General features: G+C 39.6%; 66 protein-coding genes, 2 rRNA genes and 2 other annotated features. Of the genes, 67 read left to right on the forward strand and 1 reads right to left on the reverse strand.

The window, feature by feature from the left end:
• From M3600_RS23405 to rpsI, 67 genes are all read left to right on the forward strand, one after another.
• Positions 1-127: ribosomal RNA gene (locus tag M3600_RS23405) — 23S ribosomal RNA — on the forward strand; the annotation flags it as partial.
• 71 nt (positions 128-198) lie between these two features.
• Positions 199-315: ribosomal RNA gene (rrf, locus tag M3600_RS23410) — 5S ribosomal RNA — on the forward strand.
• A gap of 310 nt (positions 316-625) precedes the next feature.
• Positions 626-1,087, forward strand: a complete 462-nt coding sequence (locus M3600_RS23415; RefSeq protein ID WP_192486452.1) for a CtsR family transcriptional regulator — start codon at positions 626-628, stop codon at positions 1,085-1,087.
• 24 nt (positions 1,088-1,111) lie between these two features.
• Positions 1,112-1,660 (forward strand): protein-arginine kinase activator protein McsA, encoded by a 549-nt coding sequence (mcsA, locus tag M3600_RS23420; RefSeq protein ID WP_233318650.1) that lies wholly within the window; start codon positions 1,112-1,114, stop codon positions 1,658-1,660.
• 3 nt (positions 1,661-1,663) lie between these two features.
• Positions 1,664-2,731 (forward strand): protein-arginine kinase McsB, encoded by a 1,068-nt coding sequence (mcsB, locus tag M3600_RS23425; protein ID WP_192486450.1) that lies wholly within the window; start codon positions 1,664-1,666, stop codon positions 2,729-2,731.
• A gap of 24 nt (positions 2,732-2,755) precedes the next feature.
• Entirely contained in the window at positions 2,756-5,206 is a 2,451-nt protein-coding gene (gene clpC / locus M3600_RS23430; protein WP_251647790.1) for an ATP-dependent protease ATP-binding subunit ClpC, read from the forward strand.
• A 96-nt stretch (positions 5,207-5,302) separates the two neighbouring features.
• The gene (gene radA, locus M3600_RS23435; protein ID WP_192486448.1) at positions 5,303-6,682 is read left to right on the forward strand and encodes a DNA repair protein RadA; all 1,380 of its coding nucleotides are present in this window, start codon (positions 5,303-5,305) and stop codon (positions 6,680-6,682) included.
• A 227-nt stretch (positions 6,683-6,909) separates the two neighbouring features.
• Positions 6,910-7,989 carry a PIN/TRAM domain-containing protein gene (locus tag M3600_RS23440; RefSeq protein ID WP_192486447.1) on the forward strand — a complete coding sequence of 360 codons (1,080 nt, stop codon included), beginning with the start codon at positions 6,910-6,912 and terminating at the stop codon, positions 7,987-7,989.
• An 18-nt stretch (positions 7,990-8,007) separates the two neighbouring features.
• Positions 8,008-8,697, forward strand: coding sequence for a 2-C-methyl-D-erythritol 4-phosphate cytidylyltransferase (gene ispD / locus M3600_RS23445; RefSeq protein ID WP_192486446.1), 690 nt, complete (start codon positions 8,008-8,010; stop codon positions 8,695-8,697).
• Positions 8,698-8,717: 20 nt separating this feature from the next.
• On the forward strand, positions 8,718-9,197 hold the full coding sequence (gene ispF, locus M3600_RS23450) for a 2-C-methyl-D-erythritol 2,4-cyclodiphosphate synthase (protein WP_251647792.1): 480 nt from the start codon (positions 8,718-8,720) through the stop codon (positions 9,195-9,197).
• Between the two features lie 79 nt (positions 9,198-9,276).
• Positions 9,277-10,734, forward strand: a complete 1,458-nt coding sequence (gene gltX / locus M3600_RS23455) for a glutamate--tRNA ligase (protein WP_192486444.1) — start codon at positions 9,277-9,279, stop codon at positions 10,732-10,734.
• Positions 10,735-10,778: 44 nt separating this feature from the next.
• Positions 10,779-11,031 (forward strand) — a binding site (T-box leader).
• Between the two features lie 97 nt (positions 11,032-11,128).
• Positions 11,129-11,779 (forward strand): serine O-acetyltransferase, encoded by a 651-nt coding sequence (gene cysE, locus M3600_RS23460; protein ID WP_192486443.1) that lies wholly within the window; start codon positions 11,129-11,131, stop codon positions 11,777-11,779.
• Positions 11,779-13,176, forward strand: coding sequence for a cysteine--tRNA ligase (gene cysS, locus M3600_RS23465; protein ID WP_251647794.1), 1,398 nt, complete (start codon positions 11,779-11,781; stop codon positions 13,174-13,176). The genes cysE and cysS overlap by 1 nt, the downstream gene beginning before the upstream one ends.
• A 3-nt stretch (positions 13,177-13,179) precedes the next feature.
• Entirely contained in the window at positions 13,180-13,587 is a 408-nt protein-coding gene (locus M3600_RS23470; RefSeq protein WP_192486441.1) for a Mini-ribonuclease 3, read from the forward strand.
• A gap of 12 nt (positions 13,588-13,599) precedes the next feature.
• Entirely contained in the window at positions 13,600-14,343 is a 744-nt protein-coding gene (gene rlmB, locus M3600_RS23475) for a 23S rRNA (guanosine(2251)-2'-O)-methyltransferase RlmB (protein ID WP_192486440.1), read from the forward strand.
• A 2-nt stretch (positions 14,344-14,345) separates the two neighbouring features.
• Complete coding sequence (locus M3600_RS23480; protein ID WP_192486455.1) at positions 14,346-14,855, forward strand: NYN domain-containing protein; 510 nt, start codon at positions 14,346-14,348, stop codon at positions 14,853-14,855.
• Between the two features lie 70 nt (positions 14,856-14,925).
• Entirely contained in the window at positions 14,926-15,585 is a 660-nt protein-coding gene (sigH, locus tag M3600_RS23485) for an RNA polymerase sporulation sigma factor SigH (RefSeq protein ID WP_192486439.1), read from the forward strand.
• Between the two features lie 105 nt (positions 15,586-15,690).
• Positions 15,691-15,834 (forward strand): 50S ribosomal protein L33, encoded by a 144-nt coding sequence (gene rpmG, locus M3600_RS23490; protein ID WP_192486438.1) that lies wholly within the window; start codon positions 15,691-15,693, stop codon positions 15,832-15,834.
• 49 nt (positions 15,835-15,883) lie between these two features.
• On the forward strand, positions 15,884-16,066 hold the full coding sequence (gene secE, locus M3600_RS23495) for a preprotein translocase subunit SecE (protein ID WP_192486437.1): 183 nt from the start codon (positions 15,884-15,886) through the stop codon (positions 16,064-16,066).
• Positions 16,067-16,253: 187 nt separating this feature from the next.
• The gene (nusG, locus tag M3600_RS23500; RefSeq protein ID WP_192486436.1) at positions 16,254-16,787 is read left to right on the forward strand and encodes a transcription termination/antitermination protein NusG; all 534 of its coding nucleotides are present in this window, start codon (positions 16,254-16,256) and stop codon (positions 16,785-16,787) included.
• 173 nt (positions 16,788-16,960) lie between these two features.
• Entirely contained in the window at positions 16,961-17,386 is a 426-nt protein-coding gene (gene rplK, locus M3600_RS23505; RefSeq protein WP_141434103.1) for a 50S ribosomal protein L11, read from the forward strand.
• Positions 17,387-17,501: 115 nt separating this feature from the next.
• Entirely contained in the window at positions 17,502-18,191 is a 690-nt protein-coding gene (gene rplA / locus M3600_RS23510; RefSeq protein ID WP_192486454.1) for a 50S ribosomal protein L1, read from the forward strand.
• 58 nt (positions 18,192-18,249) lie between these two features.
• Positions 18,250-18,393 (forward strand) — a sequence feature (ribosomal protein L10 leader region).
• 29 nt (positions 18,394-18,422) lie between these two features.
• A complete protein-coding gene (gene rplJ, locus M3600_RS23515; protein ID WP_192486435.1) occupies positions 18,423-18,923 on the forward strand; it encodes a 50S ribosomal protein L10 in 501 nt (166 codons plus the stop codon).
• 61 nt (positions 18,924-18,984) lie between these two features.
• The gene (rplL, locus tag M3600_RS23520; protein ID WP_192486434.1) at positions 18,985-19,347 is read left to right on the forward strand and encodes a 50S ribosomal protein L7/L12; all 363 of its coding nucleotides are present in this window, start codon (positions 18,985-18,987) and stop codon (positions 19,345-19,347) included.
• 128 nt (positions 19,348-19,475) lie between these two features.
• On the forward strand, positions 19,476-20,081 hold the full coding sequence (locus M3600_RS23525) for a class I SAM-dependent methyltransferase (protein WP_233318662.1): 606 nt from the start codon (positions 19,476-19,478) through the stop codon (positions 20,079-20,081).
• A gap of 244 nt (positions 20,082-20,325) precedes the next feature.
• The gene (gene rpoB / locus M3600_RS23530) at positions 20,326-23,886 is read left to right on the forward strand and encodes a DNA-directed RNA polymerase subunit beta (RefSeq protein ID WP_233318664.1); all 3,561 of its coding nucleotides are present in this window, start codon (positions 20,326-20,328) and stop codon (positions 23,884-23,886) included.
• Positions 23,887-24,006: 120 nt separating this feature from the next.
• Positions 24,007-27,606, forward strand: coding sequence for a DNA-directed RNA polymerase subunit beta' (rpoC, locus tag M3600_RS23535; protein ID WP_233318666.1), 3,600 nt, complete (start codon positions 24,007-24,009; stop codon positions 27,604-27,606).
• A gap of 185 nt (positions 27,607-27,791) precedes the next feature.
• Positions 27,792-28,040 carry a 50S ribosomal protein L7ae-like protein gene (locus M3600_RS23540; protein WP_233318668.1) on the forward strand — a complete coding sequence of 83 codons (249 nt, stop codon included), beginning with the start codon at positions 27,792-27,794 and terminating at the stop codon, positions 28,038-28,040.
• Positions 28,041-28,143: 103 nt separating this feature from the next.
• A complete protein-coding gene (gene rpsL / locus M3600_RS23545) occupies positions 28,144-28,566 on the forward strand; it encodes a 30S ribosomal protein S12 (RefSeq protein WP_233318670.1) in 423 nt (140 codons plus the stop codon).
• 41 nt (positions 28,567-28,607) lie between these two features.
• Positions 28,608-29,078 (forward strand): 30S ribosomal protein S7, encoded by a 471-nt coding sequence (gene rpsG, locus M3600_RS23550; protein ID WP_127742395.1) that lies wholly within the window; start codon positions 28,608-28,610, stop codon positions 29,076-29,078.
• Between the two features lie 45 nt (positions 29,079-29,123).
• Positions 29,124-31,199, forward strand: a complete 2,076-nt coding sequence (gene fusA, locus M3600_RS23555; RefSeq protein WP_233318672.1) for an elongation factor G — start codon at positions 29,124-29,126, stop codon at positions 31,197-31,199.
• A 113-nt stretch (positions 31,200-31,312) separates the two neighbouring features.
• Positions 31,313-32,500: an elongation factor Tu gene (gene tuf / locus M3600_RS23560; RefSeq protein WP_233318674.1), complete on the forward strand. Its 1,188-nt coding sequence runs from the start codon at positions 31,313-31,315 to the stop codon at positions 32,498-32,500.
• A 392-nt stretch (positions 32,501-32,892) separates the two neighbouring features.
• Complete coding sequence (rpsJ, locus tag M3600_RS23565; protein ID WP_233318676.1) at positions 32,893-33,201, forward strand: 30S ribosomal protein S10; 309 nt, start codon at positions 32,893-32,895, stop codon at positions 33,199-33,201.
• Between the two features lie 38 nt (positions 33,202-33,239).
• Entirely contained in the window at positions 33,240-33,866 is a 627-nt protein-coding gene (gene rplC, locus M3600_RS23570) for a 50S ribosomal protein L3 (protein ID WP_233318678.1), read from the forward strand.
• A 28-nt stretch (positions 33,867-33,894) separates the two neighbouring features.
• The gene (gene rplD / locus M3600_RS23575; RefSeq protein ID WP_233318680.1) at positions 33,895-34,518 is read left to right on the forward strand and encodes a 50S ribosomal protein L4; all 624 of its coding nucleotides are present in this window, start codon (positions 33,895-33,897) and stop codon (positions 34,516-34,518) included.
• The gene (rplW, locus tag M3600_RS23580; protein ID WP_144458335.1) at positions 34,518-34,802 is read left to right on the forward strand and encodes a 50S ribosomal protein L23; all 285 of its coding nucleotides are present in this window, start codon (positions 34,518-34,520) and stop codon (positions 34,800-34,802) included. Before rplD ends, rplW begins: the two co-directional genes overlap by 1 nt.
• Positions 34,803-34,831: 29 nt before the next feature.
• Positions 34,832-35,662 (forward strand): 50S ribosomal protein L2, encoded by an 831-nt coding sequence (rplB, locus tag M3600_RS23585; RefSeq protein ID WP_233318682.1) that lies wholly within the window; start codon positions 34,832-34,834, stop codon positions 35,660-35,662.
• 60 nt (positions 35,663-35,722) lie between these two features.
• A complete protein-coding gene (rpsS, locus tag M3600_RS23590) occupies positions 35,723-36,001 on the forward strand; it encodes a 30S ribosomal protein S19 (RefSeq protein ID WP_233318684.1) in 279 nt (92 codons plus the stop codon).
• Between the two features lie 18 nt (positions 36,002-36,019).
• Positions 36,020-36,361, forward strand: a complete 342-nt coding sequence (gene rplV, locus M3600_RS23595) for a 50S ribosomal protein L22 (RefSeq protein ID WP_233318686.1) — start codon at positions 36,020-36,022, stop codon at positions 36,359-36,361.
• Positions 36,362-36,364: 3 nt separating this feature from the next.
• Positions 36,365-37,021 carry a 30S ribosomal protein S3 gene (gene rpsC / locus M3600_RS23600; RefSeq protein ID WP_127742415.1) on the forward strand — a complete coding sequence of 219 codons (657 nt, stop codon included), beginning with the start codon at positions 36,365-36,367 and terminating at the stop codon, positions 37,019-37,021.
• Between the two features lie 2 nt (positions 37,022-37,023).
• Positions 37,024-37,458, forward strand: coding sequence for a 50S ribosomal protein L16 (rplP, locus tag M3600_RS23605; protein ID WP_127742417.1), 435 nt, complete (start codon positions 37,024-37,026; stop codon positions 37,456-37,458).
• Entirely contained in the window at positions 37,448-37,651 is a 204-nt protein-coding gene (gene rpmC / locus M3600_RS23610) for a 50S ribosomal protein L29 (protein WP_003351417.1), read from the forward strand. The genes rplP and rpmC overlap by 11 nt, the downstream gene beginning before the upstream one ends.
• A gap of 20 nt (positions 37,652-37,671) precedes the next feature.
• On the forward strand, positions 37,672-37,935 hold the full coding sequence (gene rpsQ / locus M3600_RS23615; RefSeq protein ID WP_233318739.1) for a 30S ribosomal protein S17: 264 nt from the start codon (positions 37,672-37,674) through the stop codon (positions 37,933-37,935).
• Positions 37,936-37,975: 40 nt separating this feature from the next.
• A complete protein-coding gene (rplN, locus tag M3600_RS23620; protein ID WP_016204567.1) occupies positions 37,976-38,344 on the forward strand; it encodes a 50S ribosomal protein L14 in 369 nt (122 codons plus the stop codon).
• Positions 38,345-38,381: 37 nt separating this feature from the next.
• The gene (gene rplX, locus M3600_RS23625; RefSeq protein ID WP_233318690.1) at positions 38,382-38,693 is read left to right on the forward strand and encodes a 50S ribosomal protein L24; all 312 of its coding nucleotides are present in this window, start codon (positions 38,382-38,384) and stop codon (positions 38,691-38,693) included.
• A 26-nt stretch (positions 38,694-38,719) separates the two neighbouring features.
• A complete protein-coding gene (gene rplE / locus M3600_RS23630) occupies positions 38,720-39,259 on the forward strand; it encodes a 50S ribosomal protein L5 (protein ID WP_233318692.1) in 540 nt (179 codons plus the stop codon).
• Positions 39,260-39,284: 25 nt separating this feature from the next.
• The gene (gene rpsN, locus M3600_RS23635) at positions 39,285-39,470 is read left to right on the forward strand and encodes a 30S ribosomal protein S14 (RefSeq protein WP_009499044.1); all 186 of its coding nucleotides are present in this window, start codon (positions 39,285-39,287) and stop codon (positions 39,468-39,470) included.
• Positions 39,471-39,499: 29 nt separating this feature from the next.
• Positions 39,500-39,898 (forward strand): 30S ribosomal protein S8, encoded by a 399-nt coding sequence (gene rpsH, locus M3600_RS23640; RefSeq protein ID WP_233318694.1) that lies wholly within the window; start codon positions 39,500-39,502, stop codon positions 39,896-39,898.
• A gap of 31 nt (positions 39,899-39,929) precedes the next feature.
• Positions 39,930-40,466 (forward strand): 50S ribosomal protein L6, encoded by a 537-nt coding sequence (rplF, locus tag M3600_RS23645; RefSeq protein ID WP_233318696.1) that lies wholly within the window; start codon positions 39,930-39,932, stop codon positions 40,464-40,466.
• Positions 40,467-40,498: 32 nt separating this feature from the next.
• Complete coding sequence (gene rplR, locus M3600_RS23650; protein ID WP_233318698.1) at positions 40,499-40,861, forward strand: 50S ribosomal protein L18; 363 nt, start codon at positions 40,499-40,501, stop codon at positions 40,859-40,861.
• A 24-nt stretch (positions 40,862-40,885) separates the two neighbouring features.
• The gene (gene rpsE / locus M3600_RS23655; protein WP_233318700.1) at positions 40,886-41,392 is read left to right on the forward strand and encodes a 30S ribosomal protein S5; all 507 of its coding nucleotides are present in this window, start codon (positions 40,886-40,888) and stop codon (positions 41,390-41,392) included.
• A 13-nt stretch (positions 41,393-41,405) separates the two neighbouring features.
• Positions 41,406-41,588: a 50S ribosomal protein L30 gene (gene rpmD / locus M3600_RS23660; protein ID WP_233318701.1), complete on the forward strand. Its 183-nt coding sequence runs from the start codon at positions 41,406-41,408 to the stop codon at positions 41,586-41,588.
• Positions 41,589-41,620: 32 nt separating this feature from the next.
• Positions 41,621-42,061, forward strand: coding sequence for a 50S ribosomal protein L15 (rplO, locus tag M3600_RS23665; RefSeq protein WP_233318703.1), 441 nt, complete (start codon positions 41,621-41,623; stop codon positions 42,059-42,061).
• Complete coding sequence (secY, locus tag M3600_RS23670; protein WP_233318704.1) at positions 42,061-43,356, forward strand: preprotein translocase subunit SecY; 1,296 nt, start codon at positions 42,061-42,063, stop codon at positions 43,354-43,356. Before rplO ends, secY begins: the two co-directional genes overlap by 1 nt.
• A gap of 68 nt (positions 43,357-43,424) precedes the next feature.
• Positions 43,425-44,075, forward strand: a complete 651-nt coding sequence (locus M3600_RS23675) for an adenylate kinase (RefSeq protein ID WP_233318706.1) — start codon at positions 43,425-43,427, stop codon at positions 44,073-44,075.
• An 857-nt stretch (positions 44,076-44,932) separates the two neighbouring features.
• Positions 44,933-45,151 (forward strand): translation initiation factor IF-1, encoded by a 219-nt coding sequence (gene infA, locus M3600_RS23680; protein WP_016204578.1) that lies wholly within the window; start codon positions 44,933-44,935, stop codon positions 45,149-45,151.
• Between the two features lie 37 nt (positions 45,152-45,188).
• Positions 45,189-45,302 (forward strand): 50S ribosomal protein L36, encoded by a 114-nt coding sequence (gene rpmJ / locus M3600_RS23685; protein WP_000868344.1) that lies wholly within the window; start codon positions 45,189-45,191, stop codon positions 45,300-45,302.
• A gap of 22 nt (positions 45,303-45,324) precedes the next feature.
• Positions 45,325-45,690 (forward strand): 30S ribosomal protein S13, encoded by a 366-nt coding sequence (rpsM, locus tag M3600_RS23690; protein ID WP_127742447.1) that lies wholly within the window; start codon positions 45,325-45,327, stop codon positions 45,688-45,690.
• 21 nt (positions 45,691-45,711) lie between these two features.
• Entirely contained in the window at positions 45,712-46,101 is a 390-nt protein-coding gene (gene rpsK, locus M3600_RS23695; protein WP_233318710.1) for a 30S ribosomal protein S11, read from the forward strand.
• A 177-nt stretch (positions 46,102-46,278) separates the two neighbouring features.
• A complete protein-coding gene (locus tag M3600_RS23700) occupies positions 46,279-47,223 on the forward strand; it encodes a DNA-directed RNA polymerase subunit alpha (protein ID WP_233318741.1) in 945 nt (314 codons plus the stop codon).
• Positions 47,224-47,282: 59 nt separating this feature from the next.
• Complete coding sequence (gene rplQ, locus M3600_RS23705) at positions 47,283-47,645, forward strand: 50S ribosomal protein L17 (protein WP_127742449.1); 363 nt, start codon at positions 47,283-47,285, stop codon at positions 47,643-47,645.
• A 398-nt stretch (positions 47,646-48,043) separates the two neighbouring features.
• The gene (locus M3600_RS23710) at positions 48,044-48,883 is read left to right on the forward strand and encodes an energy-coupling factor ABC transporter ATP-binding protein (protein WP_237940541.1); all 840 of its coding nucleotides are present in this window, start codon (positions 48,044-48,046) and stop codon (positions 48,881-48,883) included.
• Positions 48,859-49,731: an energy-coupling factor ABC transporter ATP-binding protein gene (locus M3600_RS23715; protein WP_233318713.1), complete on the forward strand. Its 873-nt coding sequence runs from the start codon at positions 48,859-48,861 to the stop codon at positions 49,729-49,731. Before M3600_RS23710 ends, M3600_RS23715 begins: the two co-directional genes overlap by 25 nt.
• Positions 49,728-50,525, forward strand: a complete 798-nt coding sequence (locus tag M3600_RS23720; RefSeq protein WP_237940542.1) for an energy-coupling factor transporter transmembrane component T family protein — start codon at positions 49,728-49,730, stop codon at positions 50,523-50,525. Before M3600_RS23715 ends, M3600_RS23720 begins: the two co-directional genes overlap by 4 nt.
• A gap of 12 nt (positions 50,526-50,537) precedes the next feature.
• Positions 50,538-51,275 (forward strand): tRNA pseudouridine(38-40) synthase TruA, encoded by a 738-nt coding sequence (gene truA / locus M3600_RS23725; protein WP_251647796.1) that lies wholly within the window; start codon positions 50,538-50,540, stop codon positions 51,273-51,275.
• Positions 51,276-51,481: 206 nt separating this feature from the next.
• Positions 51,482-51,919: a 50S ribosomal protein L13 gene (gene rplM, locus M3600_RS23730; RefSeq protein WP_127742459.1), complete on the forward strand. Its 438-nt coding sequence runs from the start codon at positions 51,482-51,484 to the stop codon at positions 51,917-51,919.
• A 21-nt stretch (positions 51,920-51,940) separates the two neighbouring features.
• Positions 51,941-52,333 carry a 30S ribosomal protein S9 gene (gene rpsI, locus M3600_RS23735; protein ID WP_150911003.1) on the forward strand — a complete coding sequence of 131 codons (393 nt, stop codon included), beginning with the start codon at positions 51,941-51,943 and terminating at the stop codon, positions 52,331-52,333.
• Between the two features lie 589 nt (positions 52,334-52,922).
• Here the strand turns inward: rpsI and M3600_RS23740 are convergent.
• A complete protein-coding gene (locus M3600_RS23740) occupies positions 52,923-53,102 on the reverse strand; it encodes a hypothetical protein (RefSeq protein WP_233318719.1) in 180 nt (59 codons plus the stop codon).
• Positions 53,103-53,273 lie beyond the last annotated feature (171 nt).

Below are 53,273 nucleotides of genomic sequence, written 5' to 3' on the forward strand. Positions count from 1 at the left end.
TCAAGATGAGATTTCCCATAGCGTAAGCTAGTAAGATCCCTGAAAGATGATCAGGTTGATAGGTTTGAGGTGGAAGCGTGGTGACACGTGGAGCTGACAAATACTAATAGATCGAGGACTTAACTAATAAATGATTACTCATTCTTTCTTCTTACAACATAATCTAGTTTTGAGGGAATAACTCTCAAAATTAAATAGTCTGGTGGCGATAGCGAGAAGGTCACACCCGTTCCCATACCGAACACGGAAGTTAAGCTTCTCAGCGCCGATGGTAGTTGGGGGCTCTCCCCCTGTGAGAGTAGGACGTCGCCAGGCACCTGAAAAGTCTTAAAGGCATTTTGCTTTTAAGACTTTTTTTATTTATAACTCCCAAAAATCATGCTTCTTAAAATCCACTTACCATTACCTCAAAAAATGCTCATGCTATTACTTGAAAATCTACACAAATCCGACTATAGTTAAATATAATTTATCAATCCCCCCTCTAATACCTATAAAAATTTTTTCTCTAGGTTTGAAATTAAGCGATAATGGGAAAATTAATAAAACATCAATCTTGCTAAACGACTTTTTTATCATGTATAATTATAGTCAAATATAGTCAAAGTCAGAAGGGGGAGGCTTGGTGAGAAATATTTCGGATATAATTGAGCATTATTTAAAAGAAGTATTAGAGATGAGCGGAAAATCACTTGTTGAAATAAAACGAAGCGAAGTTGCCGACAAATTCGATTGTGTACCATCACAAATAAATTACGTCATCAATACCCGATTCACAATTGAAAAAGGGTATTTAGTTGAAAGCAAACGTGGCGGAGGCGGCTTCATTCGAATAATGAAGGTTCAATCACATGATTACGCTCATCTGATCGACCAATTACTTTCCCTTATTCAAAGTCGAATACCTCAAAGCAGTGCAGAAGACGTCATTTACCGTCTTGTTGAAGAAGAGGTCATAAATGAAAGAGAAGCGAAAATAATGCTAAGTGTTATTGATCGCTCTGTACTGTATCTTGACCTTCCATATAGAGATGAACTAAGAGCAAGACTGTTAAAAGCGATGTTAACTACCCTAAAATATAAATAATAATGTTAGTTGTGAGGTGAAAGCATGAATTGTTCAGAATGTAATCAAAGGCCTGCAACACTTCATTACTCCAAAATCATTAATGGGAATAAAACGGAATTTCATCTATGTGAACATTGTGCCAGAGAAAAGGGAGATTTGTTTACGGCAAATGAAACTCCGGGATTTTCATTCAATAGCCTGTTAGCCGGTTTACTAAACATGGAACCGAGCATTCAACATATTAAACATGACCCGTATCAAAAGGAAGCAGAGCTTCAATGTAAGGAATGCTCAATGACTTTCCCTCAATTCACGAAAATTGGGAGGTTTGGCTGTCCTAATTGCTATGAAACTTTCAAAGACAGACTTCAGCCAATTTTAAAGAGATTGCATGGAGGAAATGTCGAACATAAAGGAAAGGTTCCAGAAAGAGTAGGCGGACATATCTTAATCAAAAAGGAAATTGGCAAACTTAGAGAAACACTTAAAGATCTTATCATACAAGAGGAGTTTGAAAAGGCTGCTGAGGTAAGAGACGAGATTAGAAAAAAGGAAAAACAATTGGTTACTTTTAATGAGGGGAGCGAGTAAGAGTTGTCTTTTGAAAAATTCATTAATAAAGCAAAAACATCTTGGATGTGCTCAGATGGACCAGACTCTGACATCGTTCTGACCTCTCGAATAAGATTAGCTAGAAACATAAATTCCATCAAGTTTCCGATACTTTTCTCTAATGAAGAAGCAGAAACAGTGATTCAAAAAGTCGGTGAAAAGGTATCAGCACAGTCAAACGAAAGTTTTGACAACTTAGAACTACTTAAAATGGAAGATCTTCAGCAACTTGAAAAAAGGGTTCTTGTTGAAAAACATTTAATCAGTCCTCTTCTTGCCAATGATGCTGCATATGGAGCATGCGTTCTTTCTGAGGATGAGGAAGTAAGCATCATGCTCAATGAAGAAGACCACATTAGAATCCAATGTATAAAGCCTGGTTTGCAGGTTATGGAAGCGTTAGAGAAAGCAAATAAAATAGACAATTGGCTGGAAGAGTCCATTGATTATGCTTATCACCTTGAGCTTGGGTATATAACAAGCTGTCCGACAAATATAGGCACTGGCTTAAGAGCATCTGTTATGATGCATCTCCCTGGGATGGTTCTAACCCAACAAATGAATAGAATTATTCCTGCCATCAATCAATTAGGTTTAGTTGTTAGAGGAATTTACGGTGAGGGCAGCGAAGCTTTAGGTAATATATTTCAAATATCCAACCAGATAACATTAGGGAAATCAGAAAGCGATATAGTAGAAGAATTAAAAAGCGTCGTGCATCAGCTTATTGAACAAGAAAGAGCTGCAAGAGAGGCATTAGTAAGAACTTCAAACATACAATTAGAAGATAGGGTTTTCCGATCATATGGAATCCTCTGTAACAGCAGAATAATAGAAACAAAAGAAGCAGCTAAATGCTTATCGGACCTTCAATTAGGTATCGATATGGGCTTTATTAAAAATGTATCAAAAGGGATACTAAATGAACTGCTTATCTTGACTCAGCCTGGTTTTCTGCAACTTTATTCAGGCGGGCAAATGAATCCAAATGATCGCGACATACGCCGCGCATCCTTAATAAGAGAAAGATTATTGTTGGAAACAGAGTAATTATATAATTGGGAGGATGACATTATGATGTTTGGACGTTTTACAGAAAGAGCACAAAAGGTACTGGCACTTTCACAAGAGGAAGCAATCCGCTTAGGACATAACAATATTGGTACAGAACATATTCTTCTTGGTTTAGTCCGAGAAGGAGAAGGCATTGCTGCAAAGGCACTGCAAGCACTTGGCTTAAGTCCTGAAAAAATCCAGGAGGAGGTAGAAAACCTAATTGGCAGAGGTCAGGAAGGTTCTCAAACAATCCACTACACTCCTAGAGCAAAAAAAGTAATTGAACTTTCTATGGATGAAGCAAGAAAGCTTGGTCATTCTTATGTAGGTACAGAGCATATTCTTCTTGGTCTTATCCGAGAAGGAGAAGGTGTAGCAGCACGAGTCCTCAATAATGTTGGTGTTAGTTTAAATAAAGCAAGACAGCAAGTATTACAACTACTTGGAAGCAGTGAATCGGGAAGCCATCAAGGCAGCTCTGCTGCAAGCGCAAATACTCCAACTCTAGACAGTCTTGCACGAGATTTAACTGCTATTGCAAGAGAAGGTAGTCTAGATCCAGTTATTGGTAGAAGTAAGGAAATTCAACGTGTAATTGAAGTATTGAGCAGAAGAACTAAAAACAATCCTGTTCTTATCGGTGAGCCTGGTGTCGGTAAAACTGCAATAGCAGAAGGATTGGCACAGCAAATTGTTCAAAATGAAGTACCTGAAATTTTAAGAGATAAAAGGGTTATGACTTTAGATATGGGTACAGTTGTAGCAGGAACAAAATACCGCGGTGAATTTGAGGACCGTTTGAAAAAGGTTATGGATGAGATTCGCCAAGCAGGTAACATCATTCTCTTTATTGATGAGTTGCATACACTGATTGGGGCAGGCGGTGCTGAAGGTGCAATTGATGCATCTAATATTCTAAAGCCTTCCCTTGCTCGAGGAGAGCTGCAATGTATTGGTGCGACTACATTAGATGAGTACCGCAAATATATTGAGAAAGATGCTGCTCTAGAAAGACGTTTCCAACCAATCACAGTTGATGAGCCTACTATTGATGAATCTATCCAGATTTTAAAAGGTCTGCGTGACAGATATGAGGCGCATCACCGTGTATCAATCATTGATGAAGCAATTGAAGCAGCAGTGAAATTGTCAGATCGTTATATTTCTGATCGCTTCTTGCCAGATAAAGCAATTGATTTAATAGATGAAGCAGGATCGAAGGTAAGATTAAGATCTTACACAACTCCTCCTAACTTAAAGGAACTAGAAGTTAAATTAGAGGAAGTGCGCAAAGAAAAGGATGCATCAGTCCAAAGCCAAGAGTTTGAAAAGGCTGCTTCCTTGCGTGACACAGAGCAAAGACTTCGTGAACAGCTGGAAGAAACGAAGAAGAATTGGAAAGAAAAACAGGGTCAAGAAAATACAGAAGTAACAGTGGAAGATATCGCAACTGTTGTATCAAGCTGGACTGGAATCCCTGTATCAAGATTGGCACAAACTGAAACAGATAAGCTTCTTAATATGGAAAACATTCTTCATAACAGGGTAATTGGCCAAGAGGAAGCAGTAAAAGCTATCTCCAAAGCTGTAAGAAGAGCAAGAGCCGGTTTGAAAGATCCAAAACGCCCTATTGGTTCCTTCATTTTCTTAGGACCAACAGGTGTAGGTAAAACAGAGCTTGCGCGTGCCCTTGCTGAATCAATGTTTGGCGAAGAAGATGCAATGATTCGCATTGATATGTCCGAGTACATGGAGAAGCATTCTACGTCAAGACTTGTTGGTTCACCTCCAGGGTATGTAGGTTATGAGGAAGGCGGACAGCTTACTGAGAAAGTAAGAAGAAAACCTTATTCAGTTGTACTTTTAGATGAAATAGAAAAAGCTCACCCGGATGTTTTCAATATTCTGCTGCAGGTGTTAGAAGACGGGCGCTTAACTGACTCTAAAGGAAGAACAGTTGATTTTAGAAATACAGTACTAATCATGACATCGAATGTTGGTGCGTCTGCTTTAAAAACGAATAAATATGTAGGCTTTAATATTCAGGATGGTGAACAGGACTACAAAGATATGAAAGGACGTGTGATGGAAGAGCTGAAAAGAGCATTCCGTCCAGAGTTCTTAAACCGTATCGATGAGATTATTGTGTTCCATTCCTTAGAGAAGAAGCATCTTCAAGAGATTGTATCTCTAATGGCAGATCAGTTAGTAAGCAGATTGAAAGAACAAGAAATATATTTGACTATCACTGATGCTGCTAAGGAGAAGATCGCACAAGAAGGTTATGATCCTGAATATGGAGCTAGACCACTACGCAGGGCCATTCAGAAGCATATCGAAGACCGTCTGTCAGAGGAGCTTTTAAAAGGCACGGTCTTAAACGGACAGCATATTGATCTAGATGTGGAAGATGGGGAATTCACTGTAAGGGTGAAAGATACACAGCAATTGACAAACCTGCAAAAATAACGCTTAATATCATAAATGGCACACGTTTTACTATTGCGTGTGCCATTTATACTTTGTATGAATAGAAGAGATAGTTAAAGGTAAGGAGATACAAGCATGGCGAAAAGAAAGACAAAGTTCTTATGTCAGGAATGCGGCTATGAGTCTGCAAAATGGATGGGTAAATGTCCAGGCTGTGGAAATTGGAATACAATGGTGGAAGAAGTAGAAAAGGCTCCAGCACAGAGGAAAGGGGCATTTGCTCATTCTCAAGGTGTGACAATAGCTGCCAAGCCTATTCCTGTAACAAGCATTGAGACAGTTAATGAGCCTCGAATTAAAACAGATCTAGAAGAGCTTAACCGCGTGCTCGGAGGTGGGGTGGTACCTGGTTCTCTTGTGCTTATCGGAGGAGATCCGGGGATTGGGAAATCGACACTGCTCTTGCAGGTATCTGCACAATTAGCCCTGAAAAAACAGTCTGTTTTATATGTTTCAGGAGAGGAATCACAAAAACAAACAAAGCTGAGAGCGGACAGGCTTGGAGTTATGTCTGATGATCTCCTTGTATATTCAGAGACAAACTTAGAGGAAATCAGCAGAACGATAGAAAACTCAAAGGTAGATTTTGTGGTAATAGACTCTATCCAAACAATTTTTCATCCAGAAGTCACTTCTGCCCCGGGGAGTGTCTCCCAAGTGCGAGAGTGTACAGCTGAACTGATGAGGATAGGAAAGACAAAGGGAATTGCCATTTTTATAGTTGGTCATGTGACAAAGGAAGGGTCTATTGCAGGCCCAAGACTGCTTGAGCACATGGTGGATACCGTTTTATATTTTGAGGGAGAACGACATCATACCTACAGGATATTGCGGGCTGTTAAAAACCGTTTCGGCTCCACGAATGAAATGGGAATCTTTGAAATGAAGGAATTTGGACTGGAAGAAGTCGAAAATCCATCAGAAATATTTCTGGAGGAACGTTCACAAGGTGCTGCTGGATCAACAGTTGTGGCATCCATGGAAGGAACAAGACCTGTGCTTGTCGAGATACAAGCCCTTATTTCTCCAACAAGCTTTGGAAATCCAAGACGGATGGCAACAGGGATAGATCATAATCGTGTGCCATTATTGATGGCAGTACTTGAAAAAAGAGTTGGAATGCTGTTGCAAAACCAAGATGCTTATTTAAAGGTTGCGGGAGGAGTTAAGCTTGATGAACCGGCGATTGATCTTGCTATAGCTGTTAGTATTGCATCCAGCTTCAGAGATAAGACCACAAGGGCGACAGACTGCATTATTGGAGAAGTAGGTCTGACTGGGGAAGTGCGAAGAGTATCCAGAATCGAACAACGAGTACAAGAAGCGGCTAAATTAGGATTTGAGCGCGTTATATTGCCTGCTAATAACCTATCAGGTCTTAGTGCTCCCAAGGGGATTGAACTGATTGGTGTCAGTTCTGTTGGAGAGGCGTTAAAAGCTGCCTTAGGAGAGTAACCGGACAAGTTCTATAGAAAAAACAATTGAAGTTGCATTATTGGTATGATAAAATGTAATGTTTAAATAATTTGACATTTAATTACCAAGAATGCTACTCTAAAAATAGCCAAAAAAGAACAAAAAGTTTGCTATTTAACTTTTTCATTACAAATAAAAAAATTCTCTGTAATATTAGGTTTCAAATTCGGGAATTTGTTTATAATGTGAAAGAGGAGGTGTAAGTATTGTTAAGACGGATTGTACAGGCATGTTTTTTAATTATTGGAGGGACTTTGGGAATCGTTTTTATTCCTGATTTATTAAATATGGTTAACTTAAATCATAATTTAATAAATAACCCTTATGTATCGGCAATACTTGGTGCCATTATTTTTTATTTTATTACTTTTTGGGCGATAGATTATATTGTTAATTTTATCAAGCTGGTGGAAGAAACCCTTGTTAAGGCTCCAATCACTGATATTATTACAGGAAGTGTCGGTTTAGCATTTGGACTGATATTAGCCTTCTTGATAGGCTATGCACTAACCGCCATAAAAGTACCGTTAATCAATACGGTCGCGCCTATTCTTTTAACTTTACTTTTTGGCTATTTAGGTTTTCAGGTAGGGTTCAAAAAGAGAGACGAGCTATCCACTCTTTTTGCAGCTAGAAAGAAGAAAGCAAATGAAGAGGAAGTATCAAAACCAGAAAAGAGCAATTTGAAAATTCTAGATACGAGTGTCATTATTGATGGAAGAATCGCTGACATTTGCCAGACAGGTTTCCTTGAGGGAACGATTGTAATTCCGCAGTTTGTACTTGGTGAATTACAGCATATCGCAGATTCATCTGATGCTTTGAAAAGAAACAGAGGAAGAAGAGGTCTTGATATCCTCAATCGCATTCAGAAAGAGCTTGCAATCAAAGTGGAGATTTATGAAGGCGACTTTGAAGAAATTACAGAAGTGGACAGCAAGCTTGTAAAGCTCGCTAAAATCACAAATGGTGTTGTAGTTACTAATGATTTTAACCTAAATAAGGTTTGTGAATTGCAAAAGGTATCCGTTCTAAATATTAATGACTTGGCGAATGCTGTAAAACCAGTTGTTTTGCCAGGGGAAGAAATGAAGATACTTATTATTAAAGATGGTAAAGAGCATAACCAAGGTGTTGCCTATTTGGATGACGGCACGATGATCGTTGTTGAAGAAGGACGCAACTTTATAGGAAAACATATTGATGTGCTTGTCACTAGTGTTTTGCAGACATCGGCAGGAAGAATGATTTTTGCAAAACCAAAGTTATTAGAAAAAGCATTGTAATGGATGGGAGTTTGTTTTATGGCTTATGAAGTCATTATACCGGCCGCGGGTCAGGGGAAAAGAATGGGAGCAGGGAAGAATAAACTGTTCCTTAAAATAGACGGTCTGCCAGTATTTATCCATACTCTCAAGGTGTTTGAAAAGGATGAAAACTGTAGCAAGATTTGGTTGGTTACCAGCCCCCAGGATAAACAAGAAATGCATGGACTGATAAAAAGGAATAAAATAACGAAAATTGCTGCAATCGTAAACGGTGGAGATGAAAGGCAGTATAGTGTCTACAATGCTGTAAAGGAAATTTCAGATGATGCTATCGTCCTTGTTCATGATGCCGCTAGACCATTCATCGACCTTCATCAGATGAAGGAGTTGACGGAAGCTGCAGCAGCGAGTGGAGCATCTGTCTTAGCGGTCCCAATTAAAGATACCGTCAAAAAGGTAAAAGACGGGGTAGTTGAAGAGACAGTAGAACGTTCTAGCTTGTGGGCTATCCAGACCCCACAAGCTTTTCGTATTTCCTTGTTAAAAGAAGCCCATGAAAGAGCAATTGAAGAGGGGTTTCTAGGCACAGATGATGCTAGTCTTGTAGAGAGATTGGGGCAAGACGTTAGAATTGTCATGGGCAACTATGACAATATAAAATTAACTACACCAGAAGATCTATATTTTGCAGAGGCAATCATACAAAAAATAAAGTATAAATCTTAACAGCAAAAGGAGTACAAGACATGTTGCGAATAGGACAAGGTTTTGATGTGCATCAACTAGTAGAGGGGAGACCGCTTATAATCGGCGGTATTGAGATTCCTTATGAAAAAGGACTGCTTGGACACTCTGACGCAGATGTGCTTTTACATACTATAGCAGATGCTTGCTTGGGTGCTATAGGAGAAGGAGACATTGGCAGGCATTTTCCTGATACAGATCAGGCTTTCAAGGACTTTGATTCAGCAGTTCTGTTAAAAGAAGTTTGGAGTATGGTGAAGTCAAAAGGCTATGAGTTGGTGAATGCTGATTGTACAATTATGGCACAGCAGCCAAAAATGGCGCCGCATATTAAGGAAATGCAATCTAGAATTGCTGAGCTGTTGGAAACACCGCTTGAAAACGTAAATGTAAAGGCGACAACAACAGAGAAATTAGGATTTACAGGAAGAGGAGAAGGAATTGCCTCTTTGGCAGTTGTTCTTTTACAGAGAAAAATGTAGTAACACTCTTTTAATGGAAAATACTAAGTGATAGAATAAACAAGAAATATTTATGAAACAAATTCGAGGAGGCAGAACCATGAGTAACGAAATACGTGTTCGTTATGCCCCAAGTCCAACGGGACATTTACACATAGGGAATGCGCGTACTGCATTATTCAATTATTTATATGCACGCAATTTGGGTGGGAAGTTTATTATCCGAATTGAGGATACAGATAAAAAACGTAATATCGAAGGTGGAGAGCAAAGCCAATTAAAATACTTAAAGTGGCTTGGCATAGATTGGGACGAAAGCGTAGATGTCGGTGGAGATTTTGGTCCTTACCGTCAATCAGAGCGAAATGACATCTATAAAAAATATTATACTGAATTGCTTGATCGCGGATTAGCGTATAAGTGCTACTGTACGGAAGAAGAAATTGAAGCAGAGCGGGAAGAGCAAGTAAAGAATAATGAAACACCGAAATACTCCGGCAAATGCCGTCATTTGACTAAGGAAGAACAGGCGAAACTAGAAGCGGAAGGCAGACAGCCTAGCATCCGAATTAAGGTTCCAGAGAATGTTGTGTATGAATTTGAGGACATGGTCAAAGGATCTGTTTCTTTTGAATCAGAAACAATTGGGGATTATGTTATCGTTAAAAAAGACGGCACCCCTACATATAACTTTGCGGTTGCTATAGATGATCATCTAATGGAAATTTCCCACGTTCTTAGGGGAGATGACCATATTACAAACACACCTAAGCAGCTGATGATTTATGATGCGCTTAATTGGGAGAGACCAGTGTTTGGCCATATGACTTTAATCGTCAATGAAAGCAGAAAGAAACTGAGCAAACGAGATGAATCTATTATTCAATTTATCGAGCAATATGAAGAGCTTGGCTATCTGCCAGAAGCACTTTTCAACTTTATTACCCTGCTAGGTTGGTCTCCAGAAGGAGAGGAAGAGCTCTTTACGAAGGATGAATTCATCAAAATCTTTGACGCAGCAAGACTTTCGAAGTCACCTGCTCTCTTTGACCAGAATAAACTGGCATGGATGAACAACCAGTACATTAAAAAGGCTGACCTAAGCAAGGTCATTGAGCTGGCGTTACCTCATCTTATTAAAGCAGGACTTGTTGAGGAGAACCGTTCAAGTGAAGAGGACATGTGGGTTCATAATCTAATCGGCTTGTACCAGGAGCAAATGAGCTGTGGTGCTGATATTGTCGGTCTATCTACATTGTTCTTCAGTGAAGATATAGAGTATGATGAAGAAGCAAAAGAGGTATTATCTGGTGAACAAGTGAAGGAAGTGCTGTCTTCCTTTAAGGAAGAGCTGGATGCTTTGAGTGAATGGACTGCAGATAATATTAAAGCTGCCATTAAAAAAGTCCAGAAGGCTACAGGCCAAAAAGGCAAAAATTTATTTATGCCGATTCGTGTAGCTGCAACTGGTCAAACACATGGACCAGATCTTCCTAAAGCAATTGAATTGCTTGGATCTTCTAAAATTGAAAAAAGATTATTATCTCTAATTGGTTAACATTCTGATAAAAATGTAATATAGTAAAGGAAAACCAAATAAATAATAAATCGTAGAAGAGGAAAAGTAAAAAAAGGATGCTTTTTAGAGAGAACCATCAGCGGCTGAAAGTGGTTCAAGCCTCTCCTTTTTTGAAGTGCCCCTCTGAGTCCTATATTGAAAAACGAAAAGCAGTTTCTAGGTCTTTTGTTTAGTAAATAGAGGCGGTTCCTAACCGTTAACAAGGTTTGAGTGGAGATTATTGCCTAGGGAATAATCTAAACAGAGTGGAACCGCGCATATAAAAGCGTCTCTGTCTTTATGGACAGAGACGCTTTTTTTTGTAGGTATAAAGCAAAGTTGGGGGAATATAAACGGCTTTCATGTAAATAGAGAAGGAATTGGGAGGGTTAAAATGTTTAAGCGCATTAAAGAAGACATATCAGTAGTATTTGAACAAGATCCTGCAGCAAGAAGCACAATTGAAGTAGTCCTTACTTACTCTGGATTGCATGCGATTTGGCTTCATCGCCTTGCGCATCGTTTTTACAAACATAGATGGTTTTTTCTTGCCCGCACGATATCTCAATTCAGCCGTTTAGTAACTGGTGTAGAAATACACCCAGGAGCGACGATTGGAAAAAGACTCTTTATAGATCATGGCATGGGAGTTGTTATAGGGGAAACTTGCGAAATTGGTGATAATGTGACGATATTTCAAGGGGTAACCTTAGGAGGAACCGGGAAAGAAAAAGGAAAGAGACATCCAACGGTCAAGGATAATGCGTTAATTGCAACTGGAGCAAAAGTATTAGGTTCGATAATTATTGGTGAGAATGCAAAAATTGGAGCCGGTTCTGTTGTTTTGAAAGATGTTCCGCCAAATTCCACAGTCGTAGGTATTCCTGGGACGGTAGTGGTGCAGGATGGTATTAGAATAAAAAAAGACTTAAACCACTCCGATTTACCTGACCCATTTGCGGAGAGAATGAAGGAATTAGAGAATGAGCTGCTTCATTTAAAAACCGAATTGAAAGAGCTGAAAAAGGAAGGGAGATATAGGTAATGCCTATTCAAATTTATAATACATTATCAAGGGAAAAAGAAGATTTTGTACCTTTAGAAGAGGGTAAGGTTAAAATGTATGTTTGCGGTCCAACCGTATACAACTATATTCATATTGGAAATGCAAGACCAGCAATAGTATTTGATACAGTAAGACGCTATCTAGAATTTAGAGGCTATGATGTAAACTTTGTTTCTAATTTCACTGATGTAGACGATAAATTGATTAGGGCTGCCAATGAGCTTGGAGAAGAGGTTCCTGCTATTGCAGACCGCTTTATTGAAGCTTATTTTGAAGACGTTACAGCACTTGGTTGCAAAAAAGCAGATACCCATCCTCGTGTAACAGAAAGTATGGATATCATTATTGAATTCATCGCAGCGCTAATTGATAAAGGCTATGCTTATGAGTCAGAGGGAGATGTCTATTATCATACTAGAAAATTTGAAGGATACGGTAAATTATCGCATCAATCAATTGATGAGCTTAGATCTGGAGCAAGAATAGCTGTTGGTGAAAAAAAGCAAGATTCTCTTGATTTCGCTCTATGGAAAAATGCAAAAGAGGGAGAAATCTCTTGGGAAAGCCCATGGGGACAAGGAAGACCAGGATGGCATATAGAGTGCTCAGCAATGGTTAAAAAGTATTTAGGGGACACAATTGACATTCATGCAGGAGGACAGGATCTAGCCTTCCCTCATCATGAGAATGAGATTGCCCAATCAGAGGCATTATCAGGAAAGACGTTTGCAAACTATTGGATGCACAATGGCTATATTAATATTGATAATGAGAAAATGTCTAAGTCGTTAGGTAACTTTATTACAGTTCACGATATTCTGCAGATCCACGATCCACAAGTATTAAGATTCTTTATGCTGTCGGTTCATTACCGCAACCCAATCAATTACAGTGAAGAAGTACTAGAGAATACAAGAGCTGGATTGGAGCGTATTAGAACTTCTTACGATAACTTGCTGCACCGCAAGGTTACAAGCACTGACCTAACGGATACGAATGAAGAATGGCTGAATAAAATCACTAATTTGCATAATCAATTCATTGAAAGTATGGATGATGATTTTAACACAGCTAACGGTATTTCCGTGTTATTTGAACTTTCCCAGCAAGCTAATTATTACTTATTGGAAAAGACGACGTCAGCGGCTGTCATCAATGCGTTTATAAAAGAATTTGAAGAGCTTTTCGGAGTGCTTGGGCTTTCGCTTGCGCAGGAAGATTTGCTTGACGAGGAAATAGAAGCACTTATCGAGAAACGAAATCAGGCACGCAAAGAACGTAATTTCCAATTGGCTGACCAAATTAGAGACCAATTGAAAGCGTTGAACATCATATTAGAAGATACGCCACAGGGCATTCGCTGGAAAAGAGGGTAATGAATGCTCCTTTACGATAAGAATATTGATGAAAAACAACTGAATAGCTTGGCTCTTGCGTATATGGGTGATGCTGTACTGGAGATATACGTCAGAAGGCATCTTCTATATAGCGGCAAGGTGAGGCCTAACCAGCTCCATAGGGAAGCTACTAAGTATGTTTCAGCAAAGGGGCAAGCAAAGGTCGTCCATGCGCTGATAGCGGAGGATTTTTTCACACCTGAAGAATTTGCGGTCATGAAAAGAGGCAGAAACGCAAAATCTGGGAGTATACCAAAAAATACGGATGTTCAAACATACCGGTATAGCACTGGTTTTGAAGCTGTGCTTGGGTATTTATATTTGTCTAAGGATGAGGAGCGGCTTGAAAAAATTATTCAAGCTGCCTTATCCATCATTGAAAAGCAGTAGGAGGAACCAATAGTGGATAATGATTATATTGTTGGAAAGAACGCAGTAATTGAAGCGTTAAAATCAGAAAGGGATGTCAATAAGATTCTTATTGCAGAAGGCTCCCAAAAAGGGCAAATGCAGACCGTGATCGGTTTAGCGAAAAATTCGAATGTACTTGTTCAATTTGTGCCAAAGAAAAAGCTTGATACACTTGTAGATGCAAACCACCAGGGGGTTGTGGCTCAGGTTGCCGCTTACCAATATGCTGAAATGGATGATTTGTTCGCACTTGCTGAAAAGCGAAATGAAGCACCATTTTTTATGCTGTTGGATGAGATTGAAGATCCGCATAATCTAGGCTCTATTATGCGTACAGCCGATGCTGTAGGAGCACATGGAATTATTATTCCAAGAAGAAGAGCAGTAGGGCTGACTGCAACTGTTGCTAAAGCATCGACGGGAGCGATTGAACATATCCCGGTTGTTAGGGTGACAAATATGGCCAGAGCGATTGATGAGCTCAAGGAAAGAGGAGTATGGATCGCAGGAACTGATGCGAAAGGCAAAGAAGATTACCGCAGGTTTGATGGAACAATGCCGCTTGGCCTTGTAATTGGAAGTGAAGGGAAAGGGATGGGAAGGCTCATCCGTGACAAGTGCGACTTTCTTATCCAGCTGCCTATGGCAGGTGCAGTGACATCATTAAATGCATCCGTAGCTGCAGCACTTTTAATGTATGAGGTATACCGTAAACGCCATCCAATTGAGGGATAATGATGGATATACTTATAGTTGACGGCTATAACATTATAGGAGCATGGCCAGAGCTCAATAAGTTGAAGAATAATGATTTGGCGGCTGCTAGAGATGCCTTGCTCGAGAAAATGGCAGAATATCAGGGGTATTCAGGGTATCGTGTCATCATAGTTTTTGATGCCTACTATGTCAGGGGTACGGAAAAAAAGTACAGAAACTCTAAGGTTGAAGTGATTTTCACAAAGGAAAATGAAACGGCTGATGAAAGAATCGAAAAGCTAGCAAAAGAGCTAAGCAATAGAAGAACACAAGTTCATGTTGCTACATCGGATTTTACTGAACAGTGGGCTATATTTGGACAAGGAGCTCTAAGGATTTCAGCGAGAGAGCTCCTGATAGAAATGGCTGATATTGAAAAAAATATCGAAAAAAAAGTAAAGCGAATTAAAGAAAGAAAGCCTGTAATTAAGATACCGCTTTCTAAAGAAATGGAAGAATTATTTGAAAAATGGCGCCGCGGCGAGAAATGAGTTGTTGACGCTTAAAAAAACCCTACTGTATAATGGTTTTATCCATGATTGTGCGGTCGGGGGGATCTGAATGAGTGCTGACAACAGGAGTAAGAGTAATGAAAGTGTTGAGAAGTATTTAGAACTTGATGATGAAACACTGGTCGAATTAGTTCATAAGGGAGAAAGTGATGCTTTAGACTTTCTCATTCAAAAATATCGTAATTTTGTAAGAGCTAAAGCTAGATCTTATTTCCTAATCGGTGCTGATAAAGAAGATATTGTTCAAGAAGGCATGATTGGTTTGTATAAAGCCATCCGAGATTTTAAAGGGGACAAGCTGTCGTCATTTAAGGCTTTTGCTGAATTATGCATTACGAGGCAAATTATCACTGCAATAAAGACGGCAACAAGACAGAAGCATATTCCTTTAAATTCCTACGTCTCTCTTGATAAGCCAATTTACGATGAAGAGTCAGATCGAACATTAATGGATGTTATTTCTGGAGCGAAGATATTAGATCCAGAGGAATTAATAATCAATCAAGAAGAGTTTGACCATATCGAAGTGAAAATGTCCGAGCTTCTGAGTGATTTGGAAAGGAAAGTGTTAGCTCTGTATTTAGATGGACAATCCTATCAGGAGATTTCAGAAGAGCTTAACAGGCATGTAAAGTCGATAGATAACGCTCTCCAAAGGGTTAAAAGAAAGCTTGAGCGCTACCTGGAGATCCGGGAGTTTTCACTGTGATAGTAACAAAACCGCAGAAAAGGCATTTAACTGACTAATATTGACATACATTCATGTCCATGTTACAGTTTGGGGAGATATAAAGGACGTAGTAGGTGTTATTTAATGAGAAATAAGCTTGTATTGGCTTGTGGAAAATGCGGCTCCAGAAACTATTCGACAATGAGCAGCAAAACCACAGATCGCCTTGAAGTGAAGAAATATTGTCAAACATGCAATGCACATACAGTTCATAAAGAGACAAAATAGCAAATGCTGCTAAGACAGGCTACCCGCTTTTAAATATGGAGGTAACGAAATGCAACGCACTGTTAACTTTTTCCGCGAAGTAGGCAGAGAATTAAGAAAGGTTAGTTGGCCGAAAAGAAAGGAACTGACTAACTACACAATCACCGTCCTTGCGACAGTAGTGTTCTTTGCTTTGTTCTTTGCACTAGTTGATATGGGAATTTCCGAACTAATTCGTTTAATACTTGAATAACTGTTGTCCACTCATGGTATAATGGTAACACAATAGGAAACACACAAAGCCCGGAAACGGGTTTTTTCATTGCTTGAAAATAACTATTAAGCTTTTTTATGGGATTGCTCTTTTTAAATGAATGCATTACATAAGGCATGAAGAGTAAAATAGCGTTAAGGAGGGACGGACATAACAGTCCTCAAATATGGAAAAAAATTGGTATGTAGTACATACTTACTCTGGCTATGAGAACAAAGTCAAAGCCAACCTAGAAAAACGTGTTGAAACAATGGGAATGCAGGATAAAATTTTCCGTGTAATCGTTCCAGAAGAAGAAGAAACTGATATAAGAAACGGCAAGAAGAAAGTTGTAAAAAGAAAGGTATTCCCGGGCTATGTGCTTGTAGAAATCGTGATGACAGATGATTCATGGTATGTTGTCCGCAACACTCCTGGTGTAACAGGATTCGTTGGATCTGCAGGTTCTGGTTCAAAGCCGACTCCGCTTATGCCTGACGAAGTACAAGTTATTCTTAAGAGAATGGGCGTTGACGAACAACGTATTGATATCGAGTTTGAATTGGGTGAAACAGTTAAAGTAAATGAAGGTCCATTTGCAAACTTCACAGGATCTGTCGAAGAGATAGATAATGATAAAGCAAAAGTAAAAGTTTTAGTGAATATGTTCGGCAGGGATACACCTGTAGAGCTTGATTTTACACAAATTGAAAAATTTTAACCTGAAAAACTTGAAATGAACGAGAAAAAGTGTTAATATTTCAAAGGTCAGTATGTCTCAAAAGATGAGATGGAATATTGTCGCATTCTTTATGATAATATAAAGATTATATGTGTTGAGTGGGAGGGGAAAACCCCTATTACCACATCACGGACTTTAAGGAGGTGTGTCTCGTGGCTAAAAAAGTAATTAAAGTTGTTAAATTGCAAATTCCAGCAGCTAAAGCAAATCCGGCGCCACCAGTTGGACCAGCACTAGGTCAAGCAGGTGTTAACATCATGGGATTCTGTAAGGAGTTTAACGCTCGTACAGCTGAACAAGCTGGTTTAATTATTCCTGTTGAGATTACGGTTTTTGAAGACCGTTCATTTACATTTATTACAAAAACTCCACCTGCTGCAGTTTTATTGAAAAAAGCGGCTGGTATTGAGTCTGGTTCTGGTGAACCTAACCGTAATAAAGTAGCAACTGTTAAGCGTGATAAAGTACGCGAGATTGCTGAAACAAAAATGCCTGATCTAAATGCAGCTAGCGTTGAAGCAGCTATGCGTATGGTTGAAGGTACTGCCCGCAGCATGGGTATTGTTATTGAAGACTAAACCATATCCAATATGGTTCTGTTGATTAAGGTTGCGACATCTTTTGTTAGCGTCGCAACCTTTATTCGTGGGAGGTAATTCCGCTAAAACCACAATTCAAGGAGGAAATATAGTTATGGCTAAAAAAGGTAAGAAGTATTTAGAAGCTATCAAGCAAGTTGATCGTACTAAAGCTTACCCAGTTGCAGAAGCAATTGAACTAGTTAAAAAAACAAGCACTACAAAATTTGATGCATCAGTTGAAGTTGCTTTCCGTCTAGGAGTAGATCCTAAGAAAGCTGACCAACAAATCCGTGGAGCTGTTGTGCTTCCACACGGTACTGGTAAAACTCAACGCGTGTTAGTTTTTGCTAAAGGCGATAAGCTTAAAGAAGCAGAAGCTGCAGGTGCAGATTTTGTTGGAGATGCTGAATATATCACTAAAATCCAACAAGGTTGGTTCGATTTCGACGTTATCGTTGCTACTCCAGACATGATGGGTGAAGTTGGTAAACTTGGTCGCGTATTGGGACCTAAAGGTTTAATGCCAAACCCTAAAACTGGAACAGTTACTTTTGATGTTACAAAAGCAGTTAACGAAATTAAAGCTGGTAAAGTAGAATACCGTGTGGACAAAGCTGGAAACATCCACGTTCCAATCGGTAAAGTATCTTTCGAAGATGCTAAACTAGTTGATAACTTCACAACTATCTTTGAAACAATGCAAAAAGTAAAACCTGCAGCAGCAAAAGGAACTTACATGAAGAACGTTTCTGTTACTTCAACAATGGGTCCTGGCGTAAAAGTAGATCCTTCTACTGTTTGATAAAAATTGGCATTTGACAAAACAAGATAGATAGCCTATACTACATCTTGTTGTTAAAATAAATATAACATTTATACCAAAGACAGCAGGTGCTTAACGCTTAATTCCCTGCCGAGGTAATACGATAGACTTAACAGTTGTGTAAACGACTATTGTATATTCCTCCATGTCTTTTCGGATGTGGAGGATTTTATTTGTCGGTATGAATGTAATTCTACAGGAGGTGTAAAGATGAGCAGCATTATCGAACAAAAGCAGCAAATTGTATCTGATATCGCAGAGAAATTGAAAGCTAGTAAATCAACAATCGTTGTTGACTACCGTGGTCTTTCTGTTTCTCAAGTAACTGAACTTCGTAAACAGCTTCGTGAAGCTGGCGTTGAATTCAAAGTTTACAAAAACTCAATGACACGCCGCGCTGCTGAAGCTGCTGGACTAAGCGGTCTTAATGATGCTTTGACTGGTCCTAACGCTATTGCATTCAGTAATGAAGATGTAGTTTCACCAGCAAAAATTCTTAACGACTTCGCTAAGAAAAACGAAGCGCTTGAAATTAAAGCGGGTGTAATTGAAGGAAATATCGCTTCTGTTGAAGATGTTAAAGCTCTTGCTGAGCTACCATCTCGCGAAGGACTTCTTTCTATGCTACTCAGCGTGCTTCAAGCACCAATCCGCAACTTCGCTCTTGTTACAAAAGCAGTTGCAGAACAAAAAGAAGAACAAGGAGCGTAATCTATTACGCTACTATCATGTATCCTAATAAAACACATACAAAACAAGGAGGAAAAATATAATGTCTAAAGAACAAATCTTAGAAGCAGTTAAAAACATGACTGTTTTAGAACTAAACGACCTAGTTAAAGCTATTGAAGAAGAATTCGGTGTAACTGCAGCAGCTCCTGTTGCTGTTGTTGGTGCTGCTGGTGGAGACGCTGCAGCTGAAAAAACTGAGTTTGATGTAGTTCTTGCATCTGCTGGAGATCAAAAAATCAAAGTTATCAAAGTTGTTCGTGAAATCACAGGCCTTGGTCTTAAAGAAGCGAAAGAACTTGTTGACAACACTCCTAAAGCTGTTAAAGAAGGAGCTACTAAAGAAGAAGCTGAAGAAATCAAAGCTAAACTTGAAGAAGTTGGAGCTAACGTTGAAGTTAAGTAATGTTAGTTTGGAAAAGCCCGCTGCATAGGCGGGCTTTTTTGACCTTGAAATAAACAAATGTTAAAATACATTTTGTTAATATCCTCGGAAGCATTTCTTCTATTAAATCTCCATGGAGGTGGTCAAGTATGACTGAACATTATTACTCTCGTTCCCAGAATGTTAGCAGTGATCCAAATTATTGGGACTTTACCCTAAAAGAAAACAAATTTCGTTTTAAGACAGACAATGGGGTGTTCTCCAAGAAAGAAGTAGACTTCGGTTCACGGGTATTAATCGAGGCTTTTACATACCCAGAAGTTGATGGCGACATACTTGATGTAGGTTGCGGGTATGGTCCAATCGGACTCTCTATTGCAAAAGAAGCAATGGATAGAAAAGTGCATATGGTTGATGTCAATGAAAGAGCATTGGCACTAGCGAAAGAAAATGCTGCTCTCAATCAAATTGGCAATGTTGTTATTTATGAGAGTGACAGACTACTGCAGGTAAAAGGGAACAAATTTGCAAGTATCTTAACAAATCCGCCAATCCGCGCAGGAAAAAAGGTTGTCCATGATATATTTGAACAAAGCTATGAGCATCTCATCAATAATGGAGAGCTGTGGGTTGTTATTCAAAAAAAACAGGGAGCTCCATCTGCTTTGGAAAAACTGGAACAGTTATTCCAAGAAGTAGATGTTGTTGATAAGCAAAAAGGTTATTTTATTATAAAAGCAAAAAGGATTGACTAGTCCGAATCGTTGTGATAGCATTGTATAATGCCAATATATTATTTTTCTTTTATCCATTTTTTTATTCAATTAATGTATAAAATTGGTGGATTTCGGAAAAGCTAACAAAATAATACTTGAAATATGAAAAATGCGGTTTTTTGTTTTGAAAACCCTTTTTCTTTTTGTCTTATAAATAACATTGTATGCTGTTTATAAGATGTTAATAGATGTACTATAACGTTTGATTTGAGGGGTGAATCAGTTGACAGGTCAACTTGTTCAGTATGGACGACACCGCCAGCGCAGAAGCTATGCACGAATTAGTGAAGTTTTAGAATTACCAAATCTAATAGAAATCCAAACCTCTTCCTATCAATGGTTTCTAGATGAGGGATTGCGTGAAATGTTCCAAGATATTTCACCAATTGAAGATTTTACTGGCAACTTATCATTGGATTTTATCGACTACAGTTTAGGTGAACCAAAGTACTCTGTCGAGGAATCAAAAGAGCGAGATGTTACATATTCAGCACCATTGCGTGTAAAGGTTCGTCTTGTTAACAAAGAAACAGGGGAAGTAAAGGACCAGGATGTATTCATGGGTGATTTCCCACTTATGACAGAGACTGGTACGTTCGTAATTAACGGTGCAGAACGTGTAATCGTATCACAGTTAGTTCGTTCTCCAAGTGTTTACTATAATGGTAAATTAGATAAAAATGGTAAAAAAGGATTTACTGCTACTGTAATTCCAAACCGTGGTGCTTGGCTAGAGTACGAAACAGACGCGAAGGATGTAGTGTATGTGCGTATTGACCGTACACGTAAACTTCCAATAACAGTATTATTGCGTGCGTTAGGATTTGGATCCGATCAAGAGATTCTTGACTTAATCGGGGACAATGAATACTTGCGAAATACTCTTGAAAAAGATAACACAGAAGGTACGGAGAAAGCTCTTTTAGAAATTTATGAGCGTTTACGTCCTGGTGAGCCGCCTACTGTTGAAAATGCGAAAAGTCTATTGGTGTCAAGATTCTTTGATCCAAAGAGATATGACTTAGCAAATGTAGGTAGATATAAAATTAATAAAAAGCTTCATATCAAAAATAGATTGTTCGGCCAACGTTTGGCAGAAACACTTGTGGACCCTGAAACAGGCGAAATTATCGCAGAGAAGGGTACTCTTTTAGACAGACGTGCATTGGACCGTATCATTCCTAACTTGGAAAATAACATCGGCTTTAAAACTCTTAACCCATACGGTGGCGTTTTAGAAGATGATGTAACAGTTCAATCTGTTAAAATCTATGCACCAATTGATGATGGAGAAAAAGAAATTAACGTTATTAGCAATGCATATGTAGAGGAAGCTGTTAAAAACATCTCTCCTGCAGATATCATTTCATCAATCAGTTATTTCTTTAACCTGCTTCATGGTGTTGGTCTGACAGATGATATCGACCACTTAGGTAACAGACGTCTGCGTTCTGTTGGGGAATTGCTTCAAAACCAATTCCGCATCGGTTTATCAAGAATGGAGCGTGTAGTTCGTGAAAGAATGTCTATTCAGGATACAAACACGATTACTCCGCAACAATTGATTAATATCAGACCTGTTATTGCGTCTATTAAAGAATTCTTCGGAAGCTCACAGCTTTCACAGTTCATGGACCAAACAAACCCGCTTGCTGAGTTGACTCATAAACGTCGTTTATCTGCATTGGGACCTGGTGGTTTGACACGTGAACGTGCTGGCTTCGAAGTTCGTGATGTTCACTACTCTCACTATGGACGTATGTGTCCAATTGAAACTCCAGAGGGACCGAACATTGGTTTGATCAACTCCTTGTCTTCATTTGCGAAAGTGAACCGTTTTGGTTTCATTGAAACGCCGTATAGACGTGTAGATGCAGAGACAGGCCAAGTAACGAATCATATCGATTACTTGACTGCTGATGAGGAAGACAACTATGTTGTTGCCCAAGCGAATTCTCGCCTTGGAGATGACGGTTCTTTCCTAGATGAGGAAGTAGTTGCACGTTTCAGAGGGGAAAACACTGTTGTTAAACGCGATCGCATCGACTATATGGATGTATCTCCTAAACAGGTTGTGTCTGCAGCGACAGCATGTATTCCGTTCTTAGAAAATGATGACTCGAACCGTGCCCTTATGGGAGCGAACATGCAACGTCAAGCTGTGCCTTTGATGCAGCCGGAAGCTCCAAGAGTAGGTACTGGAATGGAATATGTTTCTGGTAAAGACTCAGGTGCTGCTGTTATCTGTAAGCATGAAGGTATTGTTGAACATGTTGAAGCACGTGAAGTGTGGGTAAGAAGAGTTACTGTTATTGACGGTCAAGAAGTTAAAGGTAACTTAGATAAATATAGAATGCTTAAATTCATTCGTTCTAACCAAGGAACTTGCTACAACCAAAGACCAATTGTAGCTGTTGGAAACAGAGTAACAAAAGGCGAAATCCTTGCTGACGGACCTTCTATGGAATTGGGAGAACTGGCTCTAGGAAGAAACGTTCTTGTTGCCTTCATGACATGGGATGGCTATAACTATGAAGATGCCATCATCATGAGCGAACGCCTTGTTAAAGACGATGTGTATACATCTATTCATATTGAAGAATATGAGTCAGAGTCTCGTGATACGAAACTAGGACCTGAAGAAATTACACGTGACATTCCAAACGTTGGGGAAGATGCTCTTCGCAACTTGGATGACCGCGGAATTATCCGTGTTGGTGCTGAAGTGAAAGATGGAGACCTTCTTGTTGGTAAAGTAACTCCAAAAGGAGTAACAGAACTTACTGCAGAAGAGCGTCTACTTCATGCAATCTTCGGAGAAAAAGCACGTGAAGTGCGCGATACAAGTCTTCGTGTACCACACGGCGGCGGCGGAATTGTCCACGACGTGAAGGTGTTTAACCGTGAAGACGGAGATGAACTGCCACCAGGTGTTAACCAGCTTGTACGCGTTTATATCGTACAAAAACGTAAAATCCATGAAGGAGATAAAATGGCGGGACGTCATGGTAACAAAGGGGTTATTTCCCGAATCTTACCTGAAGAAGATATGCCATATCTACCTGATGGTACACCTGTTGATATCATGTTAAACCCACTTGGGGTTCCATCTCGTATGAACATCGGTCAGGTTCTTGAGCTGCACTTAGGTATGGCAGCACGAAGCTTGAATATCCATGTTGCATCACCTGTATTTGATGGTGCTCGTGAGGAAGATGTTTGGGAAACAATTAGAGAAGCTGGAATGGCTCAAGATGCTAAAACAGTTCTTTATGATGGACGTACAGGTGAACCGTTTGATAACAGAGTATCTGTCGGTGTCATGTACATGATTAAACTTGCACACATGGTTGATGATAAGCTTCATGCTAGATCAACTGGTCCTTACTCTCTTGTTACGCAGCAGCCATTGGGCGGTAAAGCGCAATTCGGCGGACAGCGTTTCGGTGAGATGGAGGTTTGGGCACTTGAAGCATACGGTGCGGCTTATACTTTGCAAGAGATTCTTACTGTTAAATCAGATGACGTAGTTGGTCGTGTGAAAACATATGAAGCCATTGTAAAAGGTGAGAATGTACCTGAACCAGGTGTTCCTGAATCATTCCGTGTATTAATGAAAGAGCTTCAAAGCTTAGGATTGGATGTTAAAATCCTATCCAGCACAGAAGAAGAAATAGAAATGCGAGATACAGAAGATGATGATGATATTCAACAAGCTGAATCTCTAACAATAGCACCAGATGCACAAGAGCCTGAATCAGAAAAAGTAGGCATGCAAGAGTAACTTGACGCAATTTTGGAGGGAGGCTGACGCTAGTGAAAAGGGGTCAGCCTTCCTAAATTAAACACGTATTAGCAAATGTATGTAGGGCTTAGCCTGAAGATCAAAAGGGAGGTAGGACCCTTGTTGGATGTAAACAATTTTGAATTTATGAAAATAGGTTTGGCTTCACCGGACAAAATCCGTTCATGGTCATTTGGTGAGGTAAAAAAACCTGAAACAATTAACTATAGAACTTTAAAACCAGAAAAAGACGGCTTATTCTGTGAGCGTATTTTTGGTCCTACAAAAGACTGGGAATGTCATTGTGGGAAATACAAGCGTGTAAGATATAAAGGTGTAGTCTGTGACCGTTGTGGTGTAGAGGTAACTCGCGCTAAAGTACGCCGTGAGCGTATGGGTCATATTGAACTAGCAGCACCTGTTTCTCACATTTGGTACTTCAAAGGCATCCCTAGCCGTATGGGTCTTGTATTGGATATGTCACCACGTGCTTTAGAAGAAGTTATCTACTTTGCTTCATATGTAGTGACAGACCCAGGTGATACTGCACTTGAAAAGAAACAGCTTCTTTCTGAAAAAGAATTTCGCGCTTACCGCGACAAGTACGGTGTTAAATTCCAAGCATCTATGGGTGCTGAGGCAATTAAAAAGCTTCTTTCAGACATAGATTTAAACAAGGATGTAGAAGGCTTAAAAGAAGAGTTGAAAACAGCACAAGGCCAACGCCGTACACGTGCAATTAAAAGACTGGAAGTTCTAGAAGCATTCCGCGGTTCAGGCAATGAGCCTTCTTGGATGATCCTAGATGTGCTTCCTGTTATTCCTCCAGAATTGCGCCCGATGGTTCAATTGGATGGTGGACGTTTTGCAACATCTGACCTTAACGATCTATATCGCCGTGTAATCAACCGTAATAATCGTCTGAAAAGATTATTAGATTTAGGTGCTCCAAGCATCATTGTTCAAAACGAAAAACGCATGCTTCAAGAAGCAGTAGATGCGCTTATCGATAATGGTCGCCGTGGCCGTCCGGTTACAGGACCAGGTAACAGACCGCTTAAATCTCTTTCTCATATGCTTAAAGGGAAACAAGGTCGTTTCCGTCAAAACTTGCTGGGTAAACGTGTTGACTACTCAGGTCGTTCTGTTATCGTAGTTGGACCGAACTTGAAAATGTATCAGTGCGGACTTCCAAGAGAGATGGCACTAGAATTATTCAAGCCTTTCGTTATGAAAGAATTGGTTGAAAAAGGTTTGGCGCATAACATTAAATCTGCTAAGCGTAAAATCGAAAGAGTACAACCAGAAGTATGGGATGTCTTAGAAGAAGTTATCAGAGAGCATCCAGTATTGCTTAACCGTGCACCGACATTGCACAGACTTGGTATCCAAGCGTTTGAACCTACTCTAGTAGAAGGTCGCGCTATCCGTTTGCATCCACTTGTTTGTACAGCATATAACGCTGACTTCGATGGTGACCAAATGGCTGTCCATGTTCCATTATCTTCTGAAGCACAAGCTGAAGCTAGATTGCTTATGCTCGCTGCTCAGAACATCTTGAACCCTAAGGATGGAAAACCGGTTGTTACACCGTCACAGGATATGGTTCTAGGTAACTATTACTTGACTCTTGAAAGAGAAGGCGCTGTTGGTGAAGGTATGATCTTCAATGATACGAGCGAGGCGCTGTTAGCATACCAAAACGGTTATGTTCATTTACACACTCGTGTTGCTGTACGTGCAAGCTCTTTGAATAACCAAACATTCACTGAAGAGCAAAACAATCAGCTATTATTAACGACTGTAGGGAAATTAGTATTCAACGAAATTCTTCCTGAATCTTTCCCATACATTAACGAACCAACAAAAGCTAATCTTGAAGAAAAGACTCCAGAAAGATTCTTCGTGGAGCAAGGCACAGATGTGCGTGCAGCGATTCAAGCAATGCCAATCATTGAGCCGTTCAAGAAGAAAATACTTGGAAATATTATCGCGGAAGTATTCAAGCGATTCAAAATCACTGAAACTTCTAAGATGCTTGATAGAATGAAGGATCTTGGCTTCAGACACTCCACAAAAGCTGGTATCACAGTTGGGGTTGCAGATATCGTCGTTCTTGGTGAAAAACAAGAAATTATCGATGAAGCACAAGGTAAAGTAGACAATGTTATGAAGCAATTCAGACGTGGTCTAATCACAGAAGAAGAGCGTTATGACAGAGTAATTTCGATTTGGAGTTCCGCTAAGGATGTTATCCAAGCGAAACTGATGAAATCATTGGATAAACGAAATCCAATCTTTATGATGAGTGATTCCGGTGCCCGTGGTAACGCATCTAACTTTACACAGTTAGCTGGTATGCGCGGATTGATGGCCAACCCGGCTGGTAGAATTATCGAGTTACCTATCATCTCAAGTTTCCGTGAAGGATTAACAGTATTGGAATACTTCATTTCAACACATGGTGCTCGTAAAGGTCTTGCCGATACAGCACTTAAAACAGCGGATTCTGGTTACTTGACTCGCCGTCTTGTTGACGTAGCACAAGATGTCATTGTCCGTGATGATGACTGTGGTACAGACAGAGGCTTGCTTGTTGCAGCACTTAAAGAAGGCACAGAAATCATTGAGCCGTTGGATGAGCGTCTAATTGGACGTTATGCAAGAAGACCAATCAGACATCCAGAAACAAATGCAGTTATTGTAGCAGAAAATGAGCTTATCACAGAAGATCTTGCTGTTGAAATCGTAGCTGCTGACATTAAAGAAGTGTGGATTCGCTCTGCATTCACATGTAACACTCGCCATGGCGTATGTAAAAAATGTTACGGACGCAACCTTGCAACTGGCCAAGAAGTTGAAGTTGGTGAAGCAGTTGGTATTATTGCTGCCCAATCTATCGGTGAGCCAGGAACTCAGTTGACAATGCGTACATTCCATACAGGTGGGGTTGCTGGAGACGATATCACACAAGGTCTACCTCGTATTCAAGAGATTTTTGAAGCGCGTAACCCTAAAGGTCAGGCTGTTATTACAGAAATGGCAGGGGTTATTGTCGGAATCAACGAAGGAAGAGACCGTCAGCATGAGATTGTAGTTCAAGGTGAACTTGAAACAAGAACGTATACTGCACCATATACTGCAAGACTTAAAGTGAAGATTGATGATAGAGTTGAACAAGGTCAAGAATTGACTGAGGGTTCTATCGATCCGAAAGAATTAATTAAAGTGAAGAACGTTACTGCAGTACAAGAGTATCTTCTTCGCGAAGTTCAAAAAGTTTATCGTATGCAAGGGGTTGAAATTGGAGATAAGCACGTTGAGGTAATGGTTCGCCAAATGCTTCGTAAAGTGCGCGTAGTTGATGCTGGTGAAACAGAAGTATTGCCAGGTACACTATTAGATATTCACCAATTTACTGATGCAAACGCAAAAGCTTTAAGAGAAGGTAAACTACCTGCAACTGGAAGACCAGTATTGCTAGGTATTACAAAAGCATCTCTTGAAACTGATTCATTCCTATCTGCAGCATCATTCCAAGAAACTACAAGAGTTCTTACAGATGCAGCTATTAAAGGTAAACGTGATGAATTGCTTGGATTGAAAGAAAATGTTATCATTGGTAAACTTGTTCCAGCAGGTACAGGTATGCCTAGATACCGTCATGCAGAACCAATTACTGTGGACGAAACAACAGAAGAATCTGTTCCAGTTGAGTAATTTACTGGTATAAAACAATGAATCCCAATATGCAAGGTCTAATAAGTGTAACCGTAAGTTAGATCTTGCTGTTGGTTCATTGTAAGTAATATTTAATTTTTTTGGGAAAAGAATTGACATCTATTTTCATAGATGATACTATATCAAAGGTGCTCCTATTCACCTGTTGCTTTGGAGGATATCTTATGTCTTATGAAAAAGTATCACAGGCCAAAAAAATAGTAGTAGGAACAAAGCAAACAGTAAAAGCGTTAAAGGCTGGGAAAGTAGCAGAAGTAGTAGTTGCTGAAGATGCAGATCCATTTATAATTGGAAAGGTAACTGAAGCTGCCAATGAAGCGAACATCCCAATCATACTTGTGGATTCCATGATGAAGCTCGGCAAATCATGTGGTATAGAAGTAGGCGCAGCAACTGTTGCCATAAATAATTAAAAACTGTTTTTATGGATTTGAACCATGAAAACTTTGTTTTTGCCCTAATATGAACCACCTGGATGTGTGGACTTCAAACATAAATGGAAGGGAGGAAAATTAAATGCCAACTATTAACCAATTAGTGCGCAAGCCTCGTCAATCTGCTCAAGAGAAGTCGAAGTCTCCTGCGTTAAACAAAGGTTATAACAGCTTCAAAAAAACACAAACTGATGTATCTTCACCTCAAAAACGCGGGGTATGTACTCGTGTTGGTACAATGACACCGAAAAAACCAAACTCAGCGTTGCGTAAATATGCTCGTGTACGTTTGACTAACGGTATCGAGGTTACAGCTTACATCCCAGGAATTGGTCACAACCTACAAGAACACAGTGTTGTACTAATCCGTGGAGGACGTGTAAAAGATTTACCAGGGGTACGTTACCATATCGTACGTGGTGCTCTTGACACAGCTGGTGTTAACAACCGTATGCAAGGTCGTTCTAAATACGGTACTAAAAAACCAAAAGCAGCAAAAAAATAATAAACAAATAATATAACAATTGGTTGAAAGGAGGAAATCAAATGCCACGTAAAGGTCCTGTAGCAAAAAGAGACGTATTACCAGATCCAATATACAATTCTAAACTTGTATCTCGTTTGATTAACAAAATGATGATAGATGGTAAGAGAGGTAAATCTCAAGCTATCCTATACTCAGCTTTTGATATCGTTGCACAACGTTCTGGACAAGAGGCTATCGAAGTATTCGATCAAGCTCTTAAGAACATCATGCCAGTACTTGAAGTTAAAGCACGCCGTGTTGGTGGTTCTAACTATCAAGTACCAGTGGAGGTTCGTCCAGACAGACGTACTACTTTAGGTCTTCGCTGGTTAGTTAACTACGCTCGTCTTCGCGGTGAGAAAACGATGGAAGAGAGATTAGCTAACGAAATTCTTGATGCAGCTAACAACACTGGTGCATCAGTTAAAAAGCGTGAAGATACACACAAAATGGCAGAAGCAAACAAAGCGTTTGCTCACTATCGTTGGTAAGATCAAAAATCTAAAAAATACTTTCTTATGGAAGGAGAAAAACCAATGGCTAGAGAGTTCTCCTTAGAAAATACTCGTAATATCGGCATCATGGCTCACATCGATGCTGGTAAAACGACTACAACTGAGCGCGTACTTTACTATACTGGTCGTATCCACAAAATTGGTGAAACTCACGAAGGTGCATCTCAAATGGACTGGATGGAGCAAGAACAAGAACGTGGTATCACGATCACATCTGCAGCAACAACTGCACAATGGAAAGGTAATCGTGTAAACATTATCGATACTCCAGGACACGTAGACTTCACTGTTGAAGTTGAACGTTCTCTTCGTGTATTAGATGGTGCTGTAGCAGTATTGGATGCACAGTCTGGTGTTGAGCCTCAAACTGAAACAGTTTGGCGCCAAGCAACAACTTACGGTGTACCTCGTGTTGTATTTGTTAACAAAATGGATAAAATCGGAGCTGACTTCCTTTATTCATTAAAAACTTTGCATGACCGTCTTCAAGCTAATGCTCATGCAATTCAACTTCCAATCGGTGCTGAAGATCAATTCGAAGGCATTATTGACCTAGTTGAAATGAAGGCAACGTTCTATGGTAATGACCTTGGAACAGATATTGAAGATAGAGAAATTCCTGAAGAGTACAAAGATCTTGCTGAAGAATACCGTGAAAAATTGGTTGAAGCAGTAGCAGAACTTGATGAAGACTTAATGGAAAAATATCTTGGTGGAGAAGAAATTACTAAAGAAGAATTGAAAGCTGCAATCCGTAAAGGAACTGTAAACGTTGAATTCTATCCAGTAATTTGTGGATCTGCCTTCAAAAACAAAGGTGTTCAAAAAATGCTTGATGCAGTAATTGATTACTTGCCTTCTCCATTAGACGTACCAGCAATTAAAGGTACAATTCCTAATTCAGAAGAAGAAGTAACAAGACCATCAAGTGATGATGAGCCATTCGCTGCATTGGCGTTTAAAGTTATGACTGACCCTTATGTTGGTAAATTAACTTTCTTCCGTGTTTATTCTGGTACATTGAGCTCAGGTTCTTACGTACAAAACTCTACTAAAGGTAAGCGTGAGCGTGTAGGACGTATCCTACAAATGCATGCTAACAGCCGTGAAGAGATTACAGAAGTACATGCTGGAGACATCGCTGCAGCTGTTGGTTTAAAAGATACAACAACTGGAGATACTCTATGTGATGACAAAAACCTAGTAATTCTAGAGTCTATGGAATTCCCAGAGCCAGTTATTGAATTGTCTATTGAACCAAAATCAAAAGCTGACCAAGATAAAATGACAACAGCTCTACAAAAACTACAAGAAGAAGATCCTACATTCCGTGCACATACTAACCAGGAAACTGGACAAGTAATCATCGCTGGTATGGGTGAGCTTCACTTGGATATTTTAGTAGACCGTATGCGTCGTGAATTCAAGGTTGAAGCTAATGTTGGTGCTCCTCAGGTTGCATACCGTGAAACATTCCGTTCTTCTGCTGCAGTTGAAGGTAAGTTCTCACGTCAATCTGGTGGACGCGGACAATACGGCCATGTTTGGATCGAATTCGCTCCAAACGAAGAAGGTAAAGGCTTCGAATTCGAAAATGCTATCGTCGGTGGTGTTGTTCCTCGTGAATACATCGCACCAGTTCAAGCTGGTCTAGAAGATGCATTAGAAAGAGGAGTACTTGCAGGTTACCCATTGGTAGACATTAAAGCTAAATTGTTTGATGGATCATACCATGATGTTGACTCATCTGAAATGGCGTTTAAAATTGCCGCTTCTATGGCGCTTAAAAATGCTGCTTCAAAATGTAACCCTGTAATTCTTGAGCCAGTAATGAAAGTTGAAGTAATCATCCCTGAAGAATACATGGGTGATATCATGGGTAACATCACTTCTCGCCGTGGACGCGTAGAAGGAATGGAAGCTCGTGGTAACGCACAAGTAGTTCGTGCGATGGTTCCACTTTCTGAGATGTTTGGATATGCTACAACTCTACGTTCTAGCACACAAGGTCGTGGTGTGTTCTCAATGACATTTGACCACTACGAAGAAGTGCCAAAATCAATCTCTGAAGAGATCATCAAAAAAAATAAAGGGTAATGATTGATTTTACCTTTTCAATGAAGTATAACTACTATGTAAGCAATAAAGCTGTGATATAAATATCACAGCTCCCATACTTAATTTTTACAAATCAAAGGAGGATTTTCCTAATGGCAAAAGCTAAATATGATCGTTCAAAGCCCCATGTAAATATCGGAACTATTGGTCACGTTGACCATGGTAAAACAACTCTAACAGCTGCTATCACTACTGTACTTGCTAAAGCAGGCGGTGGGGAAGCTAAAGGTTACGACCAAATCGACGCAGCTCCTGAAGAGCGCGAGCGTGGAATCACAATCTCAACTGCACACGTTGAGTACGAAACTGCTACTCGTCACTATGCACACGTTGACTGCCCAGGACATGCTGACTATGTTAAAAACATGATCACTGGTGCTGCACAAATGGACGGCGGTATCCTAGTTGTTTCTGCAACTGATGGTCCAATGCCACAAACTCGTGAGCACATCCTATTGTCTCGCCAAGTTGGTGTACCTCACCTAGTTGTATTCTTGAACAAATGTGACATGGTTGATGACGAAGAGCTTCTTGAACTAGTTGAAATGGAAGTTCGCGACCTTCTTTCTGAGTATGAGTTCCCTGGTGATGACATTCCAGTTATCAAAGGTTCTGCTCTTAAAGCTCTTGAAGGTGAAGCAGAGTGGGAAGAAAAAATCAACGAGCTTATGGCTGCAGTTGATGAGTACATCCCAACACCAGCTCGTGACACTGAAAAACCATTCATGATGCCTGTTGAGGACGTATTCTCAATCACAGGTCGTGGTACAGTTGCTACTGGACGTGTTGAGCGTGGACAAGTTAAAGTCGGTGACGTTGTAGACATCATCGGTCTTGCTGAAGAGAAAAAATCTACTACTGTAACTGGTGTAGAAATGTTCCGTAAATTGCTTGATTATGCTGAAGCTGGTGACAACATTGGTGCACTTCTTCGTGGGGTTGCTCGTGAAGATATCCAACGTGGTCAAGTATTGGCTAAACCAGGCACAATTACTCCACACGTAAAATTCAAAGCTGAAGTTTACGTATTGTCTAAAGAAGAAGGTGGACGTCATACTCCATTCTTCACAAACTACCGCCCACAGTTCTACTTCCGTACAACTGACGTAACTGGTATCTGCAACCTTCCTGAAGGTGTAGAAATGGTTATGCCTGGCGACAACATCGAAATGGATGTTGAATTGATTTCTTCTATCGCTATCGAAGAAGGTACTAAGTTCTCTATCCGTGAGGGTGGACGTACTGTAGGCGCTGGCGTAGTTGCTACAATCGTTGAATAATAACCTTTAAAATAAACGGGCCGGTCTAACCGGCTCGTTTTTATTTAGAAATAACGAAAGTGATCTTAGTTTCTTCTATATATATGATGTAATTTTGTTATTTATTATTCTACATAATTATTGAAGAATAGATTGTAATTTTATGACTATTCATTAATGGGTTGAAATATAACGATAGTCGCTGTATAATAATCAAAGTGTACAAAACGTAAAAAGAAAAATAATTTAAGTATTGCTTTTCTTAGAATGTTTATGTATAATAGACAATGTTGGTCTTTGACTGCGATGATGCAGAAGGTTGCTGACACACCCGGCCGCTTTGCCATGGCGAGTGTGTGGGAAATTTCTGCGGAGAATGTCTATTTTAAAATAGGCGAAAAGGAGGGAAAATAATGGCAAAACAAAAAATCCGTATCCGTTTAAAAGCGTATGATCACAAGATTTTAGATCAATCTGCTGAGAAAATTGTTGAAACTGCAAAACGTTCTGGTGCTGCTGTATCTGGACCTATTCCGTTACCAACTGAAAAGTCTATATACACAATCCTACGTGCGGTTCATAAATATAAAGATTCTCGTGAGCAATTTGAAATGCGTACGCACAAACGTCTAATCGATATTGTGAACCCAACACCACAAACTGTTGATTCATTAATGCGTTTGGATTTACCATCAGGTGTAGATATCGAAATTAAACTTTAATTGAAATAAATATATAACTATCAGGAGGTGTGACTGAAATGACCAAAGGAATCTTAGGAAGAAAAATTGGTATGACTCAAGTTTTTGCTGAAAACGGCGATCTTATCCCGGTAACAGTAGTTGAAGCTGCTCAAAACGTTGTACTTCAAAAGAAATCTGTTGAAACAGACGGCTATGAAGCTGTTCAAATCGGTTTCGAAGATAAACGTGAAAAGTTGTCTAACAAACCTGAAAAAGGACACGTTGCTAAAGCAAACACTGCTCCTAAGCGCTTCGTTCGTGAATTGCGAGAAGTTAGCTTAGCAGAGTACGAAGTTGGTCAAGAAGTCAAAGTAGACGTATTCGCTGAAGGCGATATCGTTGATGTAACAGGAATATCTAAAGGTAAAGGTTTCCAAGGCTCTATCAAGCGCCACGGACAATCACGCGGGCCAATGGCTCACGGTTCTCGCTACCACCGTCGCCCAGGTTCAATGGGTCCAGTAGCTCCAAACCGTGTATTCAAAGGTAAAGCATTACCAGGACGCATGGGCGGAGAGCAAGTAACTGTTCAAAACCTAGAAATCGTTAAGGTTGATGTTGAGCGTAACCTTCTATTGATTAAAGGTAACGTACCAGGAGCTAAAAAAGCTCTATTAAAAGTAAAAAGTGCTGTTAAAGCATAATTAGTAATCCGGAAAGGAGGAAACAAGAATGCCTAAAGTTGCATTATTCAACCAAGACGGTACTCAAGCTGGAGATATCGAATTAAAGGATTCTGTATTCGGTATCGAGCCTAACAACCACGTTCTTTTCGAAGCAGTTGTTATGCAAAGAGCTTCTTTACGTCAAGGTACACATAAAACAAAAATTCGTTCTGAGGTTGCTGGTGGTGGCCGTAAGCCATGGCGCCAAAAAGGCACAGGACGTGCACGTCAAGGTTCTATCAGATCTCCGCAATGGCGTGGTGGTGGAACAGTGTTTGGACCAGTTCCACGTAGCTACAGCTACAAATTGCCTAAAAAGGTACGCAGACTAGCAATCAAATCTGCACTTTCTACTAAAGTATTAGAAGAAAGCATTTTAGTATTGCAAAGCCTTGCTTTCGATGCACCAAAAACAAAAGAATTCAAAACTGTTTTAGGTAATCTTTCTGTAGAGAAGAAAGCACTTATCGTAACAGCTGACCTAGATGAGAACGTAGCATTATCTGCTCGTAACATCCCTGGAATCACTGTTGTATCTGCTTCTGATGTTACAGTATTAGATGTATTAAATCATGATAAATTAATCATGACGAAAGCAGCAGTTGAAAAAGTAGAGGAGGTGCTTGCATAATGGATGCACGCGATACTATTAAGCGCCCCGTTATCACAGAACGTTCTACTGACTTAATGGCTGAGAAAAAATATACGTTTGAAGTTGATGTTAGAGCTAACAAAACTCAAGTTAAAGATGCTGTAGAAGAAATCTTTGGCGTTGAAGTTGAGAAAGTAAACATCATGAACTACAAAGGTAAGTTCAAGCGTATGGGCCGTTTCGGAGGCTACACTAACAAACGTCGTAAGGCAATTGTTAAACTAACAGCTGACAGCAAAGAAATCGAATTTTTCGAAGCTTAATATATATCTGAGAAGAGGAGGGAACACAAATGGCGATTAAAAAATACAAACCTACCTCTAATGGTCGACGCAACATGACTTCTTCTGACTTTAGTGAAATCACTACAAGTACTCCAGAAAAATCATTGCTTGCTCCTTTACACAGAAAAGGCGGCCGTAATAACCAAGGTAAGTTAACTGTTCGTCATCAAGGTGGAGGCCATAAGCGTCAATATCGTGTGATTGATTTCAAACGTGACAAAGATGGCATTCCAGGACGCGTTGCTACAATTGAGTATGATCCAAACAGATCTGCTAACATCGCGTTAATCAACTATGTAGACGGTGAAAAACGCTACATTCTTGCACCAAAAAATCTAGAAGTTGGCTTAGAAGTAATGTCAGGACCAGAGGCTGATATCAAGCCAGGTAATGCACTTCCACTAGCTAACATTCCAGTGGGTACTGTTATCCACAACATCGAATTAAAACCAGGTAAAGGCGGACAATTGGTTCGTTCTGCAGGTACTTCTGCACAAGTACTTGGTAAAGAAGGTAAATACGTACTTGTACGTTTAAATTCTGGTGAAGTTCGTCTAGTTCTTGCTACTTGCCGTGCGTCAATCGGTCAAGTTGGTAACGAACAACACGAATTAATCAAGATTGGTAAAGCAGGTCGCTCTCGCTGGTTAGGCAAACGCCCAACTGTTCGTGGATCTGTAATGAACCCTAACGACCATCCACACGGTGGTGGTGAAGGACGCGCTCCAATCGGACGTAAATCACCAATGTCTCCTTGGGGTAAACCAACTCTTGGTGCTAAAACTCGCAAGAAGAAAAACAAATCAGATAAATTTATCGTACGTAGCCGTAAAAAATAACGGGGTTGAACTACGGTTCATAATAAGAACCGTAGAACAATCACGAAGGGAGGTTCAATCATGGGTCGCAGCTTAAAAAAAGGGCCTTTTGTTGATGATCATTTACTAACAAAGATCGAAAAATTAAGTGAGTCTGATAAGAAACAAGTTATCAAAACTTGGTCTCGTCGTTCTACTATCTTCCCACAATTCATCGGTCAAACAATCGCTGTTTATGATGGTCGTAAGCATGTACCTGTTTACATCACTGAAGACATGGTAGGTCACAAACTTGGAGAATTCGCTCCATCCCGTACTTACAAAGGTCATGCAAGTGACGATAAGAAAACAAGACGTTAATGAGAGGAGGGCATTCACATGCAAGCTAAAGCTGTTGCAAATACAGTTCGTATTGCTCCTCGTAAAGCTCGTTTAGTCGTAGATTTAATTCGAGGTAAGCAAGTAGGTGAAGCAGTATCAATTTTGAAGTTAACTCCAAAAGCTGCTTCTCCTATCGTTGAAAAAGTTCTAAAGTCTGCTATTGCAAATGCAGAGCATAACTACGAAATGGATATCAATAACCTAGTGGTTGAGCAAGCATACGTTAACGAAGGACCAACACTTAAACGTTTCCGTCCACGTGCGATGGGTCGTGCAAGTCAAATCAACAAACGTACTAGCCACATCACTATCGTTGTATCAGAAAAGAAGGAGGGGTAATCAGTGGGTCAAAAAGTAAATCCAGTCGGTTTGCGTGTCGGGATCATCCGTGATTGGGAATCTAAATGGTACGCAGGCAAAGACTATGCTGATCTTTTACACGAAGACCTTAAAGTACGTGAGTACATTACAAAACGTTTAAACGACGCTTCTGTTTCTAAAGTAGAAATCGAACGTGCTGCTAACCGTTTGAATGTTACTGTTCACACTGCTAAACCAGGAATGGTTATCGGTAAAGGTGGTACAGAAGTTGAAGCTTTACGCAAAGCTTTAAACTCACTTACTGGCAAACGTGTACACATCAATATTCTTGAAATTAAAAGAGCGGACATGGATGCAAAACTAGTTGCTGAGAACATTGCTCGTCAATTAGAAAACCGTGTATCTTTCCGTCGCGCTCAAAAACAAGCTATCCAACGTTCAATGCGTGCGGGTGCTAAAGGTATCAAAACTATGGTATCAGGTCGTCTAGGCGGAGCAGATATCGCTCGTTCTGAGTCTTATAGTGAAGGAACTGTTCCTTTGCATACTCTACGTGCTGACATTGATTACGCTACAGCAGAAGCAGATACTACTTATGGTAAATTAGGCGTTAAAGTTTGGATCTATCGTGGAGAGATCCTTCCAACGAAGAAGAAAACTGAGGAAGGAGGCAAATAATAATGTTACTACCTAAACGTGTTAAATACCGTCGTGTACACCGTGGAAAAATGCGCGGTCAAGCAAAAGGCGGCACAGAAGTAACTTTCGGTGAATACGGTCTACAATCTTTAGAAGCATCTTGGATTACTAACCGTCAAATTGAATCCGCTCGTATCGCGATGACTCGTTACATGAAACGTGGCGGTAAAGTTTGGATTAAAATTTTCCCACATAAGCCTTACACTGCAAAGCCTCTAGAAGTCCGCATGGGTTCCGGTAAGGGTGCTCCAGAAGGTTGGGTAGCAGTTGTTAAGCCTGGTAAAATTATGTTCGAAATTGCTGGTGTTTCTGAAGAGATCGCTCGTGAAGCACTTCGCCTTGCATCACACAAGCTTCCAGTAAAATGTAAGTTTGTAAAACGTGAAGAAATTGGTGGTGAAACTAATGAAAGCTAATGAAATTCGTGACCTTACCACTGCAGAAATTGAACAAAAAGTTAAATCTTTAAAAGAAGAGCTTTTCAACCTTCGCTTTCAATTAGCGACAGGACAACTTGAAAATACAGCTCGCATTCGTGAAGTACGCAAAGCGATTGCTCGCATGAAAACAGTAATTCGTGAAAGAGAAATCGGCGTCAATAATCGATAACGTGAGAGGAGGTTCGTATGATGAGCGAACGCAATCAACGCAAAGTCTATACTGGCCGTGTTGTTTCTGACAAAATGGATAAAACCGTTACTGTTGTTGTTGAAACGTACAAAAAACACCCACTATATGGCAAACGCGTGAAATACTCTAAAAAGTATAAAGCTCACGATGAGCAAAATACAGCTAAAATTGGCGATGTTGTACGTATTATGGAAACACGTCCATTATCAGCTACAAAACGTTTCCGTCTTGTAGAAGTAGTAGAAAAAGCAGTTATTATCTAATTGTTCGGAATAAGCTTCATCCCGAAGGGAGGTTACACACATGATTCAACAAGAATCACGTTTGAAAGTTGCTGACAACTCTGGTGCTCGTGAAGTACTAACTATTAAAGTTCTTGGTGGTTCAGGCCGCAAAACTGCTAATATCGGTGATATCATCGTTGTTACTGTGAAACAAGCAACACCAGGTGGCGTTGTTAAAAAAGGTGACGTAGTAAAAGCAGTAGTAGTAAGAACAAAGAGTGGTGTACGCCGCGCAGACGGTACTTACATTCGTTTCGATGAAAACGCATGTGTAATTATCCGTGATGATAAGAGTCCACGTGGAACTCGTATCTTTGGACCAGTTGCTCGCGAACTTCGCGATAACAACTTCATGAAGATTGTATCATTAGCTCCAGAAGTACTATAAATCATAAATTCAATTGCCTTTAAGGAGGTGCGAAAAGATGCATGTTAAAAAAGGTGACAAAGTAATGGTCATCTCTGGTAAGGATAAAGGCAAAACTGGTGTAGTTCTTGCAGCGTTCCCTAAAAAGAGCCGTGTGCTAGTTGAAGGAGTAAACATTGTTAAGAAACACAACAAGCCATCCCAGTTGAATCCACAAGGTGGAATCAATGACCAGGAAGCAGCTATTCATGTATCCAACGTTATGCCTATCGATCCTAAAACAGGTGAACCTACACGTGTAGGATCTACATCTGTTGATGGTAAAAAAGTACGCGTAGCGAAAAAATCCGGTGAAATTCTAGATAAATAGTTTAAAAAAGAAGGGAGGTACTATGAATGAACCGCCTAAAAGAAAAGTACACAAAAGAAACTGTACCTGCTCTTATGAGCAAGTTCAACTATAAATCTGTAATGCAAGTTCCAAAGCTTGAGAAAATTGTTATCAACATGGGTGTTGGTGAAGCAGTTGCAAATGCTAAAGCATTGGACATTGCAGTAGAAGAATTGACAGTAATTTCTGGTCAAAAGCCAGTAATCACTCGTGCAAAGAAATCTATCGCAGGCTTCCGTCTACGTGAAGGTATGCCAATCGGTGCGAAAGTTACACTTCGTGGAGAACGCATGTATGAGTTTTTCGATAAACTAGTATCTGTTTCTCTACCACGTGTTCGTGACTTCCGCGGTGTTTCTAAGAAATCTTTTGACGGCCGTGGAAACTACACTCTAGGTGTTAAAGAACAATTGATCTTCCCTGAAGTTGATTACGATAAAGTAAACAAAGTTAGAGGTATGGATATTGTTATCGTTACTACAGCTAACACTGATGAAGAAGCTCGTGAATTATTAACTCAATTTGGAATGCCGTTCCAAAAGTAATCTCTAATTAGAGGGAGGCGTAAATGTGGCTAAGAAGTCAATGATTGCGAAACAAAAACGCACGCCTAAATATAAAGTACAAGAATATACTCGCTGCGAACGCTGCGGACGTCCACATTCTGTGTACCGTAAATTTAAGCTTTGCCGTATTTGTTTCCGTGAATTAGCATATAAGGGACAAATTCCTGGTGTGAAAAAAGCTAGCTGGTAAAACCCCATTATGGGAAGGAGGTTAAAACAATGGTTATGACAGATCCAATTGCAGATTTGCTTACAAGAATCCGTAATGCGAATATGGTACGTCACGAAAAATTAGAGGTACCTGCTTCTAATGTGAAAAAAGAAATCGCTGAAATCTTGAAGCGTGAAGGTTTCATCCGTGATGTTGAATATATTGAAGATAACAAACAAGGAATCATCCGCATTTTCCTTAAATACGGTTCTAGCAACGAGCGTGTAATTACTGGACTTAAACGTATTAGTAAACCTGGTCTTCGCGTATATGCGAAAGCAACTGAAGTACCACGCGTACTAAACGGTCTTGGAATCGCACTAGTTTCTACTTCTCAAGGAGTACTTACTGATAAAGAAGCTCGCGCTAAACAAGTTGGCGGAGAAGTTTTAGCATACGTTTGGTAATATAGGTTTAAATGAATGGAGGTGCAACTAAATGTCTCGTGTAGGTAAAAAACCAGTCGAAGTACCAGCAGGCGTTACAGTTACTATTGATAACAGTACTGTAACGGTTAAAGGTCCTAAAGGCGAATTAACTCGTACTTTTAACTCTGATATCGCAATCAACGTTGAAGAGAACGTGATTAACGTTACTCGTCCTTCAGATGCGAAGGAACATCGTGCATTGCACGGAACAACTCGCGCTTTGTTATCTAACATGGTGGAAGGTGTTTCTAAAGGCTTTGAAAGAGGTCTTGAACTAATCGGTGTAGGTTACCGTGCTCAAAAACAAGGAAACAAACTTGTTCTTAACGTAGGTTACTCTCACCCAGTTGAGATCGAACCAGAAGCAGGAATCGAAATCGAAGTTCCTTCTGCAACTAAAGTAGTTGTAAAAGGTACTAGCAAAGAGCGCGTTGGAGCACTTGCTGCTAACATCCGTGACGTTCGCCCACCAGAGCCTTACAAAGGTAAAGGTATTCGTTACGAAGGCGAATTCGTACGTAGAAAAGAAGGTAAAACAGGTAAGTAATGCCGGATAGGTAAACGAAAGGAGTGACCTGAATGATTACGAAGGCTGACAAGAATGAAACCCGTAAAAAAAGACACGCACGTGTGCGTTCTAAACTAAGCGGTACTCAAGCTCGTCCTCGTCTAAATGTGTTCCGTTCAAACAAACACATTTACGCTCAACTTATTGATGATGTTAATGGCGTAACAATCGCTAGCGCATCTACTTTAGATAAAGAGCTTAACTTAGAATCTGCTAGCAACCTTGATGCTGCTGTTAAGATCGGTGAATTAGTAGCTAAACGTGCTGTAGAAAAAGGTGTTAAATCAGTTGTTTTTGACCGCGGTGGATATTTATATCATGGTCGCGTAAAAGCTTTAGCTGATGCTGCTCGTGAGAACGGCTTAGAATTTTAATAGTCAAAGGAGGGACAAAAATAGATGCGTAGTCGTAGTATTGATCCAAACAAACTTGAACTTGAAGAACGCGTTGTTACTATCAACCGTGTAGCGAAAGTTGTTAAAGGTGGACGTCGTTTCCGTTTCTCTGCACTTGTAGTAGTTGGAGATAAAAACGGCAATGTTGGTTTTGGTACTGGTAAAGCTCAAGAGGTACCAGATGCAATCCGCAAAGCAGTTGAAGATGCGAAGAAAAATCTTGTGGAAGTACCTATGGTTGGTACAACAATCCCACACGAAATTATCGGACATTTCGGTGCTGGTGAAATCTTGCTAAAACCTGCTTCTGAAGGTACTGGTGTTATCGCTGGTGGTCCAGTACGTGCAGTGCTTGAGTTAGCTGGTGTTGCTGATATCCTATCTAAATCTTTAGGTACAAACACACCAATTAACATGGTTCGTGCAACTTTAGACGGTTTAAAACAATTAAAACGTGCTGAAGACGTAGCGAAGTTACGTGGTAAATCAGTAGAAGAACTGTTAGGATAAGGAGGGAAATTAGATGGCAAACAAACTGGAAATTACCCTCACTAAAAGCGTTATTGGTCGTCCTCAAGACCAACGCGAAACAGTTAAAGCGTTAGGTTTGCGTAAAGTAAACCAAACAGTACAACAACAAGATAATGCTGCTATCCGCGGCATGATCACTAAAGTATCACATTTAGTATCTGTTAAAGAAAACTAAAAATCATTCTTCTTCAATAAGGAGGTGCCAATATGAAACTTCATGAATTAAAACCTGCAGAAGGTTCTCGTAAAGAACGTAAGCGTGTCGGTCGTGGTATCGGTTCAGGTACTGGTAAGACTGCTGGTAAAGGTCATAAAGGTCAAAATGCACGTTCAGGTGGGGGTGTAAGACTAGGATTTGAAGGTGGTCAAACTCCTTTATTCCGTCGTTTACCAAAACGTGGTTTTACAAACATCAACCGTAAAGAATACGCAATTGTTAACCTTGATGTTCTTAACCGTTTCGAAGATGGAGCAGAAGTGACTCCAGAACTTCTTATCGAAACTGGAATCGTGAGCAACGAGAAAGCAGGAATTAAGATTCTTGCAAATGGCAAAGTTGAGAAAAAGCTTACTGTTAAAGCACATAAATTCTCCTCTGCTGCAAAGGAAGCTATTGAAGCTGCCGGCGGTCAAACTGAGGTGATTTAATGTTTCAGACAATCTCCAATTTTATGCGCGTGGGTGAAATAAGACGTAAAATCATATTCACCCTATTAATGTTGATTATATTCCGTATCGGTACTTTCATACCGGTACCTTATGTAAATGCAGAGTTTTTACAAGCGCAGGATGCTTTTAGTGCCTTCGGTATTCTAAATACATTCGGCGGCGGCGCGCTTAGCAACTTTTCTATACTTGCTATGGGGATTATGCCATATATCACAGCATCTATCATTGTCAGCTTGCTGCAGATGGATGTTGTACCTAAGTTCACTGAATGGTCTAAACAAGGTGATGCTGGTCGACGTAAGTTAACTCAATTTACTAGATACTTCACTATCGTCTTAGGCTTCATTCAGGGCTTTGGAATGTCTTATGGTTTCAATAACCTTGCAGGTGGTGCTTTGATTACTAATCCTGGATTTAGTTCCTACTTGGTAATCTCTGTTGTGTTAACAGCAGGAACTGCTTTCTTGATGTGGCTTGGGGAACTAATCACGTCAAAAGGTGTTGGTAATGGTATATCTATTATCATCTTTGCTGGGATAGCTGCTGGAATTCCAAATATCGCTAACCAAATTTATGCACAACAGTTTGAAAACCCTGGTGATCAATTATTCTTGCGCATTGCTACAGTGCTTCTAATTCTAGTTGCAGTGGTAGCTCTTGTAGTTGGAGTAATCTTCATCCAGCAAGCACTTAGAAAGATCCCAATTCAATATGCGAAAAGAATGACAAATGGAAACAGCTCGGTTGGAGGACAATCTACACATCTTCCGCTAAAGGTTAACTCTGCTGGAGTTATCCCGGTTATTTTCGCGGTTTCATTCTTGGTTACTCCAAGAACAATCGCATCATTCTTTGAGCAAAATGCTGTAACAACTTGGATACAAAAAGTATTCGACTACACGCATCCTATTGGAATGGTTATCTATACAGTATTAATTCTTGCATTCACTTATTTCTATGCTTTTATCCAAGTTAATCCTGAACAAGTTTCAGAGAACTTGAAAAAGCAAGGTGGATACATTCCAGGTATCAGACCAGGAAAAAGTACGCAAGAATATTTGACTCGTGTTCTTTACCGTTTAACATTAGTCGGTGCATTATTCTTGGCTGTTATTGCCATTCTTCCAGTGTTCTTTATCAACATTGCCGGGTTACCGCAATCTGCGCAAATTGGTGGAACGAGTCTACTAATCGTAGTCGGTGTTGCACTGGAAACAATGAAGCAGTTAGAATCCCAGCTAGTTAAACGTCACTATAAAGGATTTATAAAATAACATATAATTTTAGGGGACTCTTGTCCCTTGAATTTTATGTGCAAGACTTTATTTAGGGGGGAATACGCATGAATTTAGTCTTAATGGGGCTCCCTGGCGCAGGCAAAGGTACACAAGCCGAGAAGATTGTCGAGAAATATGGCATCCCTCATATCTCAACTGGTGATATGTTCCGTGCTGCAATGAAAGATGAAACAGAGCTTGGACTAAAAGCAAAATCATTTATGGATAAAGGTGAATTGGTTCCTGATGAAGTTACTATCGGGATCGTTCGCGAAAGACTTAGTAAGGATGATTGTGAAAAGGGTTTTCTTCTAGACGGATTCCCTCGTACTGTTCCACAAGCTGAAGCTTTAGAATCCATTTTGTCTGATTTAGAAAAAAGACTTGATTATGTAATCAATGTTCAAGTCGATCAAGAAATATTAATGGAAAGACTGACAGGACGCCGTATTTGTAAGTCTTGCGGAGCGACATACCATTTGGTGTTCAACCCGCCTGCTAAAGAAGATACATGCGATCGCTGTGGCGGTGAGTTATATCAACGCGCAGATGATAATGAAGCTACTGTCAAAAACCGTTTGGATGTTAACATCAAACAATCTCAACCATTACTTGATTTTTATGAGTCAAAAGGCTACTTGAAAAACTTCAATGGCCAACAAGATATTTCAAAAGTATTCTCAGATCTGGATGAATTACTAAGTACTCTTAAGTAATCCTAAATTCATAAAACACTTTTGCTTAGACTAATCTGAATCTAGCATGGACTTAAATCAGAGAATAAAATAGAAGAATTGGGATGAAATGGCTAAGGAGTTTATTCCTAAACATGATGCATTTCCTTTTTTCAAAAGGTATAATAATTCCTATGGTTATATCTGTAACAAATAAAGCATAAATATGAATTTTAATGTTTATGTGAGTTAGAAGAATAATCAATTTATGATAATTGGTGCAGAGTATTTTGGATTTCATGGTAGCTCCGCTTGAATTGCTTTTTTATCTAGTAGTGAAGAAGGTAACTATTATTCTTTCTATTATGGACATAAGGTATAGGACCAGGTGTGCGCAATCGGTAATCCCTCTTTATTTTAATATCGGAATGCGAAGATCTTTACGGCATTTCATGTAGCGATTGTGTATGTGATGCGAAAAATACGGTTAGACTCTTGAAGAAGTGTCCATGCTATTTTTTTTGCAGTAATTAACAAAAGCAGTGAAACAGCCGCAGTTAGCACTTTGCTAGTGTTTTTATATTACCCTGTTAGCAAGAAATATTACTTTTAATATAGCTTTATAACGGAGTGTAAAAGCAATATTAGCTGTGTTGGTGGTCACATTGGTCGATTCTGATGGAAGTTTATAATTTTTATTATTAATTTGTCATTATTAGCGGACGAAGGTTTAACATTGTGTTATAATCAATTAGTTGCAGTTATATGACGAATTAGTATATTATAGAGCAGTTCAGAGTAGTTGATGTACACCGATCGTGTTACAAAAGAGAGAACTACACTTTGCTATATTTAGTTTAAAGTATTTCGCATTTTAAAATGAAGGGAGAATTTATTCGATGGCTAAAGACGATGTAATCGAAATTGAAGGCACAATCACTGAAACTTTGCCGAACGCCATGTTTAAGGTAGAATTAGAAAATGGTCATACTGTATTGGCTCACGTTTCTGGTAAAATTCGTATGCATTTTATCCGCATTTTACCTGGTGATAAAGTAACGGTTGAGTTATCTCCATATGACTTGACTCGCGGAAGAATCACTTACCGCTTTAAATAATCTGATTGCACTCCGTACTATCAAGGAGGTTAGGATAATGAAAGTTAGACCATCTGTTAAACCTATCTGCGAAAAATGCAAAGTTATCCGCAGACGTGGGAAAGTTATGGTTATCTGTGAAAACCCTAAACATAAACAAAAACAAGGTTAATAATAAGGAGGTGCGCATATAGATGGCACGTATTGCTGGTGTGGATATTCCACGTGAAAAACGCGTAGTAATATCTTTAACATACATTTTTGGTATCGGAAAAATTACTGCACAAAAAGTATTGGCAGAAGCTGGTGTTTCTGAAGATACTCGTGTTCGTGACTTGACGGAAGATGAACTTAACAAAATCCGTGATATCATTGACAAACTAAAAGTTGAAGGTGACCTTCGTCGTGAAGTTTCACTTAACATCAAACGTCTAATGGAGATCGGTTGCTACCGTGGTCTTCGTCACCGCCGTGGTCTTCCAGTTCGCGGACAAAACACGAAAAACAACGCTCGTACACGCAAAGGTCCTCGTAAGACTGTAGCTAACAAGAAAAAATAATCGGTAAAGGAGGTACTAGTAATGGCACGTAAAACGAATACTCGTAAACGTCGTGTGAAAAAGAATATCGAATCTGGTATTGCACACATTCGTTCAACATTCAACAACACAATCGTAACTATCACTGATGTTCATGGTAATGCTCTTTCTTGGTCAAGTGCAGGAGCTCTAGGATTTAGAGGTTCTCGTAAATCTACTCCTTTCGCTGCTCAAATGGCTGCTGAAACTGCTGCTAAATCATCAATGGAACATGGTATGAAAACTCTTGAAGTAACTGTAAAAGGACCAGGTGCTGGTCGTGAAGCTGCTATCCGTGCTCTTCAAGCTGCAGGTCTTGAAGTTACTGCTATCAGAGATGTAACTCCAGTTCCTCATAATGGCTGCCGACCACCTAAACGTCGCCGCGTTTAATTTTTCTGTATAAAATCATTTATCCTTGTCTATACTGGGATTTGATTAAAACTTTTTAAAAAAGCCCGTACAGAATTATTAACCCAGTTGTTGTGCACAAAGCGGGAACGTAAACATGGGGAATTTCGGTTACTCAGTTAGCCGGGGTTTCGACGTTTTGAAGGAGGGTATATTTTGATGATCGAAATAGAAAAACCAAAAATCGAAACGGTTGAGATCAACGATGATGCCAAATACGGCAAATTCGTCGTAGAGCCACTTGAGCGTGGATATGGTACTACTTTGGGTAACTCCTTACGTCGTATTCTATTATCCTCACTCCCTGGTGCCGCTATCACATCCATTCAAATTGATGGGGTACTTCATGAGTTCTCAACAATTGAAGGCGTCGTGGAAGATGTAACATCTATCATATTGAACATCAAAAAACTAGCACTTAAAATCTACTCTGATGATGAAAAAACTTTAGAGATTGATATGCAAGGTGAAGGAGTTGTCACTGCAGCGGACATCACTCATGACAGTGATGTAGAGATCTTGAATCCAGATCTTCATATCGCTACATTGGGCAGCAACGGAAATCTTCGCATGCGTTTAACTGCTAAGCGTGGTCGTGGATACGCACCTGCTGAGCAGAACAAGCGTGAAGATCAGCCGATTGGTGTTATTCCAATTGACTCTATCTATACGCCTGTATCTAGAGTGAATTATCAAGTTGAAAACACTCGTGTTGGTCAATTGACTAATTATGATAAACTAACATTTGACGTTTGGACTGACGGTAGTACAGGTCCTCAAGATGCTATTGCACTTGGTGCAAAGATTTTGACAGAGCATTTAAACATCTTCGTTGGTTTAACTGATGAAGCACAAAATGCTGAGATAATGGTAGAAAAAGAAGAAGATCAAAAAGAAAAAGTTCTTGAGATGACGATTGAAGAGCTTGATCTATCTGTTCGTTCTTATAACTGCCTAAAACGTGCTGGCATTAATACAGTACAAGAATTGGCAAATAAAACTGAAGAAGATATGATGAAGGTTCGAAATCTAGGTAGAAAATCTCTGGAAGAAGTTAAGCATAAACTGGAAGAGCTAGGTTTAGGCCTGAGAAAAGACGACTGATAAACAGCCGTTTTTGATTGCCCAGCTGCTTGAATAACAACAAAAGGAGGGAATCACACATGGGTTACAGAAAGTTAGGACGCACTAGCGCACAGCGTAAAGCTATGTTACGTGACTTAACAACAGACTTAATCATCAACGAGCGCATTGAAACAACTGAAGCTCGTGCAAAAGAACTTCGTTCTGTTGTAGAAAAAATGATTACACTTGGTAAACGTGGAGATCTTCATGCACGTCGTCAAGCTGCTGCTTACGTACGTAATGAAGTTGCTAACGTTGAAGAAAACCAAGATGCTGTTCAAAAATTGTTCAGCGACATCGCTGCTCGTTACACTGAACGTCAAGGTGGATACACACGTATCATGAAAATGGGACCTCGTCGCGGAGACGGTGCACCAATGGTAATTATCGAGTTAGTATAATAAAGAGATTTTAAAAGAACTTAGGGTGCGGGACAGTTTATATTGCTATCAAACTTGTTCAAGTACCCTTTTTCTTTAGCAGTCTCATTCTATATGCTATCAAGCCAAAACAGAGTGTTACGATGAGCATTAAGGAAAAAAAGATAGAAATGTCTCGTCTAGCTCTAGCACCTCAATAAATTCAATGTGAATTTGGGGTGCGGGCTTTTTTCGTTTTTAAAGAAGCATTCAGGGTGCGAAGAATAGGAATATCATAAGATTCTTTACAACATATGAATTACCTGGATAACAGGGACATAGGATTTTATAAAAAATATCAATCTTATGTTAAACCAATTCAAAGCTCGCCCGTAAGGCGAGTTTTCTTTTTGGCAAAAGAAAAATGAGTGGGGTATTATATGGACCATAAAGTATTGGTAACAGTTGATTCCTTATCTTTTATGTACGAAGATCAACAAAGAAAAGCTCTCGATAACGTTTCCTTTCAAGTAAAGCAAGGGGAATGGGTGGCGATAGTAGGACATAATGGCTCTGGCAAATCTACACTTGCAAAGCTGTTAAACGGCTTATATTTTTCGTCGGAAGGTTCAATTCAAATAGGTGATGTAACTATTTCTGAAGAAACAGTATGGGAAGCAAGAAGAAAGATAGGCATGGTATTTCAAAACCCTGATAACCAGTTTGTAGGTACTACAGTAAAAGATGATGTGGCTTTTGGGTTAGAAAATATTGCCGTCCCCAGAGAAGAAATGCATAAAAGGGTAGAAGCAGCTTTATCAAAAGTTAATATGTTGCCTTTTCTTGATCAAGAGCCGCACCATCTTTCAGGCGGTCAAAAACAGAGAGTAGCCATTGCTGGGGTAATTGCTTTGAAACCTAGCATCATCGTGCTGGATGAAGCTACTTCCATGCTTGACCCGCAAGGCAGACAAGAAGTGCTGGAATTAATGAAAGAGCTGAAGGAGGAGAACATGACCGTTATCTCCATCACTCATGATTTAGACGAAGCTGCAAGAGCAGACCGGATCATAATTATGAATGAAGGGAAGATATATAAAGAGGGGAATCCTTCTGAAATCTTTCAGTTAGAAAAGGAATTAATTGATATTGGGTTGGATATCCCATTTGCGATAAAGCTGAGAAGCGGTCTTCGTAAGCAGGGAGTTCAACTGGACAAAATTACATTGACAGAAGAAGAGTTGGTGACAGAGTTATGGACATCTCACTTCAAAGAGTAGCTTATAAGTATCAAGAGAATACACCATTTGAAACTCTGGCTATTAAGGATGTAGACATAAACATTACCTCTGGATCATATACAGCTATTATTGGACATACAGGCTCTGGGAAATCTACCGTCCTTCAACATTTGAATGCTCTGTTAACACCTTCAAATGGTAGTGTTGTAATTGGCGACAGACTAATCGAATCTGGACGTAAAAATAAAAACCTTGCCCCTATTCGTCAAAAGGTAGGAATCGTCTTCCAGTTTCCCGAAAGCCAGCTTTTCGAGGAGACAGTGGAAAAGGATATTTGCTTTGGACCGATGAACTTTGGTGTAAGCGAGGAAGAAGCTAAAGTAAGAGCAAAAAAGGCGCTTAAAGAAGTTGGTCTGTCTGAAGAGTATTTGACTAAATCTCCATTTGATTTATCTGGAGGGCAGATGAGAAGGGTTGCAATTGCAGGAGTTCTGGCAATGGAACCAGAGGTGCTTGTGCTTGATGAACCAACCGCTGGACTTGATCCAAGAGGGCGCAAAGAAATTATGGATATGTTCTACAGACTTCATAAAGAGCGGAATTTAACGACCATTCTTGTTACTCACAGCATGGAAGATGCCGCAATCTATGCTGATAAAATAGTTATTATGAACAAAGGAAATGTTTATAAAGAAGGAACACCAGAGAATATATTCTCAAATAGTGAAGGTTTAATAGAAATTGGTCTTAATGTTCCGGATATAGTTAGATTTCAACAGAAATTAGAATCACTGCTAGGATACAAGTTAGACAGAGTGCATTTAAACATGGAGACATTTATTATGGAAGTTTCAGATCATTTAAAGAAAAAAGAGGCTAATCAATGATGGGGAAGATGATAATCGGCCGTTTTGTTCCCATTGACTCTCTTCTTCACAGGATGGACCCTCGCTCTAAACTGATAATCGTATTTTTATTTATATGTATCGTTTTCCTTGCTAACAATGCGGTTACCTACTTTATACTTGCTGTTTATGTTGGTATGATGATTCTGTTATCCAAGGTGCCCTTCCGATATATTTATCTCGGGTTAAGGCCGATTTTATGGCTTATATTATTTACTTTCTGTCTTCATTTATTCTTTACTAAAGGTGGCAACCTTTTATTTGAATACGGATGGATAAAGATTTATGAAGAAGGTTTAAGGATGGGGATTCTTATTTCATTAAGATTCTTTCTGCTTATCATTATGACATCCTTGCTTACCTTGACAACGACTCCAATCGAGCTGACAGATGCCTTAGAAACGCTCCTAGGGCCGTTGAAAAAAGTCCGTTTTCCAGTTCATGAGCTTGCTTTAATGATGTCTATTTCCCTGCGCTTTATCCCGACACTTATGGATGAGACGGAGAAGATAATGAAGGCACAGATGGCAAGAGGGGTCGAATTTTCTAGCGGCCCAATCAAGAACAGAATTAAAGCTATTGTTCCATTGTTAATTCCGTTGTTTGTCAATGCTTTTAAGCGTGCGGAAGAGCTAGCAACTGCAATGGAAGCAAGAGGCTATCAAGGCGGAGAGGGCAGGACCAAGTACCGTCAGTTAGTATGGAAGCAAACAGATAGTATCATGATTTTATTATTAGTGCTAGTGGCAGGATTGCTGTTTGTATTTAAATCATAATGGAGATAAATAATGCAAAGATATAAAGGGATAGTCAGCTATGACGGCACCGAATACTGCGGTTTTCAGTTGCAGCCAAAAGACCGAACTGTTCAAGGAGAAATTGAAAAAGCTCTTAAAAAGCTTCATAAAGGCAGTGAAATTAAGATACAAGCATCGGGCCGTACAGATGCAGGTGTTCATGCAAAGGGTCAAGTTATTCATTTCGATTCAGATCTTGATATTCCTGCAGGTAAGTGGGAGCTTGCTTTAAATGCACTGCTGCCGCATGATATTGTTTTTTCCACAATAGAGGCGGTTGATAGAAGCTTTCATGCGAGATACAATGTGCAGGGCAAGGAATACCGTTATTTTATTCATCTCTCTGAAAGGAGAGACCCGTTTAAGCGTAATTTTGCCTATTATTACCCATATCAGCTGGATATAGGTGCCATTAGGGAAGCATTGGAGTATTTCATCGGAGAACATGATTTTACGAGTTTTTGTTCCATGAAGACAGACAAAGAAGATAAGGTTAGGACCATTCATTCCATGAGATTGGTGGAAGAAGGGGACATGCTTGTTTTTTGCTTCGAAGGGAATGGTTTCCTGTACAATATGGTCCGGATTATTATTGGGACGCTGTTAGATGTGGGCAGAGGCAAACGAAAGCCGGAATCCATTAAAGAGATACTAGAGAAGAAAGACCGCAAAGCCGCAGGAAAGACAGCTTCTGCAAACGGACTTTATCTTTGGAAGGTCTTTTATTAGGCCCGAAAGAGCCAGGTTTTCAAGAAATATTCATAACAACTAAACCTGGTGTAACATTTTCTTGACATATGCCACTCTAGCATATATCATAATATGGTATGTATTATAAACCCACATTAAGCCCCGGAAACTTATTGTGTGAACATATAGACGTAAATCATTAAAACAAACAAAAAATTAAAAACTTACATTCAGGAGGGAAACTCATGCGTACAACGTTCATGGCTAATTCAAATACTGTTGACCGTAAATGGTACGTGATTGATGCTGAAGGCAAAACTTTAGGTCGTCTTGCTAGTGAAGTAGCATCAATTCTACGTGGTAAACACAAACCAACTTTCACACCACATGTGGACACTGGTGATCATGTTATTCTTTTAAATGCTTCAAAAATCGAATTGACTGGTAAAAAATTGACTGATAAAATTTACTACCGTCACACAATGCATCCAGGTGGACTAAAGCAAAGAACAGCTTTAGAAATGCGTACAAACTACGCTGAGAAAATGCTTGAGCTTGCTATCAAAGGCATGCTTCCAAAGAATTCTCTTGGTCGTCAAATGTTTAAAAAATTACATGTATACGCTGGTAGCGAGCATCCGCACCAAGCACAACAACCAGAAGTTTACGAACTTCGCGGATAATTAATAAGGGAGGTAAAAAAAATGGCACAGGTTCAATATATCGGTACTGGTCGTCGTAAAAGTTCCGTTGCACGTGTACGTTTAGTACCAGGCGACGGTCAAATCATCATCAATGGTCGTGAAATTGAAAACTATATTCCATTTGCAGCTTTGCGTGAAGTTGTAAAACAACCATTAGTAGCTACTGAAACTACTGGAAGCTACAATATCCTAGTAAACGTTAGCGGTGGAGGTTACACTGGTCAAGCTGGAGCTATCCGTCATGGTATCGCTCGTGCTTTACTACAAGCAGATCCTGAATACCGTCCAACACTTAAACGTGCTGGATTGCTAACTCGTGACGCTCGTATGAAAGAACGTAAAAAATACGGTCTTAAAGGCGCTCGTCGTGCACCTCAGTTCTCAAAACGTTAATTTTGCGTTTCAAAGACCCTTTCCACTTTTGTGGAAAGGGTCTTTTTTATGTCTGAAAATTATCTCTGACGGCGGCCTATGTTAACTCCTAAATATAAATCTTCACATCTAATCATTCTAGAGCTTAAATATCTTTTAATTTATGATGCAGGGGGCCTTTAAAAGTTAGTAACGTTATATAATAATATAGGTTAAACTTCTTCAATTGGTTTATAGAAGCTTTTGGCGGGATATTCTAAATCGAGGACTGATTAAAATAAGCTGAATGGAAAAAATTATTAAGATAATCAGCATTTCTTAATAAGCGCATTTATTTTATAGCTGCTGTTTCTTGAACAAAGGATAACCCTGAAGATATATCTTCAGGGTTATCCTTTGTAATTAAACTATTGACCGTTAATCAATATTTTGTTTTTGTCGCACGTATTTGGCTATATTCAACAGTTTGTCCAAATTAACTTTTTGATTCCACATAGTTTTCGCATCATCTGTCATATAAGGATAAATATATTGATCAATCACAACCTGATAATCTAAGTCAAATTTGTAAAACTGTTAACTTAAATAAAGAAAATGATGATGTTGTTTTTTATAATATCTTCTTAAAAAGACTGGTCGTTTGATGTGCCAAAAAACCAAATTGAATGAACAAAATAAAGATATCACTACAACCGGGGAGCAAACTACCATCTTTATTTTTCTTATTTTTATCAGGGAGGATCCAGCCTTCCTTTTCTAAACTTTTTTGATCTCTATTTTTTGATTTCATATGGCACCTCTATATATTCATTTAATTTACTACTACTCATCGTTTGTTTTTTGCAAGCAAAAAGTGCAGAAAAATGCAGCGAAATTTACATAGGCTTGCAGCTAGTGTTTACATTAAATTCCATCTTGTGTTTTGATTGAAGAAAGTGCATTTTTCAACCGGTAACTTTCC

It is taken from the genome of Niallia sp. MER 6, from assembly GCF_023714395.1.
GTDB lineage: Bacteria > Bacillota > Bacilli > Bacillales > Cytobacillaceae > Niallia.

Excerpts from the sequence above, each read along its gene's own strand:
- mcsA (WP_233318650.1), top strand. The coding sequence starts at position 1,112 with ATGAATTGTTCAGAATGTAATCAAAGGCCTGCAACACTTCATTACTCC.
- clpC (WP_251647790.1), top strand. The coding sequence starts at position 2,756 with ATGATGTTTGGACGTTTTACAGAAAGAGCACAAAAGGTACTGGCACTT.
- radA (WP_192486448.1), top strand. The coding sequence starts at position 5,303 with ATGGCGAAAAGAAAGACAAAGTTCTTATGTCAGGAATGCGGCTATGAG.
- ispD (WP_192486446.1), top strand. The coding sequence starts at position 8,008 with ATGGCTTATGAAGTCATTATACCGGCCGCGGGTCAGGGGAAAAGAATG.
- ispF (WP_251647792.1), top strand. The coding sequence starts at position 8,718 with ATGTTGCGAATAGGACAAGGTTTTGATGTGCATCAACTAGTAGAGGGG.
- gltX (WP_192486444.1), top strand. The coding sequence starts at position 9,277 with ATGAGTAACGAAATACGTGTTCGTTATGCCCCAAGTCCAACGGGACAT.
- cysE (WP_192486443.1), top strand. The coding sequence starts at position 11,129 with ATGTTTAAGCGCATTAAAGAAGACATATCAGTAGTATTTGAACAAGAT.
- cysS (WP_251647794.1), top strand. The coding sequence starts at position 11,779 with ATGCCTATTCAAATTTATAATACATTATCAAGGGAAAAAGAAGATTTT.
- M3600_RS23470 (WP_192486441.1), top strand. The coding sequence starts at position 13,180 with ATGCTCCTTTACGATAAGAATATTGATGAAAAACAACTGAATAGCTTG.
- M3600_RS23480 (WP_192486455.1), top strand. The coding sequence starts at position 14,346 with ATGGATATACTTATAGTTGACGGCTATAACATTATAGGAGCATGGCCA.
- sigH (WP_192486439.1), top strand. The coding sequence starts at position 14,926 with ATGAGTGCTGACAACAGGAGTAAGAGTAATGAAAGTGTTGAGAAGTAT.
- rpmG (WP_192486438.1), top strand. The coding sequence starts at position 15,691 with ATGAGAAATAAGCTTGTATTGGCTTGTGGAAAATGCGGCTCCAGAAAC.
- secE (WP_192486437.1), top strand. The coding sequence starts at position 15,884 with ATGCAACGCACTGTTAACTTTTTCCGCGAAGTAGGCAGAGAATTAAGA.
- nusG (WP_192486436.1), top strand. The coding sequence starts at position 16,254 with ATGGAAAAAAATTGGTATGTAGTACATACTTACTCTGGCTATGAGAAC.
- rplA (WP_192486454.1), top strand. The coding sequence starts at position 17,502 with ATGGCTAAAAAAGGTAAGAAGTATTTAGAAGCTATCAAGCAAGTTGAT.
- rplJ (WP_192486435.1), top strand. The coding sequence starts at position 18,423 with ATGAGCAGCATTATCGAACAAAAGCAGCAAATTGTATCTGATATCGCA.
- rplL (WP_192486434.1), top strand. The coding sequence starts at position 18,985 with ATGTCTAAAGAACAAATCTTAGAAGCAGTTAAAAACATGACTGTTTTA.
- M3600_RS23525 (WP_233318662.1), top strand. The coding sequence starts at position 19,476 with ATGACTGAACATTATTACTCTCGTTCCCAGAATGTTAGCAGTGATCCA.
- M3600_RS23540 (WP_233318668.1), top strand. The coding sequence starts at position 27,792 with ATGTCTTATGAAAAAGTATCACAGGCCAAAAAAATAGTAGTAGGAACA.
- rpsL (WP_233318670.1), top strand. The coding sequence starts at position 28,144 with ATGCCAACTATTAACCAATTAGTGCGCAAGCCTCGTCAATCTGCTCAA.
- rpsG (WP_127742395.1), top strand. The coding sequence starts at position 28,608 with ATGCCACGTAAAGGTCCTGTAGCAAAAAGAGACGTATTACCAGATCCA.
- fusA (WP_233318672.1), top strand. The coding sequence starts at position 29,124 with ATGGCTAGAGAGTTCTCCTTAGAAAATACTCGTAATATCGGCATCATG.
- tuf (WP_233318674.1), top strand. The coding sequence starts at position 31,313 with ATGGCAAAAGCTAAATATGATCGTTCAAAGCCCCATGTAAATATCGGA.
- rpsJ (WP_233318676.1), top strand. The coding sequence starts at position 32,893 with ATGGCAAAACAAAAAATCCGTATCCGTTTAAAAGCGTATGATCACAAG.
- rplC (WP_233318678.1), top strand. The coding sequence starts at position 33,240 with ATGACCAAAGGAATCTTAGGAAGAAAAATTGGTATGACTCAAGTTTTT.
- rplD (WP_233318680.1), top strand. The coding sequence starts at position 33,895 with ATGCCTAAAGTTGCATTATTCAACCAAGACGGTACTCAAGCTGGAGAT.
- rplW (WP_144458335.1), top strand. The coding sequence starts at position 34,518 with ATGGATGCACGCGATACTATTAAGCGCCCCGTTATCACAGAACGTTCT.
- rplB (WP_233318682.1), top strand. The coding sequence starts at position 34,832 with ATGGCGATTAAAAAATACAAACCTACCTCTAATGGTCGACGCAACATG.
- rpsS (WP_233318684.1), top strand. The coding sequence starts at position 35,723 with ATGGGTCGCAGCTTAAAAAAAGGGCCTTTTGTTGATGATCATTTACTA.
- rplV (WP_233318686.1), top strand. The coding sequence starts at position 36,020 with ATGCAAGCTAAAGCTGTTGCAAATACAGTTCGTATTGCTCCTCGTAAA.
- rplP (WP_127742417.1), top strand. The coding sequence starts at position 37,024 with ATGTTACTACCTAAACGTGTTAAATACCGTCGTGTACACCGTGGAAAA.
- rpmC (WP_003351417.1), top strand. The coding sequence starts at position 37,448 with ATGAAAGCTAATGAAATTCGTGACCTTACCACTGCAGAAATTGAACAA.
- rpsQ (WP_233318739.1), top strand. The coding sequence starts at position 37,672 with ATGAGCGAACGCAATCAACGCAAAGTCTATACTGGCCGTGTTGTTTCT.
- rplN (WP_016204567.1), top strand. The coding sequence starts at position 37,976 with ATGATTCAACAAGAATCACGTTTGAAAGTTGCTGACAACTCTGGTGCT.
- rplX (WP_233318690.1), top strand. The coding sequence starts at position 38,382 with ATGCATGTTAAAAAAGGTGACAAAGTAATGGTCATCTCTGGTAAGGAT.
- rplE (WP_233318692.1), top strand. The coding sequence starts at position 38,720 with ATGAACCGCCTAAAAGAAAAGTACACAAAAGAAACTGTACCTGCTCTT.
- rpsH (WP_233318694.1), top strand. The coding sequence starts at position 39,500 with ATGGTTATGACAGATCCAATTGCAGATTTGCTTACAAGAATCCGTAAT.
- rplF (WP_233318696.1), top strand. The coding sequence starts at position 39,930 with ATGTCTCGTGTAGGTAAAAAACCAGTCGAAGTACCAGCAGGCGTTACA.
- rplR (WP_233318698.1), top strand. The coding sequence starts at position 40,499 with ATGATTACGAAGGCTGACAAGAATGAAACCCGTAAAAAAAGACACGCA.
- rpsE (WP_233318700.1), top strand. The coding sequence starts at position 40,886 with ATGCGTAGTCGTAGTATTGATCCAAACAAACTTGAACTTGAAGAACGC.
- rpmD (WP_233318701.1), top strand. The coding sequence starts at position 41,406 with ATGGCAAACAAACTGGAAATTACCCTCACTAAAAGCGTTATTGGTCGT.
- rplO (WP_233318703.1), top strand. The coding sequence starts at position 41,621 with ATGAAACTTCATGAATTAAAACCTGCAGAAGGTTCTCGTAAAGAACGT.
- secY (WP_233318704.1), top strand. The coding sequence starts at position 42,061 with ATGTTTCAGACAATCTCCAATTTTATGCGCGTGGGTGAAATAAGACGT.
- M3600_RS23675 (WP_233318706.1), top strand. The coding sequence starts at position 43,425 with ATGAATTTAGTCTTAATGGGGCTCCCTGGCGCAGGCAAAGGTACACAA.
- infA (WP_016204578.1), top strand. The coding sequence starts at position 44,933 with ATGGCTAAAGACGATGTAATCGAAATTGAAGGCACAATCACTGAAACT.
- rpmJ (WP_000868344.1), top strand. The coding sequence starts at position 45,189 with ATGAAAGTTAGACCATCTGTTAAACCTATCTGCGAAAAATGCAAAGTT.
- rpsM (WP_127742447.1), top strand. The coding sequence starts at position 45,325 with ATGGCACGTATTGCTGGTGTGGATATTCCACGTGAAAAACGCGTAGTA.
- rpsK (WP_233318710.1), top strand. The coding sequence starts at position 45,712 with ATGGCACGTAAAACGAATACTCGTAAACGTCGTGTGAAAAAGAATATC.
- M3600_RS23700 (WP_233318741.1), top strand. The coding sequence starts at position 46,279 with ATGATCGAAATAGAAAAACCAAAAATCGAAACGGTTGAGATCAACGAT.
- rplQ (WP_127742449.1), top strand. The coding sequence starts at position 47,283 with ATGGGTTACAGAAAGTTAGGACGCACTAGCGCACAGCGTAAAGCTATG.
- M3600_RS23710 (WP_237940541.1), top strand. The coding sequence starts at position 48,044 with ATGGACCATAAAGTATTGGTAACAGTTGATTCCTTATCTTTTATGTAC.
- M3600_RS23715 (WP_233318713.1), top strand. The coding sequence starts at position 48,859 with ATGGACATCTCACTTCAAAGAGTAGCTTATAAGTATCAAGAGAATACA.
- M3600_RS23720 (WP_237940542.1), top strand. The coding sequence starts at position 49,728 with ATGATGGGGAAGATGATAATCGGCCGTTTTGTTCCCATTGACTCTCTT.
- truA (WP_251647796.1), top strand. The coding sequence starts at position 50,538 with ATGCAAAGATATAAAGGGATAGTCAGCTATGACGGCACCGAATACTGC.
- rplM (WP_127742459.1), top strand. The coding sequence starts at position 51,482 with ATGCGTACAACGTTCATGGCTAATTCAAATACTGTTGACCGTAAATGG.
- rpsI (WP_150911003.1), top strand. The coding sequence starts at position 51,941 with ATGGCACAGGTTCAATATATCGGTACTGGTCGTCGTAAAAGTTCCGTT.
- M3600_RS23740 (WP_233318719.1), bottom strand. The coding sequence starts at position 53,102 with ATGAAATCAAAAAATAGAGATCAAAAAAGTTTAGAAAAGGAAGGCTGG.